Source organism: Sphingomonas flavida (genome assembly GCF_036663655.1).
Classification (GTDB): domain Bacteria; phylum Pseudomonadota; class Alphaproteobacteria; order Sphingomonadales; family Sphingomonadaceae; genus Sphingomonas.
Genome location: NZ_JAXOJH010000013.1, coordinates 57672 through 115342 on the forward strand (window position 1 = coordinate 57672; position 57671 = coordinate 115342).

Genomic DNA, 57671 nt, shown 5'->3' on the forward strand with positions numbered 1-57671 from the left:
CGGGCATCAGCGAGGTGCCGCCGGTCAGGAACACCCGGTCGATCGCCCCCGCCTCTGTCGCGGCCGCCGCCAGCGCCCGGTCCACCGCCTGCTCGATCCGCGCGAGATCGGGGGCGATCCACGCCTCGAAATCCCGGCGCGCGACATCCGCCTCGATTCGCAACCCGCCGCCCTCGAACCGGAACTGCGCATGTTCGGCCGCGGACAGGTCGCGCTTCACCTGGCCGACCGCGTCGTAGAGGCGATATCCCTGCTCCTCCTCGATGATCGCGATCATCCGCCCGATGGCTTGCGGGTCGAGCGCGGCGCGACGCAGCTTTTCCAGCTCGGCCAGCGTCTTGCGGTTGCGCATCAGGGCCAGGCGCGACCAGTCGCCGAAATCGGCGAAATATCCGCGCGGAATCTCCAGCACCTTGTCGAACGAGCGATAGCTGCCGCCCGCGCCGAGCAGTGGCAGGACGAGATGGTCGATCAGCTTCTGGTCGAACCGGTCGCCCGCAATACCGACGCCGGCATGGCCCAGCGGCTCGCAGCGCCGCTCGGCACCCGGCGCGGCGATGCGGACGATGGAAAAATCGCTGGTGCCGCCGCCAAAGTCGGCGACCAGCACGGTCGTCGGCTCGGTGATTCGCGAGGCATAGCTGAACGCGGCGCCCAGCGGTTCGTAGACATAATGGATTTCGGCCCCCAGCCGCGCGAACATCGCGTCGTACCGCTCGCGGGCCAGCGCTTCGTCGGGGCGGTGCCCGGCATATTCGACGGGACGCCCGACGACGATTCGCGCCGCCCGGCCGTTCAGCACGCCGCCGCTGCGCGCCGCCATCCGGTCGAGGAACGCGCGGCCGAGTTCCTCGAAGCGATAGCGTTTGTCGAATACGGTGGCATGCTCGAACACGGGTGAGGCTGCGACCGACTTGAACGACTGGATGAAGCGGCTGCCGCCTGGGAAGTCGAGATATTCGGCGATCGCCCAGGGGCCGGCCTCGACCTCGATGCCGTCATCCTCCCAGAAGCACAGGGCGGAGCGGAAGACCGGATCTTCACCCTTCGGACCATGGAGTGCGACCAGATGCGACTCCCCCGCATCGGCACGCGCGATGACCGAGTTGGTGGTGCCGAAGTCGATGCCGAGGACGGTGTGCGAGGTGTCGGTCATGCGGGGTCCGCTACACGATATGGCGTGACGGGGGAGGGGGGATTCTGACCTTCTTGCTCCCTTCCCGCAGGCGAGTTTCAGGTCGGTCATGCCCCCGGCATGACCTAAACGATGCCGGGCATCGTTTACCTGGAACTGGGTCGGGGGAGGGCAGGCCACAGGCGATGGTCTCGGTGAGACTCCCAACCCTCCCCCCGGCCCCCTCCCGTTTACGGGAGGGGGAGCAGAAGGTTATCGCATTTAGTCAGCGTCCCAAATCCGGCCAGCGCTCCAGCATCGCCGCCGTCACGCCATTGGTCCAGCCAAAGCCGTCCTGCGTCGGATATTCTCCACCGCCACCGGGCCGCCGCTCCTCGACATCGTATTTCTCCAGCAGCTTGCCTGTCTCGGCATAGGTGCGTGCGACCGTCGCGACCCAGCGGCGGGCAATATCCCTGGCCAGCGCCTGCTCGCCATACCGCCCCAGCCCCTCGACCGCGATCCATTGCAACGGGGCCCAGCCATTGGGCGCATCCCATTGCTGGCCCGAGCGGATGGCGGTGGTGCGCAGGCCTCCTTCGCCGACCAGCGTGGCGCGGGTCGTTGCGGTGACCGCACGCGCCTGGTCCGCGCTGGCAAGCCCGGCGAACAGGGGGAAGAGCGACGCGGCGGTGCGGCTGTTCGTGGCGCGCCGTGCGGCCCAGTCCCAATCGGCATAGCGCTTCTCGCCCGCGACCCACAGATAGCGGTCGATCGCCACCTTGCGCCGCGCGGCCAGTTCGGTGAAGCGCTGCGCCGTTGCCGTGTCACCCGCCGCCTTCGCCCGCGCGGCGATCCGGGTTTCGCTGATCCACAACAGGCTGTTGAGATCGACCGGCACGATGTCGGTGGTGCGGATCGTCTCCAGCCGCATCGGATCGGCCAGCCAGCGCGAGCTGAAGTCCCAGCCCGATTCCGCCGCCGCGCGCAGGTCGCGCTGGACCATGCCAGCGGCACGCGGCGCGGCCTTGGCGGCGGTTTCGCGATCCTCGCGCCAGCTTTCGTCGCGGGGGGTGTCGCGCGCGTCCCAATAGCGGTTGAGCAGGCTGCCGTCGGGCATCCGCACGACATGCTGGCAGGCACCGCTGGCGTCGAGGCACGCCGCCCCCGCCATCCAGTAATCATGTTCGCGGACCAGCGCCGCCAGCCGCCGCTTCGCCAGCGCCGGATCGCGATCGTCGGACAGGTCCATCATCAGCGCCAGGAAGGGCGGTTGCGACCGGCTGAGATAATAGGTCCGGGTGCCGTTGGGGATATGGCCATAGCGTTCGACCAGATCGACGAAATCGGCGAGCATCGCCTCGATCAGCGGGGCTTGCCCATCGGCCTTCAGCCCCAGCATCGTGAAATAGCTGTCCCAGTAATAAATCTCCTGGAAGCGGTCGCCCGGCACGACATAGCCATGGTCGAGCCCAAGCGCCGACGATCCCGCGACGGGCGCGAACGGCGCGCGGCCCAGGACCGGCCAGAGTTCGCGGATACGCTCGCGCAAGGGGGGCTTCGTCTGTGTCTCGCCGCGCACCGTGAAATGGCGGCGGACGAATGCGGTCAACGCCGCCTTGCCCATCGGCTTTTCGCGGGCATAGGCGGCCATGATCGCTGGCGGCGCTTCACGCGGAACGGCATCGGCGAAGGTCTTGCCGTCGGCAAACACCTGCGCCTCCTGCACCGCGCCGAACAGCGGGCCGTAAATATCGGCGGGGGAGGGCGGCATGGCCTGTCCCTGGAGCAGCAGCGCCAGCGCGGGCAGCAGGACCAGCGGGCGGAACCGGGTGGCGATCATGATCCTCTCCTGATTATTCGGCCTGATTATTCGGCCTGATTACTCGGGGCGCGCGGCGCGGGGCAGCAGGACGGTGGCGGACAGGCCGCCATTCTCGGCCTGATCGAGGATCAGGCGACCGCCATGCAGTTCGGCCAGTTCGCGTGCGATGCCCAGGCCAAAGCCATGTCCGTCGCCGCGTTCGTCCAGCCGCGTGCCGGGCTGGGTCGCGCGGATCCGGTCCGCCTCGGCGATGCCGGGGCCGTCGTCCACGACGCTCAGGCGGATCTGGCGATCCTCGGCCTGGGCGTGGATATGCACGGTGGCGCGGGCATGGCGCGCGGCATTGTCGATCAGGTTGCCCGCGACCTCGTCCAGATCCTGCGCATCCATCGCGACGGCCAGATTATCGGGTATTGCACTCGACAGGGTGACGCCGCGATCGGCGTGCAGCCGCCGGATCGCGGTTACCAGATCGGCGATGGCGGGGGCGAGGGCGGTCGCGGCGCGTACCGCCCCCGCCTGGACTCGGGCGCGGGCGAGGTGGTGGCGGATCGTGTCGCCGATCCGCGCGACCTGCGCCGCGCGCGGCGGGTCCCCGGCCAGATCGAGCGCCAGCGTGGCGACCGGCGTCTTCAGCGCATGGGCGAGGTTCGCGGCGGACGCGCGCGCGGTGGCCAGGGCCCGCTCGCTGTCGGCGGCCAGGGCGTTCAACTCATGCGCTAGCGGCCGAAGCTCGGCGGGTTGGTCCTCGTCGACCCGCGCTCGCTCGCCCGCCCGGATCGCCGCCACCTCGTCGCGCAGGCGGCGCAGCGGACGCAGGCCCAGGCGCAACTGCAGCAGGCTCGCCGCCGCCAGCAACACGCCGAGCCCGGCCAGCATGGCCAGCAGCGGCACGAGCGCGGCGCGGATCGGCTGGGCGACGACCGCGCGCGGCGCGGCGGCGCTGATCGTTACGGGGCCGCGTGCACTGGGGATCGTCACCTGCCGGGCATGGACGCGCACGCCCTGTTCGGTGCGCCCCTCGGCGGGTTGCGGCGGCGCGATTGGGGCGGCGGCGGGGCCGGGTGAGGGGCTGGGCGGCGGTGGTCCCGGTGGCCCATGGTCGCCCGGTGCGCCGGGGAAAGGTGGATGCGGCTCGGCCAGCGGAGGGAAGTCGCCGGAGGCCAGCACGCCGTCCGGCCCCGAGATCCGCCAGCGCCAACCGGGTTCGGGTTCGAGCAGGCCACGCCGGTTCGCGATCCGGTCCCGGTCGATGCGCCCCTGCGAATCCACTGCCGAGGCGAGGATCGCCATTTCCGAGTCGAGCCGCCGGTCGAGCCCCTGCGTGACGATCCGCTCCAACGCGCCCGCCAGCCCCCATCCCGCGAGCAGCAGCGCACCCAGGATCGCGATGCCGGACATCAGGATCATCCGGCCATGGATCGACCCTGGCCTCATGCCGCCGCACCGGCGGTCAGGCGATAGCCCATGCCGCGCACCGTCTCGATCAGGTCGGCACCGATCTTCTTGCGCAGGCGGCCGACGATCACCTCCAGGCTGTTGGAGTCGACATCGGCATCCCCCTCATAGACGCGCTCCAGCAGTTCCAGCCGGGGGATCACCGCCTCCTTGCGCAGCATCAGCGCCGACAGCACCCGCCATTCGAACGCGGTCAGCTTCAGCGGCAGGCCGTCCAGCTCGAACTGTCCGGTCTGGCTGTCAAAGGAGAGGGGGCCGCAGGTCAGGCGCGGCTGGGCATGGCCCGCCGCACGGCGGACCAGCGCGCGCAGGCGCATGACGAGTTCCTCGACCCGGAACGGCTTGGTCAGATAATCGTCCGCGCCCGCCTTGAACCCGGCGACCTTGTCCGACCAGCCGTCGCGCGCGGTCAGGATCAGGACGGGCAGGGCGCGCCCCGCCTCTCGCCACTGGCGCAGCAGGGTCATGCCGTCACCATCGGGCAGGCCCAGGTCGAGCACGGCGGCGTCGTAGATTTCGGTGTCGCCCGCATGGCCCGCGTCCACCCCGCTGGCGAACAGGTCGACCGCGCATTGTTCGGCACGCAGCGCGCGCGCGATGGCGGGGCCCAGCGCGGGATCATCCTCGACCAGCAGAATCCGCATGACGTGTCGTCTTCCCCTTATGGCCCCGCGCATGCCGCTATCGCCGTACTGGGTAAACCCAATCTGAACCGGCTGGTTCAGCGGGCATCGGGTCGAATCACCTAAAAGCGGTGCATCAACCAAGGAGATCACACATGTCTCGTTTCAAAATTCCGGCCCCGCGCCTGCAGGGCAAGGCCCCGCTGGCTGCCGCCGCCGCCGTCCTGATCGCGCTGGGCGCGGGCGGGGGCGCCGCCGCCGTGTCGATGACCCGGCCGACCGTCACCATGGCGCCGTCGACCCCGACGCCGATCGCCAAGCTCGCCTCGACCGGCGGCGTAGTCACCGCCAAGGGGCGGGTGGCCGAAGTGTTCGGCGACCGCTTCGTGGTCCAGGACGCGACCGGCCGCGCGATGGTCGCCAGCAATCGCGACGCCATGCCCTCGGTCGGCAGCAACGTCATGGTGCAGGGCCGCTTCGACGACGGGGTGATGCACGCCCAGTATCTGGTCAATCCGCAAGGGTCGGTGATCCCCGTCGGCCCGCCGCCGCCCCCGCCGGGCGGTCCGCGTGGCCCCGGTGGTCCGGGTGGTCCGCGCGGTGACGGTCCGCCGCCGCCTCCGCCCCCCGGTGGTCCGGGCGGACCCGGTGCCCCGGGTGGTCCGGGCGCCCCCCCGCCGCCTCCCGGTGGCTGTGCGCCGGGTGGTCCCGGTGGTCCCGGCGCACCGGGCATGATGCCGCCGCCCCCGCCGCCGGTGGACGGCGCTGCGCCCCAGGGGGCGCCCCTGCCGCCTCCGCCCGCTGGGGCTCCGGCCCCGGTCCCGACCGGCGCGGTTCGCCCGGCACGGTGATCGGATTGTGATGAAGACGCCCTCCGGCTTCGGTCGGGGGGCGTATTCGTGCTTGGCGAGGGTGGGGGCGTGACCTTCGACTTCGCCCAGGCTGAACGGGGTTTGGGTGGGATGGACCTCATACCGACCTCCGTCCTGCCTGCGCGGAGTCGAAGGGGAAGGGAATCCCCAGCCTATGGGAACATTCCCCACCGCCACCCTTTAGCAACCCATGCGCTGGCTCCGATCACTCGACATTCCGGCCGAATGGCTGTGGCTGCAACATGTCCTCGTCATTGCGGCGGCGATCCTGATCGCGGTCCTGGTACACAGTGTCGCGATGCGTATCGCGGGCCATGCCGCCAGACGGACCGCCAGCCAGAGCGACGACCTGGTCCTCGAACATATCCGCCAGCCGCTGCGCTGGGTGGCGATCGCCATCGCGGTCAGTTTCGCGATGCGGCTGGTGCCGATGTCGAGCGACGGGCGGGAAATCTGGCGGCAGGTGCTGGGGTTCGTCGTACCGGCCCTGCTCGGCTGGCTGGCGGTGTCGGCGCTGCGGGCGTTGCAGGGCGTGGTGTATCTGCGCGCCGATATCAGCGTCGAGGATAACCTGCGCGCCCGGCGCAAGCGGACGCGTGCGCAGATACTCGGGCGGATCGGCATTTTCCTGATCGTGTTCCTGACCGTCTGCCTGATGCTGCTGAGCGTGCCTGGCATCCGCACCATCGGCGTCACGCTGATGGCCTCGGCGGGTATCGCGGGCCTGGTCGTCGGTGCCGCCGCGCAGCCCGCGCTCAAGAATCTGATCGCGGGCGTGCAAATGGCCTTTACCGAGCCGATCCGCCTCGACGACGTGGTCATCATCGATAACGAATGGGGGCGGATCGAACAGATCCACCTGACCTTCGTCGTGGTGCGCATCTGGGACGAGCGCCGCCTCGTCGTGCCGGTCGCCAAGTTCCTGGAAAACAGTTTCCAGAACTGGACTCGCGAGACGAGCCAGTTGCTGGGGTCCGTCTTCTGGTATCTCGATCCGGCGGCCGACATTCCCCGCCTGCGCGAGAAGATGGGTCAGCTGGTCGAGGCGAGCCCGCGCTGGGACCGGCGCTTCTTCAACATGCAGGTGACGGACGTGAAGCCGGATTCGATCGAGGTGCGCGGGTTGATGACCGCGCGCGATGCGGCGATCGCCTTCGACCTGCGCTGCGAGATTCGCGAGGGGCTGCTGGAATATATCCGGCGGGAGATGCCCGAAGCCCTGCCCCGGCGGCGGTTGGAGCATCATTCGAACATTCCTCCCCTGCAAGGGGAGGGGGACCATGCGCAGCATGGTGGAGGGGTGTCCCACCCTCGATAGGGGGACACCCCTCCGTCAGGGCTTTGCCCTGCCACCTCCCCTTATAGGGGAGGAATAGTTTAGTGCGCCGCTGCCTCGATCGCCTTGGCCTCTGCCTCAACCCCATCCCCGCGCAGCGCCGACAGATACTGCTCGCACCACCAGAACACATCCTCGCGCCGGACATTGTCGATCAGGCTTTCCCAGCGGCGGATACGCTCGGCGCGCGGCATGGCCAGGGCCTGGACGATCGCGTCGGACATTTCCTCGGCGCTGTACGGGTTGATCAGGACTGCGTCCTTCAACTGCTCGGCGGCGCCCGCGAAGCGCGACAGGATCAGCACGCCGGGGTCTTCGGGGTCCTGCGCCGCGACATATTCCTTGGCGACCAGGTTCATGCCGTCGCGAAGCGGCGTGACCAGCCCGATCCGCGCCGCGCGGTAGATGCCCGCCAGCACCGGGCGCGGAAACCCCTTGTTGACGTAGCGGATCGGCACCCAGTCGATATCGGCATATTCGCCGTTGATCCGCCCCGACAGCGAGTCGAGATTGGCGCGAATCTCCTGATAGGTGTTCACCTTCTCACGGCTGGGCGGCGCGATCTGTAGCATGTAGACGAGCCCGCGCCGCTCCGGATGCTGCGCCAGGAAGCGTTCATATCCCAGGAAGCGCTCGGTCAGCCCCTTGGAATAATCCAGCCGGTCGACGCCGACGATCAGGCTGCGGCCGGTCGCCGACATGTACATGCGTTCGCGCGCGAAACGCGCGTCATGGCCATTCGCCGCTTCCTCGAACTCCTTGGTTTCGATGCCGATCGGCGCGCGGATCGCCTGGATGGTCTTGCCGTTCCACGTCACCTCGCCATTCTCACCGAGTGTGCCGCCGAGCTCCTTGGTGACGTAGTCGCGGAAGCTGTCCAGCCAGTCCTCGGTGTGGAAACCGACCACGTCATAGGCGAAGAGCGACTCCACCAGCTTGCGATGGCTGGGCAGCGACATCAGCAGCCGCACCGGCGGCCATGGGATGTGGAGGAAGAAGCCGATCCGGTTCTTGAACCCGCGCTGGCGCAAATAGCGGCCCAGCGGGATCAGGTGATAGTCATGCACCCAGACCAGATCGTCCGGCTCGATCAGCGGCTGCACCGTCTCGGCGAAGCGTTCGTTGACGCGGGCATAGCCCGAATCGAAGTCGCGCTCGAACTCGGTCAGGTCGATGCGATAGTGGAAGAGTGGCCACAACGTCCGGTTGGCATAGCCGTTATAATATTCGTCGATGTCCTGCTCTTCCAGGTCGATGGTCGCCGTGGTGACGCCGCCGCCCTGCTGGAAGTTGATATGGCCGTTGAACTCGTCCGTGGTCTCCCCCGACCAGCCGAACCAGATGCCGCCCTGTTCGCGCAGCGCGGCCAGGAGTGCGACCGCCAGCCCGCCCTGATTGCCGCCCGGCCCGGTGGTGGGCGGCTGGACCCGGTTCGAGATGACGATCAGGCGACTCATCGCACGGCACTCCATGGTTTACTCAGCAGGACGGCGCAGTTGATCAGGCCGACCAGCGAATAGGTTTGCGGATAATTGCCCCACAGCTCGCCCGTATTCGGGTCGATATCCTCGGACAGAAGCCCGGCGGGGGTGCAGCGCGCCACCATCTCCTCGAACAGCGCGCGGGCATCTTCATGACGCCCGGTGACATACAACGCTTCGATCAGCCAGAAGGTGCAAACGTTGAAAGCGGTATGCGGCAGGCCGAAGTCATCCTCGGTCGCATAGCGCAGCATGTGGCTGCCCCGGCGCAGGCCCTTTTCCACCGCCTCCAGCGTCGAGCGGAAGCGGGGATCGTCGGGCGACAGGAAACGCAGGTCGAGCAACTGGATGATGCTGGCGTCCAGATCGTCGCCGCCGAAGGTCGCTGACATGCGCTGCGTCTCGGGGCGCCATGCGGCCTGCTCGATCGTCTCGCGCATCAGGTCGGCGCGCTCCTGCCAGAAGCTGCGGCGGTCCTCCAGTCCCAGGGCCTGTGCGGCATTGGCCAGCCGGTCGCACGCCGCCCAGCACATGGCGGCGGAATAGGTGTGGACATGGCTCTTGGTGCGCAGTTCCCACAGACCTGCGTCCGGCTGGTCGTACTTGGCCCAGGCACGTTCGCCGACTCGTTCGAGCGAATGGAAGTCTTCCACCCCCGACATGCGGAACAGGCGGGTGTCGAAGAAGGCCTGCACGTCGGACAGGATGATCTGGCCGTAAGCGTCATGCTGGATCTGTTCATAGGCCTGGTTGCCGACGCGGACCGGACCCATGGCGCGGTAGCCGGGCAGCTTCTCCTCGATCCGCTCGACCAGGGTCGCCTCGCCGCCGACGCCGTAGAGCGGCTGGATATGCCCGCCCTTGGCCGCGTCGACGATGTTGCGCAGATATTCGAGATACCCCTCCAGCACGTCGAGCGCGCCCAGCCGGTTGAGCGCCTGCACCGTGTAATAGGCATCCCTTATCCAGCAATAGCGATAGTCCCAGTTGCGCCCCGAATCGGCATGTTCGGGTAGCGAAGTCGTCAGAGCGGCGACGATCGCGCCGGTTTCCTCATGCTGGCACAGCTTCAGCGTGATCGCGGCGCGGATGACGACCGCCTGCCACTCGACCGGCGTGGCCAGGCCGCGCACCCAGTGATGCCATTCGTTAGTAGTCCGCTCCAGCATGGCGCGGCACGCCTCGCTCAGCACGCCCGCGAAGCTCTCGTCCGGGCCCAGGAACATGTGGACCGGACGTTCGAGGCGGAACCACTGCTCGGCGGTGATATGGCCGACCGGCGCGTCGGTCGACAGGCGCAGCGTCTGCTGCGTCATCAGGTAGCGGACATGGTTCGACCCCTGCGTCCGCTCGGTTGGATGGCCCCAGTCGGTCGCGACGCGCAGGGCGATGCGGATGCGCGGACTGCCGATCGGGCGCACGATCCGCACATAGCTGGTCGGACGATAGACCCGACCCTCGCGCGAGAAGCGCGGGCAGAAATCGGTGATCTCGATACCGTTGCCGCGATCGTCCATATGGGTGGTGACCAGGATCGGCGTGTTGCGCAGATAGCCTTGGGTGGTCGAAACCCGGTCTTCCAGGTCGATCGACCAATAGCCCGTCTCCGGCTCGCCATCGCCCAGCAGCGCGCAAAAGGCCGGGTCGCCATCGACGCGCGGCACACAGCCCCAGACGAACCGACCGTGCGAGTCGACCAGCGCGGAAACCTGGCAGTTGCCGATCGGCCAGAGGTTCATGTCCTGTTGCATCAGTTTGCATTCTCCAGCGCTTGGGCAAGCCATTCATGGACGGCGGCGACATCGGGCAGGCGGTAACGGGCGGCGGTTTCGCGCATCGGGCCGACCAGCACACCCGCACCGCCCAGTTCGGCGGCGGCGACAAAGCCGTCCTCGTCGGTCACGTCGTCGCCGAAAAAGATCGGTACGGTGCCGTGCATGGCGGGGGCCTGCATCAACGTCTCGATCGCCTGGCCCTTGTCACCGGGCAGGCGAACCTCGACCATCATCTTGCCGGGTTGCAGGGTCAGGCCATGCCGTTCGGCGATCGCGGTGGCTTCGCGCAGGGCCAGGGGTTCGGCGTCCGGGTTGCGGCGGTAATGCAGGCCCGCGCCGAAGCTCTTGGTTTCGAAATACAGGTCGTTGGCCTCGGCCACATGGCGCATCTCCTCGGTCGCGGTGGCGAGATGCGCGGGCTTTTCGGGCTGGCTGTGCCCGTCCTCCGGGCTGCGGCGCTCGGCGCCGTGACTGCCCGCCAGCGTGAAATGCTCCGCCTGGGGACCGAACAGCGCATCCAGCTGCGCGATCGATCGGCCGCTGACGATGGCGAGGCGGCCAGGCATGTGCGCGGCGAGCGCATCCAGCCGATCGGCGAGCGCGGCACTGACGTGCACGCCCTCCGGATTGTCGGCAAGGTCGACCAGCGTGCCGTCGAAATCCAGGAACAGGCTGTCCGTGGCGGACAGGCGGGGCGGCGGCGGAGCGAGATCGGAGAGCATGGGCGAAAGCATAGCGGAGGCAGGCATGCCGAGTGAACCCATCCCCGCCGCTGGCGTTCCGCTGCGCTGCCGAAATGATTACAGTTGGGGGTGCGTAGGCGAATAGCGTGAGGCTTGGCGCACCTCCTTCCGCCTGCGGGACGGGAATGGGGGGAGGGTTCTTTCCTCGGGCGATGTCGCTTGTGGCTTTCCCTCTCCCGACCCCTCCCGCCTGCGGGAGGGGAGAAGAAAGGGCTGGCGGGGGCGAAGGATCGCGGACGCTCGCCGCTTGGCGCACCCCCTCCCGCAGGCGGGAGGGGGATGGGGGGAGGGTTCTTTCCCCAGGCGACGTCGCTTGTGGCTTTCCCTCCCCCGGCCCCTCCCGCCTGCGGGAGGGGAGAATACGGGGCCGGCGGGGGCGAAGGATCTTGGCCGCTCGCCGCTTGGCGCACCCCCTCCCGCAGGCGGGAGGGGGGATGGGGGGAGGGGCCTTTTCCCAGGCGATGTCGCTTGTGGCTTTCCCTCCCCCGGCCCCTCCCGCTTGCGGGAGGGGAGAAGAGGGGGCTGGCGGGGGCGACGGATCGTGGGCGCTTGCCGCTTGGCGCACCCCCTCCCGCAGGCGGGAGGGGGATGGGGGGGCCTTGTCCCGGGCGATGTCGCTTGTGGCTTTCCCTCCCCCGACCCCTCCCGCCTGCCGGAGGGGAGAAGAACGGGACAGCTTGCTCGAACGAAAAAAAGGGCCGGCGATCGCTCGCCAGCCCCTTCGTTCCGAACCGTCGACGCGGACCTTTAGTAGACCCGCTTCTTCGGCTTGATATACTCGATATCGTCGGTCAGCGTGTAGTCATGCACCGGGCGATAGTCGATTTCGACCCCGCCGCCCTGGCCGCCCCAGCCGTCGAAGGTCGCGACGGTGTGCTTCATCCAGTTGGCGTCGTCGCGATCTGGGAAGTCCTCGTTCACGTGCGCGCCACGGCTTTCCTTGCGGTTCAGCGCCGATTCCATCGTCACGACCGCCTGGCTGATCAGATTGTCCAGCTCCAGCGTCTCGACCAGATCGGTGTTCCAGATCAGCGAGCGATCCTTGATGCCGATGTCCTTCATCCGGTCATAGGTGGCGCGGATCATCTGGCGCCCTTCGGTCAGCAGTTCGTCGGTGCGGAACACGGCGCAGTGGCGCTGCATCGTCTTCTGCATCTCGCTGCGCACCGATGCGGTGCTCGCGCTACCGGCAGCGTTGCGGAAATGGTCGAGGCGGCTGAGTGCCAGCTCTTCCGAACCGGCGGGCAGCGGCGCGTGCGGCGTGCCGGGCTTCAGCGTGTCCTTGATGCGCAGGCCGGTCGCGCGGCCGAACACGACGAGGTCGATCAGCGAGTTGGAGCCCAGGCGGTTCGCGCCATGGACCGACACGCAGGCCGCTTCGCCGACCGCGAACAGGCCGGGGACGACCGAGTCCGGGTTGCCGTCCTTCAACCGCACGACTTCGCCGTGATAGTTGGTCGGGATGCCGCCCATGTTGTAGTGGACGGTCGGCGTGACGGGCAGCGGCTGGCGAGTCAGGTCGACGCCGGCGAAGATCTTGCCGGTTTCGGTGATGCCGGGCAGGCGCTCGGCCAGGACCTTCGGGTCGATATGGTCGAGATGGAGGTAGATATGATCCCCCTCCTTGCCGACGCCGCGGCCTTCGCGGATTTCCATCGCCATCGAACGCGACACGACGTCGCGGCTGGCGAGGTCCTTGGCCGACGGTGCGTAACGCTCCATGAAGCGCTCGCCCTCGGAGTTGGTCAGGTAGCCGCCTTCACCGCGCGCACCCTCGGTGATGAGGACGCCCGCACCATAGATGCCGGTCGGGTGGAACTGCACGAACTCCATGTCCTGGAGCGGCAGGCCCGCACGCAGCACCATGCCGCCGCCGTCACCCGTGCAGGTGTGCGCCGAGGTGGCCGAGAAATAGCAGCGGCCATAGCCGCCGGTCGCCAGCACGACGTTGTGCGAGCGGAAACGGTGGATCGAGCCGTCTTCCATGCACAAAGCGATCACGCCGCGGCAGTTGCCCTGCTCGTCCATGATCAGGTCGAGCGCGAAATACTCGATGAAGAAGTCCGCGTCATACTTCAGCGACTGCTGGTACAGCGCGTGCAGCATGGCGTGGCCGGTACGGTCGGCGGCGGCGCAGGTGCGCTGCGCGGGCGGGCCTTCGCCCATATTCTGCATCATGCCGCCGAACGGGCGCTGATAGATCTTGCCCTCTTCGGTGCGGCTGAACGGCACGCCGGCGTGCTCCAGCTCGTAGACGGCGGCGGGCGCCTCGCGGCACAGATATTCGATCGCGTCCTGGTCGCCCAGCCAGTCCGACCCCTTGACGGTGTCGTACATGTGCCAGGTCCAGTGGTCGGGACCCATATTGCCCAGCGACGCGGCGATGCCGCCCTGCGCGGCGACGGTGTGGCTGCGCGTCGGGAACACCTTGGTGATGCAGGCGGTCTTCAGACCCGCCTCGGCGATGCCCATGGTGGCGCGCAGGCCCGAACCGCCCGCACCCACGACGACGGCGTCATAGGTATGGTCGATGATCTTGTAGGCGGCAGCGGACATTATGCAGCGGCTCCGAAGGCGATCTTGAGGATCGAGAAGATGGCGACGGCGGCGGTCGTAAAGACGAACAGGTTCATGACGACGAGGAGCGCGACCCGGTTCTGGTCCTGCTCATAATCCTCGATCACGACCTGCAGGCCGAGCTTCATGTGATAGAAGACCGAGGCGATCAGCATCGCCATCGGGATCGCCGCCCAGGGGCTGGACAGCCACAGCCGCATCGCGGCGTAGTCGAACGACGGCTGGCGCAGGATCGAGATCAGCAGCCAGGCGACCAGCAGGAAGTTCGACCCGGCGGTCAGCCGCTGGTTGAGCCAGTGGTGGGTGCCCGACTTGGCCGAGCCCAGGCCGCGCACGCGGCCGATTGCGGTTCCCGAACGCATCACTTGATCCCCAGATAGAGCCAGAAGGCCACCGTCATCACGACGGCGAAGACCATGGTGGCCTGTGCCTGACGCTTGTTTGCCTTCAGCTCGAAACCCGCGCCCACGTCCATGAACAGGTGGCGGATGCCGTTCGCGATATGCTGGAACAGGCAGGCGGTCAGGCCGATGCCGACGACATAGCCGATGATGTTGAGATGACCCGACTGGACCGTGAAGACGTCGCGGAAGGTCGCATAGCTCTCCGGCCCGGACGCCACGGCGGCCAGGAACCAGACGAGGAGCAGGGTGCCCACGGTCGCCATGCCCGTGCCGGTTGCGCGGTGCAGGATCGAAACCAGCATGTTGGGACCCCATTTCCAGATCTGGAGATGCGGCGAGAGCGGGCGTGCGGTGTTGCGGGCGGCCAAGGGCAGATCCTCGAACAGTCTAAAGTCAGGCTGGTTTGCGAACATGCCTATGGTGAAGACGCCGACAGGATGCAAGTCGCGAGCGTATCTGCGTGTGGTTCGCAAAGACTTCGTGGGCGTCGCGGCGGGCATTCGTGGAAGGCCCGGATCGGCGCAGGGCTAACCCGCCCTTAACCCTTCGGGCGTCAGAAGGGGCGTGAAAAATTTGACCATCGTCAAATGGGGGACCACTTCTTGCGCTCCGATCTGCCGCCGCCCACGGCCATTACCGCCGGGATCGACATCGATACCCTGATCCGCACTTTCGACGGGGGCGACGGCTCGCTGGTCCGGTTGGCCGCCGACGTCTGGACGGTGATCGATCCGCGCGCCGACGAGGTGGTCGTGGCCTATTGGGAGCATTGGCGCCGCAAGAATCCGGGTCAGGCCGAATGGGCGCAGATGGATCGCGAACGCCAGCTGACCGCTGGGCGCACCTATTTGCGCAATCGCTTCTGCCATCTTTCCGGGCGCGACTGGGTCGAGTCGCTGGGCCGGGCGGTCGCCTCGGCCTATGCCGCCGATATTCCGCCGATGGAGGTGCTGGCCATGTCCTGCGCCAGCGACCGGATCGCCCTGAAAATCATCCTGGAGGAAATGTCGGCGGACGATCCACGTCGGTCTGTGGCGGTCGACACGCTGCTGCGCATGTACGGCATGGAGACCGAGCTGACCGTCGAGCTGTTTGCCGGTTACCGCAACTGGACCGCCGAGCGTGAACGCGAGCGGCTGGCCGGGGATTTCCGCAACGGCATCGCCTCGGTGGTCGAGAACGCTTCGGTCGAGGGGCAGGACCTGCGGCGCCAGGCGCAAGAGGCGTCGATGTCGACGCGCGGCATGCTGGGCAAGTCGAGCGAGGTCGCCGCCGCCGCCGAACAATCCGCCGTCGCGATGCGCGAGGCCGCGCAGACCGCCGCCGGGCTGATCCGCGCGATCGAGGACGCGCGAACCGAGGTCGACCAGGCCGCCGACGTCGCCAATCGCGCCGCCGACCAGGCGGGCCAGGCGGTCGGCATGTCGGAGATGCTGTCCGACCATGCCAAGTCGATCGAATCGATCCTGGGGCTGATTCGCGACATCGCCGGGCAGACCAACCTGCTTGCGCTCAACGCCACTATCGAGGCGGCGCGCGCGGGTGATGCGGGCCGCGGCTTCGCGGTCGTCGCGCAGGAGGTGAAGAGCCTCGCCAGCCAGACGGCGCGCGCGACCGACGACATCGCCACCAAGATCGCCGCGATCCAGGCCGCGACCCGCTCGACCGTAGAGACCAACGCCTCGATCAAGGCGACCGTGCACGAGGTCCAGGTCTCGGCCGAGCGAATCCGCCACGCCATGGAGGCACAGGCGCAGACGGTGACCGCGATCACGGCGGCGGTCGACGAGACCGCACTGGCCGCCGACTCGATGTCGCACACCATCGCCGCAATCCGTCTGGATACCGAGCATGTCGCGCAGGAGATCGACCGCGTCGGCCGGGGCTTTGACCATCTCGACACGCGGCTGGGCGACCTGAAGGCCAGCGCCACCCAGTTCGTCGCGCGGGTGGCGGCCTGACACCGAATCCTCCCCGGTACGGGGAGGTGGCAGGGCGCAGCCCTGACGGAGGGGGGCTTCCTCAAGGGACATCCCCGTCGGCAGGCCCCCTCCACCACCGCTTCGCGGCGGTCCCCCTCCCCGTGCCGGGGAGGATCGATCCAGCCGGTTGACGCATCGGTCCTCGCCCGGCACGGGCGCAGGCATGACGACGATATTGGTAACGGGCAGCAGCCGAGGCATCGGCGCGGCCATCGCATCGAGCCTGGGCGACCTGCCGGGCATGAAGGTCCTGGGCCATGGCACCCGCAGCGGTATCGCCGCCGACCTGTCGCAGGCCGGCGCCCCCGCGCGCCTCTGGGGCGAGGCGCTGGAACAGGCGGGCGGGGCGATCGACATCCTGGTCAACAATGCCGGGATCTTCGAGGCAAGCCCGCTCGACGCGGACGACTGGTCGGCGAACTGGGCGCGCACGATGCAGGTCAACCTGACCGCCTCGGCCGAACTGTGCCGTCTGGCCGTGCTGCACTGGCAGGAGCGGGGCGTTGGTGGCCGGATCGTCAACGTCGCCAGCCGCGCCGCCTATCGCGGCGACTCGCCCGCCCATTGGCATTATGCCGCGTCGAAGGGCGGCATGGTCGCGATGACCAAGACCATCGCACGCGGTTATGCGGCGCAAGGAATCCTGGCCTTCGCGGTCTGTCCCGGTTTCACCATGACCGGCATGGCGGGCGATTATCTGGCCAGCCGGGGCGGCGACAAGCTGCTCGCCGACATTCCGCTCGGCCGGGTCGCCTCGCCCGAGGAAGTCGCCGCGACCGTCCGTTTCCTGTGCACCGACGCGCCCCCCTCGATGACCGGCGCGGTCCTCGACGTGAATGGAGCCAGCTATGTCCGCTGACAGCTGGAAGCTGACCCTGCCGTGCACGCGCGACGAGGCGGAGGCGATCGACGCCGCCGACGACTTGGCGATCGAGGCGGTCATCATGACCACCGAGGAGATTGAGGACGACCGCGAGCATTGGCGGCTCGACGCCTATTTCGAGGCGGAGCCCGATGCGGCCACGATCGCGGCGATCCGCGCGCTTGTGCCGAGCGCGGGCGATCACCCCGCCACGGTCGAGCATGTGCCTGCACAGGACTGGGTGACGATGAGCCAGGCCGGGCTGGCGCCGCTGTCGGTCGGGCGCTTCTTCGTCCATACTGGCGACGAGTCGGTGCCGGAGGGCTTGTGCGGTTTCCACATCCCGGCGGGCCGCGCTTTCGGCACCGGGCATCATGAGACGACCAGCGGGTGCCTCGCCATGCTCGACGGAATGGCGGGCGAAGTGGTGACGAATGCGATCGATGTCGGCACCGGCACCGGGCTGCTCGCTTTCGCCGCGCGGCATCTCTGGCCGGACGCCAAGGTGGTGGCGACCGATATCGATCCGATCGCCATCGACGTGACCGCGGAGAATGCCGCGATCAACTGCGTCGACGGGGTCGAACTGATCGTCGCCGACGGCGCGCTGGCCGATCCGATCATGGCCGCGTCGCCCTATGACCTGGTCATCGCGAATATCCTGGCAGGACCGCTGATCTCGATGGCGCCCGAACTGGCGGCCATTGCCGGGCCGGAGGCGACCTTGGTGCTGGCAGGGCTGCTAGAGACGCAGCGCGCCGATGTGGTCGCGGCTTACGAGGCCTCTGGGTGTATGCTGGAGACGGTCGACCGGCGGGGTGATTGGAGCGTGTTGCGGTTGCGGGCGGGGCGCGAGCGGTTCGCGCCGAATGGTCCGTTCGACCCCAAGGGGCGCGACGGCTGGGCGCTGGATATCTGATCGTCTGAACTCCCCTCCCGCAGGCGAGTTTCAGGTCGGTCCTGCCCGGGCATGGCCTAAACGATGCGAGGCATCGTTGACCTGAAACTGGGTTGGGGGAGGTCGCGCCACGGGCGACAGTCTCGGTGAGACTCCTTACCCTCCCCCCGACCCCCTCCCGCCTGCGGGAGGGGGAGCGCAATGGGCACCTTACCCTTACGACAACGTAAGCCTCCCCGATTGCCATCCCCCCGGCCTCTCGGGCATAGACCCCTGAAAGACATAAGAGGATGAGGTCATGGCATCGACGATGGTCGAACTGGAACGCCGCCGCGCCGCCGCCCGCGCCGGTGGTGGCGAGAAGCGGGTCGCCGCGCAGCACGCCAAGGGCAAGCTGACCGCACGCGAACGGCTCGACGTGCTGCTCGACGAGGGCAGTTTCGAAGAACTCGACATGTTCGTCGAGCATAATTGCACCGACTTCGGCATGACCGAACAGATCATTCCCGGCGACGGCGTGGTGACGGGGTCGGGCACGATCAACGGGCGGCTGGTCTTCGTCTTCAGCCAGGACTTCACCGTCTTCGGCGGATCGCTGTCCGAGCGGCACGCGCAGAAGATCTGCAAGATCATGGACATGGCGATGAAGGTCGGCGCGCCCGTCATCGGCCTGAACGATTCGGGCGGCGCGCGCATCCAGGAGGGCGTGGCCTCGCTCGGCGGCTATGCCGAGGTGTTCCAACGCAATGTGCTGGCAAGCGGCGTCGTGCCGCAGCTCAGCCTGATCATGGGCCCCTGCGCGGGCGGCGCGGTCTATTCGCCCGCCATGACCGACTTCATCTTCATGGTGAAGGATTCCAGCTACATGTTCGTCACCGGCCCCGATGTGGTCAAGACGGTGACCAACGAGGTCGTGACGCAGGAAGCGCTGGGCGGCGCGGTGACCCACACCACCAAGACCGGCGTCGCCGACGTGGCGTTCGAGGATGATATCGAGGCGCTGCTGGCGGCGCGCGACTTCATCGACTTCCTGCCCGCCAACAATCGCGAGGGTGTGCCCGAGCGGCCGACCGCCGATGCCTGGGACCGGATCGAGGAAAGCCTCGACACGCTGATCCCGGCCAGCGCCAATCAGCCGTACGACATGCACGAGCTGATTTCGAAGGTCGTCGACGAGGGCGACTTCTTCGAGGTGCAGCCCGCCCATGGCGGCAACATCATCACCGGCTTCGGCCGGATCGAGGGGCGCACGGTCGGCTTCGTCGCGAACCAGCCGACGGTGCTGGCGGGGGTGCTCGACATCAATGCGAGCCGCAAGGCCGCGCGGTTCGTGCGCTTCTGCGACGCGTTCGAGATCCCGATCGTGACGTTCGTGGACGTGCCCGGCTTCCTGCCCGGCACCGCGCAAGAGCATAATGGTATCATCAAGCACGGTGCCAAGCTGCTCTTCGCCTATGCCGAGGCGACGGTGCCCAAGATCACGGTCATCACGCGCAAGGCTTATGGGGGCGCGTATGACGTGATGGCGTCGAAGCATTTGCGCGGCGACCTCAACTATGCCTGGCCGACCGCCGAGATCGCGGTGATGGGCGCCAAGGGCGCGGTGGAGATCATCTTCCGCGGCAAGACTCCGCAAGAGATCGCCGAGCGTACCGCGGAATATGAGGCCCGCTTCGCCAACCCGTTCGTGGCGGCGAGCAAGGGTTTCGTCGACGAGGTGATCCAGCCGCACTCGACCCGCCGTCGCATCGCGCTGGGCCTGCGCAAGCTGCGGAACAAGGACCTTACCAATCCTTGGAAGAAGCATGACAATCTGCCGCTCTGAGATGGTCGCGAGCGCGGCTTCCCTCCCCCATCCCCTCCCGCTTGCGGGAGGGGCGTGCTTGCGGATGCCGTCCGCCCGGAAATCCTCCCCTCCCGCAGGCGAGTTCCAGGTTGGTCATGCCCCCGGCATGACCGAAACGATGCGGGGCATCGTTTACCTGAAACTGGGCCGGGGGAGGGCTGGCGCTTTCGTCACACATATCGATCGGAAGCGCGCATGACGCTCGGCCGCCTCAACCATATCGGCATCGCCACGCCGTCGATCGAGCAGACGGTCGAAACCTATCGTCACCTCCTTGGTGCCGAAGCGATCGGCGAGCCCTTCGACCTGCCGCCACAGGGCGTGCGGGTGTGCTTCATCGACGCGCCCAACACCCAGATCGAGCTGATCCAGCCGCTTGATGAAAGCTCTCCCATCGCCAACTTCCTCAAGAAGAACCCGGCGGGCGGGCAGCATCATCTCTGTTTCGAGGTCGCCGACATGGCCGCCGCCGTCGCCGAGTTACAGGGCAAGGGCGCGACGCTGTTGGGCCAGCCGCGTATCGGCGCGCATGGCACGCCGGTCGTCTTCCTCCACCCGCGCGACATGGGCGGGGTGCTGGTCGAGCTGATGGAAGCACCGGGGGAGGGGCATTGAGCGAGGCCATGCTGCGCGTCGAACGTCGGGGCGATGTCCTGATCCTCACGCTCGACCGCCCGGAGCGGCTGAACGCCGCGCCGCCAGCGCTGTTCGATGCGATCCGCGACGCGCTGGAGGCGCGCGCCGACGCCCGCGCGGTGCTGATCGCGGGCGAAGGGCGGGCCTTTTGTTCGGGGGCCGACATATCGGGCGGGGATGTCGGGCCCGATACCGTCCACCGCGCGCTGGTCGGGCATTACAACCCGGTGATGCTGGCGCTGGCCGACCTGCCCATTCCGGTGGTCAGCGCGGTACGCGGGGCGGCGGCGGGGATCGGGTGCAGCCTGGCGCTGGCCGCCGATTTCTGCGTCGCGAGCGAGAATGCCTATTTCCTCCACGCCTTCGTCAATATCGGGCTGGTCCCCGATGGCGGGGCGAGCTGGATGCTGCCCCGGCTGATCGGCCGGGCGCGCGCGGCCGAGATGATGATGCTGGGCGAGCGGGTTCCGGCCGCCAAGGCGCTCGACTGGGGCATGATCCACAAGGTCGTCGCGGATGACGTACTGGACGCCGAAGCGCTGGCGCTGGCCGCGCGGCTGGCGGCGGGGCCCAGCATCGCGCTGGGGCGGATGCGCCGTGCGCTCCAGGCCGGGTTGGAGGGCGACTATGCCACCGCGCTGGCCCGCGAGGCGGACGACCAGCGCGCCGCCCGCGCGACCCATGACGGCGAGGAGGGCGGCCGGGCCTTTTTCGAAAAGCGTCCGCCGCGTTTCCTGGGTCGCTGAGGCGCGGGCCCTTGCGCGCGTATGATGATTTCGCTCTAGTGAAAGAAAATAAGCCGCGCGCGTAACGAATGGATGAGGAGTGGCCGATGGCAGAACGCCCTGACCTGTCTGACTGGGAAGCCCTTGCCGCCAGGGAGGTGAAGGGGCGCGACCTCGACTGGCGGACGCCGGAGGGGATCACGGTCAAGCCGCTCTATACGGCGGCGGACGTGCGGACGGACCCGGGCCTGCCGGGGTTCGCGCCGTTCACGCGGGGCGTGCGGGCGAGCATGTATGCGGGCCGACCCTGGACCGTCCGGCAATATGCGGGCTTCTCCACCGCCGAGGAATCGAACGCCTTCTACCGGCGCAATCTGGCGGCGGGGCAGAAGGGGCTGTCGGTGGCCTTCGACCTCGCCACCCACCGGGGTTACGACAGCGATCATGCCCGCGTGACGGGGGACGTGGGCAAGGCCGGGGTCGCGATCGACACGGTCGAGGATATGAAGATCCTGTTCGACGGCATCCCGCTGGATGCCATGTCGGTCAGCATGACGATGAACGGCGCGGTGATCCCGGTGCTGGCCTTCTTCATCGTCGCGGCGGAGGAGCAGGGGGTTCATCGTTCCAAGCTGGAAGGGACCATCCAGAACGACATCCTCAAGGAGTTCATGGTCCGCAACACCTATATCTATCCGCCCGAGCCGAGCATGCGGATCATCTCGGACATCTTCGCCTATACGAGCCGAGAGATGCCCAAGTTCAACAGCATCTCGATCAGCGGCTATCACATGCAGGAGGCCGGGGCGACGCAGCTCCAGGAGCTGGCCTTCACCATCGCCGACGGCATGGAATATGTGAAATACGGGGTCGCGAGCGGGCTCGACATCGACAAGTTCGCGGGCCGCCTGTCCTTCTTCTTCGCGATCGGCATGAACTTCTTCATGGAGGTCGCCAAGCTGCGTGCCGCGCGCGTGCTGTGGCACCGAGCGATGACCCAACTGGGCGCGCAGGACGAGCGATCGAAGATGCTGCGCACCCATTGCCAGACTTCGGGCGTGTCGCTGACCGAGCAGGACCCGTATAACAACGTCATCCGCACCACGATCGAGGCGATGGCCGCGATGCTGGGCGGCACCCAGTCGCTCCACACCAATGCGCTGGACGAGGCGATCGCGCTGCCCACCGACTTCTCCGCCCGGATCGCGCGCAACACGCAGATCGTGCTGCAGGAGGAAACGGGGATGACCAAGGTCGTCGATCCCTTGGGCGGCAGTTACTATGTCGAGAGCCTGACCCAGAGCCTGGTCGACGGGGCCTGGGAATTAATCGAGCGGATCGAGGCCGAGGGCGGCATGGCCAAGGCGGTCGCGGCGGGCTGGCCCAAGGCGATGATCGAAGAGGCGAGCGCGGCGCGTGCGGCCAAGGTCGACCGGGGCGAGGACGTGATCGTCGGGGTCAACAAATACCGGCTGGTCGACGAAGCACCGGTGGAAATCCTCGACATCGACAATCACGCGGTGCGCGCGGGCCAGGTGGCGCGGATCGCGGCGGTGAAGGCCGCGCGCGACGAAGCGGCGTGCCGGGCCGCGCTCGATGCGCTGCGTGAGGCCGCCCAAACTCCTCCCCTGCAAGGGGAGGTGGCAGCGGCGTCAGCCGCTGACGGAGGGGTGTCCCCCCTCTCGAGCGTGGACACCCCTCCGTCATCGCTGCGCGATGCCACCTCCCCCGCCGGGGGAGGAATGGGGGTGAACCTCCTCGCGCTGGCCGTCGAGGCCGCGCGGGCGCGCGCGACGCTGGGCGAGATTTCCGCCGCGCTGGAGGATGTGTTCGGGCGCTACGGCACCCAGCCGACCCCGGTGTCCGGGATCTATGGCGGCGCGTACGCCGAGGATGAACGCTGGGCCCGCCTGATCCGCGGTGTCGAGGCGGTCGAGCGGCGTCTCGGCCGCAAGCCCCGGCTGTTCGTCGCCAAGATGGGCCAGGATGGGCATGACCGTGGCGCGAACCTCGTCTCCTCGATGTTCGGCGACCTGGGGTTCGAGGTGGTGGCGGGCGCGCTGTTCCAGACGCCCGAGGAAGCCGCCCGGATCGCGCTGGCCCGCGACGTCGATGTCGTTGGCGCGTCCAGCCTGGCCGCCGGGCACAAGACGCTGATCCCCGAACTGATCGGCCATCTTCGCGAGGCGGGCCGCGCCGATATCAAGGTCATCGCGGGTGGCGTTATTCCGGCGCAGGACTATCAGGCGCTGTATGATGCCGGGGTGCAGGCGATTTTCGGCCCCGGGACCAATCTTGTAAAAGCGGCCGAGGATGTGCTGAGGCTGCTGGGACATAACATGCCGCCCGAGACGGGCGAATGACAGGACAAGACGTGATGACGACGACCACCGCGCTGCGCCCCGAGACGGCCCCCCTGCGCACCGACTGGACCCGCGGCGAGATCAGCGCGCTGTTCGACCTGCCCTTCACCGAGCTGCTGTTCCGCGCCGCCGAGGTGCACCGCGCGCACCATGCGGCGGACGAGGTGCAGCTTTGCACGCTCTGCTCGATCAAGACCGGCGGCTGCCCCGAGGATTGCGGCTATTGCTCGCAGAGCGCGTCTGCCGAGAGCGACGTGAAGGCCGAGAAGCTGATGGACGTGGCAACCGTGCTGGCGGCGGCGGCGGAGGCCAAGGCGGCGGGCTCGCAGCGTTTCTGCATGGGTGCGGCGTGGCGCTCGCCCAAGGAGCGCGACATGGACAAGGTCGTCGCCATGGTCGAGGGCGTGAAAGCGATGGGGCTGGAAACCTGCATGACGCTGGGTATGCTCGACGCCCCCCAGGCGCAGCGACTGGCCGAGGCGGGCCTCGACTATTACAACCACAATATCGACACCTCGCCCGAAAACTACGCCAACGTCATCACCACGCGCTGCTTCGAGGACCGTCTGGAGACGCTGTCGAACGTGCGCGAGGCGGGCATTTCGGTGTGCTGCGGCGGGATCGTAGGCATGGGCGAGACGCGGGGCGACCGGGTTGGCTTCGTCCATGCGCTGGCCACCCTGCCGCGCCATCCCGAAAGCGTGCCGGTCAATGCGCTGGTCCCGGTCAAGGGCACGGTGCTGGGCGACATGCTGGCCGACACGCCGCTGGCGCGGATCGACGATATCGAGTTCGTCCGCACCGTCGCGGTCGCGCGCATCACCATGCCGATGAGCATGGTCCGCCTGTCGGCCGGGCGCGAGAGCATGTCGGCAGCGACGCAGGCCTTGTGCTTCCTGGCGGGCGCGAACTCGATCTTCACCGGCGACAAGCTGTTGACCGCTGGCAATGCGGGTGACGATGCGGACGCCGCGCTGTTCGCCAAGCTGGGCCTGAAGCCAATGGAAGGCGCCGAGCCCATGCGGGTCGCGGCGGAGTGACGCACTTGCCACTCATCCTGACCACCCCGGCGAAGGCCGGGGTCCAGTTGCGGTGAGCCCTCGATGGCGCGTGGCAGATGCCTCCCTCGAGGAGCCGCGGCGCGCCATCGGCCAAAAGGAAACTGGACCCCGGCCTTCGCCGGGGTGGAGCTTTCCCGATAATATTCGACACGGACCAACGACATAATAGGAGAGGTATCCCCGTGTTCCAGAAAATCCTGATCGCCAATCGCGGGGAAATCGCGTGCCGGGTGATCCGCACCGCGCGCGCCATGGGCATCGCCACGGTCGCGGTCTATTCCGACGCCGATGCCAGCGCGCCGCACGTCCGGCTGGCCGACGAATCGGTGCGCCTCGGGCCAGCACCCGCCGCCGAAAGCTACCTCAAGGCAGAGCTGATCCTCGCCGCCGCCAAGGCGACGGGGGCGGACGCTATCCATCCCGGCTACGGCTTTCTCTCCGAGCGGGAGAGCTTCGCCAAGGCCTGTGCCGAGGCGGGCGTCGCATTCATCGGCCCGCCGCCGAACGCCATCGCCGCGATGGGCGACAAGATCGAATCGAAGAAGCTGGCCAAGGCGGCCGGGGTCAACGTCGTCCCCGGCTATCTGGGCGAGATCGCCGATACCGAGGAAGCGATGCGCATCGCGACGGACATCGGCTTTCCCGTCATGATGAAGGCGTCGGCGGGCGGCGGCGGCAAGGGCATGCGGCTCGCCTGGTCGGAAGCGGATGTGCGCGAAGGGTTCGAGGCGACCAAGCGCGAAGGGCTCGCCTCCTTCGGCGACGACCGCGTCTTCATCGAGAAGTTCATCGAGTCGCCCCGGCACATCGAGATTCAGGTACTGGGCGACCAGCATGGCAACATTGTCTATCTGGGCGAGCGCGAATGCTCGGTGCAGCGCCGCCACCAGAAGGTGGTCGAGGAAGCACCGTCCCCCTTCGTCACGCCCGAGATGCGCCGCGCCATGGGCGAGCAGGCGGTGGCCCTCGCTCGCGCTGTCGGTTATTATTCGGCGGGCACCGTCGAGCTGATCGTGTCGGGCGCGGACACCACCGGCAAGAGCTTCTACTTCCTCGAAATGAACACCCGGCTTCAGGTCGAGCACCCCGTCACCGAGGAAATCACCGGCCTCGATCTGGTCGAGCAGATGATCCGCGTCGCTGCCGGAGAACCCCTTGCCTTCACCCAGGACGAGGTGACGCTGACCGGCTGGGCGATCGAGAACCGCGTCTATGCCGAGGACCCGTATCGCGGCTTCCTGCCCTCGACCGGGCGGCTGGTGCGCTACAACCCGCCCGCCGACGAACGCGACGAGGATGTGCGCGTGCGCGTCGACGACGGCGTGGCCGAGGGCGGCGAGGTCAGCATGTTCTACGACCCGATGATCGCCAAGCTGGTCACTTGGGCTCCCACCCGCGAAGCCGCGATCGATGCGCAGATCGCCGCGCTCGACGCGTTCGAGATCGTCGGGCCGGGGACGAACATCGATTTCGTCTCGGCGCTGATGCAGCATTCCCGCTTCCGTTCGGGTGCCCTGTCGACCGGCTTCATCGCCGAGGAATATCCCGAGGGTTTCCAGGGCGCCCCCGCTGGCGAGGAACTGACCCGGACGCTGGCCGCCGTCGCCGCCTTCGCCGCCACAGCCGAGGCCGACCGCGCGCGGCGGATCGACGGCCAGCTCGGCCACCGGCTGCAGCCGCCCGCCGACTGGACGGTGCGGATCGGCGGCGTCGATCACGCGGTGAACGTCTCGACCGACGGGATCAGCGTCGATGGGGCCGAACTCGACCTCGCCATCGCCTATACGCCGGGCGACCGGATGATCGCGGTCGAGGACGAGGATGGTGAAACCCTCCATGTCCGTATCGCGCGGACCCGCACCGGCTTCCGCCTGACCACGCGCGGGGCGAGCCATCCGGTCCGCGTCCTGCCCGCCCGTGCGGCGGCCTATGCGCGGCACCTGATCGAAAAGGTCCCGCCCGACCTGTCCAAATTCCTGATCGCGCCAATGCCGGGCCTGCTCGTCCGCCTCGACGTGGCCGAGGGGGATCAGGTCGAGGCGGGCCAGCCGCTGGCGGTCGTGGAGGCGATGAAGATGGAAAACATCCTGCGCGCGGCCAAGACCGGCACGGTCAAGACCATCTCCGCCAAGACCGGCGACAGCCTGGCGGTCGATGGGGTGATTTTGGAGCTGGAGTAACCCGTGCAAGCCCGACCTATTCCTCCCCTGGAAGGGGAGGTGACGCGCGCGGCGCGTCGGAGGAGTGTCTAGAGCACGATGACGTCAGCTTGATCCACCCCTCCCCTTCAGGGGAGGGGCCGGGGGTGGGGCGCTTCCACAAACGACAAGCCTTGGGGTGATGCCCCACCCCAACCCCTCCCCTAAAGGAGAGGGGCTTTCTTCGGGTCAACCTCATGCCATCGCGTTCTAGGCTATCGAGAGGGTGACACCCCTCCGTCAGGGCTTCGCCCTGCCACCTCCCCTATAAGGGGAGGAATGAGTGGGGGCTCATGATTGCGCGAGCGCCAATATCCGCTCCGCCTCGGCCAGGTGCAGCCGTTCCACCATCTGCCCATCCAGCCGGATCGCCCCCAGCGTGGCCGCGTCCGGTTCGGCAAAGGCCGCCACCACCCGCTGCGCCCAGGCGATCTCCGCCTCGTCGGGCCCGAACTCGGCATTGGCGGCGGCGATCTGGTTGGGGTGGATCAGCGTCTTGCCGTCGAAGCCCAGCCGCCGCCCCTCGGCACATTCCGCCGCCAGCCGATCGGACGCATCGAGGGCATTGCACACGCCGTCCAGCGCGATCAGCCCGGCACTGCGCGCGGCGACGACGATCTGCACGCGCAGCGGCAACAGCGCCTCCGGCGCGGGCGGGGCGGGCAGGCGCATCTCCTTGGCCAGGTCGTTGGTCCCCGCCACCAGGGCCGCCAGCCCGACCTCATGCGCTGCCGCCGCGATGGCGGGCAATGACAGGATGCCGCGACACGTCTCGATCATCGCCCAGAGCGGCACGTCCGGTCCCAGCGTCGCGCGCGCGGCGGCGAGCGTCGCGACGTCATCCACCTTGGGGATCAGCACCGCGCCCGGCCGTGTCGTCGCCAGCGCGGCGAGGTCGCCCATGGCGTGGGGCGTATCCAGCCCGTTCGTCCGCACGACCAGCACCCGTTCGCCAAAGCCCCCCTCGCACACCGCCGCCACGGCCGCCTCGCGCGCCAGTGCCTTGGCATCGGGGGCGACCGCATCCTCCAGGTCCAGGATGACCGCATCGCTCGGCAGGGTTCGCGCCTTGGCAAGGGCACGGGGGTTGGAGGCGGGGAGGAACAGGGCGCTGCGCAGGGTCATGGGTGGATCATAGACGTGGGGCCCGCCTGCCGTCACGCCTCTGGTAAATTGCCGCTGCCGCCCCATAATCCGAATCAAAGGGGGAAGGCATGATGACCGTGACGCTGTTGCTGCTGGGGTTGACGATGTTGCTCTATGTCTGGCCGGATCTGCCGGTCAGCCGCTGGCTGGCGCGGATGCTGGTCGAGGCTCCGGCCAAGCGGCTCAATCGAGTCAGGCCGGGACACTGGGCGATGATGGTGGTCGGGGTGGCGCTGATCGGGCTCGCCATCTGGTTCGAGATCGACGAAATCCGGATGCTCGCCATGGCGGGTGGGTCGATGGGCGACCTGATGATGCTCGCCTCGGCGATCGAATGGGGCAGCATGGCCGAGTTGGGGATGGCGGCGATGCTGTCGTCCTCATTCCTGACGCGCTGGCCTGTCTTCCAGCGCATGGCGGCGCGCCTCACCGCAAGCCGGGCGGCCCGTCCGCGCCGTACGGACCGACCCGCCAACGACACCGACGACAGCGAAGGGCGAAGACTCGCCGCCTGAAACCGGGCGGGGCGGAACGAAAGCGCAAGGCCGCCGTTCACGAAATGAATGCTCCGCGATCCGCGCCTCGCCCGATGTTCCGCGCGTTTTGCGTCGCTGGGCCTGTGCGTCGTCCTGACGGCCTGTGAGCCCGGCATCCTGGACCCGGCCGGGCCGATCGCGGCGGGCGAGCGCAGCATCTTCTTCAATTCGCTGGCGGTGATGCTGGCTATCGTCGTTCCGGTGATCATACTGGCCTTCGCCTTTGGCTGGTGGTTCCGCGCTGGCAACAGCCGCGCCAAACATCTGCCTGAATGGGCTTATTCGGGGCGGCTGGAACTGCTGGTCTGGTCGATCCCGGCTCTGGCTATCATGTTCCTGGGCGGGATCGCTTGGATCGGCAGCCATGATCTCGATCCCCCCAAGCCGATCGCGTCCAGGGCCAGGACGATGACCGTCGAGGTCGTCGCGACCGATTGGAAATGGCTGTTCATCTATCCCGAACAGGGGATCGCGACGATCAACCGGCTGGTCGTGCCGGTGGGCACGCCGGTCAAGTTCCGCATCACCTCGGCGGGCGTCATGAACAGCTTCTTCGTGCCGCAGCTGGGCAGCCAGATCTACGCCATGTCGGGCATGGACTCGACGCTCCACCTGCGCGCCGACAAGGCCGGGCGCTATCGCGGGCTGTCGGCGCATTATAGCGGGGAGGGCTTTGCCGACATGAACTTCTTCGTCGATGCGGTGCCGCAGGCCAGTTTCGACCGCTTCGTGGCGACCGCCAAAGCGGGGCAGGGCAAGACGCTCGACTGGGCCCAGTTCGTCGCCATGGCGCATCCCAGCCGCAATGTCCGCCCCGCCAGCTATCCCCGGATCCAGCCCGGCCTCTATGACCAGATCGTCATGCGGAACGGCGCGCCCGAGGGCGAACAGGCCAAGGACGGGCGCGAGCAATGAGTTTCACCGGCAAGCTCGGCTGGGACTCGATCCCGTTCCACGACCCGTTGCCGCTGGTGTCGGCGGGCGTCGTCGGCCTGATGCTGCTGGCCGTGTTCCTCTGGGCCTGGCGACGGGGGCACCTGCCCTATGTCTGGAGCGAGTGGATCACCAGCGTCGATCACAAGCGGATTGGTGTGATGTACTGCCTGCTGGCGGGCGTCATGCTGCTTCGCGGATTTTCCGACGCGCTGCTGATGCGGTCGCAACAGGCGATCGCGTATGGCAATGAAGGCTATCTGCCGCCCGATCACTATGACCAGATCTTCTCGGCGCACGGCACGATCATGATCTTCTTCGTGGCGATGCCGTTCATGATCGGCCTCATGAACTTCGTCGTGCCGCTGCAACTTGGCGTGCGTGATGTGGCGTTCCCGACGCTCAATTCGGTCAGCTTCTGGCTGACCGCCAGCGGCGCGCTGCTGATCAACATGAGCCTGGTCATCGGCGAATTCGCCAAGACCGGCTGGCTGGTCTATCCACCGCTTTCGGAACTGCGCTTTTCGCCCGGTGTCGGCGTCGATTATTATCTCTGGGCGCTGCAGATATCGGGGATGGGGACGCTGCTGTCGGGCGTGAACCTCGTCACCACCATCCTGAAGATGCGCGCACCCGGCATGGGTTACAGCCGGATGCCGATGTTCACCTGGACCTCGCTGGCGTCCAACCTGCTGATCGTCGCGGCGTTTCCGGTGCTGACCGCGTGCCTGGGGATGCTGATCCTCGATCGTTATCTCGGCTTCCATTTCTTCACCCCGGAAGCGGGCGGCAACCAGATGATGTTCGTGAACCTCATCTGGGCCTGGGGCCATCCGGAAGTCTATATCCTGATCCTTCCCGCCTTCGGCGTGTTTTCCGAGATCATCTCGACCTTCTCGTCCAAGCCGCTCTTCGGCTATCGCTCGATGGTCATCGCGACCATGGTGATCTGCATCCTGTCCTTCATGGTGTGGTTGCACCATTTCTTCACCATGGGTGCCGGGGCCGATGTGAACGGCTTTTTCGGCATCACGACGATGATCATCGCGGTGCCGACGGGGGTGAAGGTCTTCAACTGGCTGTTCACCATGTATGGCGGGCGCATCCGCTATTCGTCGATGATGCTGTGGTCGATCGGGTTTATCGTGACCTTCGTGATCGGCGGCATGACCGGCGTGATGCTGGCGGTGCCGCCGGCCGACTTCGTGCTGCACAACTCGTTGTTCCTCGTCGCGCATTTCCACAACGTCATCATCGGCGGGGTGCTGTTCGGGGCCTTTGCGGGTTTCACCTACTGGTTTCCCAAGATGTTCGGCTTCACCCTGGACGAAACCTGGGGCAAGCGCGCCTTCTGGCTGTGGATCAGCGGCTTCTACGTCGCCTTCATGCCGCTCTATGTGCTCGGCCTGATGGGCATGACGCGGCGGATGCAGCATTATGACGTGCCCGGCTGGCATCCGTGGCTGCTGGTCGCGGCCTTCGGCGCGGTGCTGATCGCGGGCGGCATCGCGTGTCAGGTCATGATGCTCTACGTCTCGATCCGCACGCGCAAGGACCGGGTGGACGAGAGCGGGGATCCTTGGGACGGCCGCACGCTGGAGTGGGTCACCACCTCGCCGCCGCCCGCCTTCAACTTCGCGGTGCTGCCCGATGTGAAGGGCGAGGAGGCCTATTGGGGCATCAAGGCGCGCGCGCGCGAAAAGCGGGCCCTGTCCGACCTGCCCGACTACGAACCGATCGAGATGCCGCGCAACTCGCCGACCGGGATCGTCAGCGCCTTCTTCTCGACCGCTATGGGCTTTGCGTTGATCTGGCACATCTGGTGGCTGGTGATCCTGGGCTTTCTGGGCGCCTGGGCGACGTTCGTGGTCTTCGCATGGCGCGACGAGGCGGAGTATGAGATTCCGGCCGACGAGGTGAAGCGGCTCGACCAGGAACGCCGTCGCAGCAAGGCGACGCTGCTCGATCTGCCGCAGGAAGCGCTGTCATGAGCCAGACCGCGCAGACTCATGATCCCAACAAGCTGGGCCGTGCCGCCGAGCCGAACCCGGACGGCCCCGCGCCCAAGCGGGTCGTCGTGTCCTACGGCTTCTGGATCTTCCTGCTGTCGGACTTCATCCTGTTCGCCTGTTTCTTCGCCGGTTACGCGGTGCTGGTGAATGCGACGGCGGGTGGCCCTTCAGGCAAGGATCTGTTCGAGCTGGAACTGGTCGAAGCGGAGACGGTGCTGTTGCTGCTGTCCAGCTTTGCCTGCGGCCTGGCGGGGATCGGCACGCTGGCGCGCAACATGCGCTGGTTCCAGATCGCGATGGCGGGGACCGGGCTGCTGGGTGCGGGGTTCCTCGCGCTGGAGGCGTATGAGTTTCTCCACTTGATCGGCGAAGGGGCGGGGCCTGGGCGCAGTGCGTTCCTGTCGGCCTTCTTCGCATTGGTCGGGTGCCATGGCCTGCATGTTCTGCTCGGCCTGCTCTGGCTGACGACGATGATGGCGCAGGCCTGGGCCAAGGGATTTCGCGAGGATATCCTGCGCCGCATCCTGTGCTTCAGCCTGTTCTGGCATGCGCTCGACATCATCTGGGTAGCGCTGTTCACCATGGTCTATCTGATGGGAGTGCGCGGATGAGCGAGCGGCCCGACGAGGAAATGTCGCGCGACGAAACCGCACCGGGCGAGGAGAGCGAACACGACTCGATCGTCGGCGGTATTCGCAGCTATGCGATCGGGCTGGTCGCCGCCGCGATCCTGACGGCGGCGTCCTTTGCGCTGGTGCAGTTCGATATCGTCTGGGGCCCGGCCGTGCCCGCCGCCCTTGTCGCGCTGGCGATCGGGCAGATGGGCGTGCACCTGGTGTTCTTCCTGCACATCACTACGGGTCCGGACAACAGCAACAACGTGCTGGCGCTGCTGTTCGGTATATTGATCGTCGCGCTGGTGCTGCTGGGGTCCATCTGGATCATGGGGCATCTGAACCACAATCTGATGGGACCGATGGCCACGCCCTAGCTGCGGATCGCGGAGCCTCGGACAGCAGCGACGCCGCGGGCGCGGTCGAAGCGGAGGATCAGGCTGTCGTCACCGAGCGGCAGGTGCAATGCGAAGCCTTCGCCGTTCCAGTCATCGGGCCCCATCGGATCGCCCGAGAAGGTGCGCCATTCCGCCCCGCCCAGCCAGTCGGTCCAGTCGAGCGGCGTCTCGCGGCGAAACGCACTGAGTTGCGCGACGAAATTCTCCAGCGCCGCGTCACGGTTTTCCCAGTGGAGCCATGTCGTGTCATTGTCCTGGGCATAGCCGTTGTTGTTACCCTTCTGGCTGCGGCCGAACTCGTCACCGGCGGTCAGCATCGGGGTGCCGCGCGACAGGAACAGCGTGGCGAGCATGGCCCGGACGGAAGCCTCGCGAGCGTTGCGGATGGCGGGATCGTGGGTGGGGCCCTCGGCGCCGTGGTTCCACGACACCTCGTCGCCATGCCCGTCGCGATTGTCCTCGCCATTGGCGTGGTTGTGGCGCGTGGCATAGGCGGTCATGTCGGCCAGGGTGAAGCCGTCATGCGCCGCGACGAAATTGACCGAGCGGCTGGAGGGCCCCACGAACACATCCGCCGATCCCGCGATCCGCGTTGCCAGATCGCCGCTGCGCCCGTCGCCGCGCCAGAAGCGGCGAACCTGGTCGCGATATTTGTCGTTCCACTCCAGCCAGTGTTCGGGGAACGCCCCCAGCTGATAGCCGCCGGGCCCGATGTCCCAGGGTTCGGCGATCATGATGCGGGTCGACAGGATCGGATCGGCGGCGATCTCGGCGAAGATCGGGGCATGGGCGTCGAACCCCGGCCCGCGCGCCAGAACCGGGGCAAGGTCGAAGCGGAAGCCGTCCACTCCCGCCCGCGCAAAGTGCCGCAGGCTGTCGAGGATCATGGCGCGAACGCTCGGACGGCTGGCGTCGAGCGTGTTGCCGGTGCCCGCATCGTTGATCAGCGTACCGTCGCCGGTCCGGGCATAGACATCCGGGTCTAGCCCTCGAAAGGACAGCGTGCCGCCTTGCACGTCGCTTTCGCCCATATGGTTGAAGACGAGGTCGAGGATGACCGCTATCCCCGCCTCGCGCAGGGCCGCGATGGTCGCGACGAGTTCCGCGACCCCGCCCGGCACCCGCTCCGGGCAGAGCGCCGTCGGCACGACCGGGTTGTAACCCCAGGCGTTGCGCAGGCCGAGCGGCGGCAGGTGGCGCTCGTCGATCGCGGCGGTGATCGGCATCAGCTCGACCGCCGCCACGCCCAGCTTGCGCAGATGATCCAGCACCGCCGGATGCGCCAGCGCCGCGAGGGTGCCGCGCTGTTCGGGCGGGATAGCGGGATGGCGCATGGTGAAACCACGCACATTGAGTTCGTAGATCAACCCGCCCGGCCGGAACAGCGGTAGGGCAGGGGTGGTGGTCAGCGGCGCGACGACACGCGCGCGCGGAACGATGTCGGCGGTGTCCTCGCCATATCGGGCGAGGCGCGGGGACTGGACGAAGGGGCGGTCGAGTTCGAGGGCATAGGGGTCGACCAACAGCTTGGCGGGATCGAACCACAAATTGCGCGTGGGGTCGTAGTCGCCGTAAGCGCGATAGCCGTAGAGATGGTCGGTGCCGGGAACTGTCGCGGTCCAGATATCGCCGTCGCGGCTCATGGCGATGCGGCGTTCGTCGGAGCCCTCGAACAGGCAAAGCTCCACTTGCTCGGCGGTGGAGCGTACGGCGAAGCGGGTGCCGCCGGGAACGGGTGTTGCGCCGAGGGGATAGGACTGATTCGTCATGGCGACCCGACCTTACCCATCATGACCACCTCGGCGAAGGCCGGGGTCCAGTTGGGTCGACCTGTCGGGAGTTTCACCAATTTGGCGGCAACTGGGCCCCGGCCTTCGCCGGGGCACGGAAAGGGGGGAGGGCGGTGGCCTCCCCCAAAGGACGATCAGGTCACCACGTCGGGTTCGGTGCGGCCGGTATGCCGGGTGATCCCGGCAATCTCGTCCGCCGCCTGAATGATGTCCGCGAGCATTTCCGGCGTCTCGCGGTCGAGATGGTCGGCCGAATAACGCTCCAGATAGACGCGCAGCGTCGCCCCGCTGGTGCCGGTGCCCGACAGGCGGAACACCACGCGGCTGCCGCCCTGGAACAGGACACGGATGCCTTGGTTGCGGCTGACCGACTGGTCGGTGGGGTCGGTATAGGCGAAGTCGTCCGCCGTCTCGACCGTCAGGCCCGCGAAGCTCTCGCCCGGCAGGGTCGCCAGCCTGGCGCGCAGGTCCGCCATCAGCGCGTCGGCGCGTTCGCTCTCGACGCCCTCATAGTCGTGGCGCGCATAATAGTTGCGGCCATAGGTCGCCCAGTGATCCCGCGCGATCTGGTCCACTGACTTGCCCGAGGCGGCCAGGATGTTGAGCCAGAGCAGCACGGCCCACAGCCCGTCCTTCTCGCGCACATGGTCCGATCCGGTGCCCGCGCTCTCTTCGCCACAGATCGTCGCCATCCCGGCGTCGAGCAGATTGCCGAAGAATTTCCACCCCGTCGGCGTCTCATAGGCCGGGATGCCCAGCTTCTCGGCCACACGGTCGGCGGCGGCGCTGGTCGGCATCGAGCGGGCGATGCCCTTCAGGCCACCGGCATAGGCGGGTGCGAGATGCGCATTGGCCACCAGCATCGCCAGGCTGTCCGACGGCGTGATGAAGCGCCCGCGCCCGATGATCAGGTTGCGGTCGCCGTCCCCGTCCGAGGCCGCACCGAAATCGGGCGCGTCCGGGGCCATCATCCGGTCGTACAATTCCTTGGCGTGGACCAGATTGGGGTCGGGGTGATGGCCGCCGAAATCGGGCAGCGGCGTGCCGTTCTTCACCGTGCCCGGCGCGAAGCCCAGCCGCTTTTCGAGGATTTCAGTTGCATAGGGCCCCGTCACCGCGCTCATCGCGTCGAACGACATGGTCAAGCCGCCCGCGACCGTAGCCCGGATCGCGGCGAAGTCGAACAGGCTTTCCATCAGCGCGGCATAGTCGGCGACCGAGTCGATCACCTCGACGGTCATGTCGCCCACCGTCACGTCGCCCAGCGTGTCGAGGTCGATATCGTCCGCCTCGACGGTCAGCCAGCGGCTGATCGACTTGGTGTTGGCGTGGATGGCGTCCGTGACCTTCTCGGGCGCGGGGCCGCCATTCGCGATATTGTACTTGATGCCGAAGTCTTCATCCGGGCCGCCCGGATTGTGACTGGCCGACAGGACCAGGCCGCCCAGCGCCCCTCGCTGGCGGATCACGTTGCTGGCCGCCGGGGTCGACAATATGCCGCCCTGGCCGACCACGACGCGGGCAAAGCCGTTCGCCGCCGCCATGCGGATCGCGACCTGGATCACCTCCCGGTTCAGGAAGCGTCCGTCGCCGCCGATCACCAGCGTCTGGCCGGTCTTCTCGTCGCCCAGCGCGTCGAACACCGACTGGATGAAATTCTCGGCATAATGGGGCTGCTGAAAGACGCGGACCTTCTTGCGCAGGCCCGAGGTGCCGGGCTTCTGGTCGAGATAGGGCTCGGTCGAGACGGTCTTGATCATGGGTTCCCCAGCACGGATCGGTAGAGTTCGGCATAGTGGCGGCCGCTATGGTGCCAGCTATAATCGGCATTCATGCCATTGACCTGAATGGTCCGCCATTGGTCTTGATCGGCATAGAGTCTCATAGTGCGACGCAGCACCGCGACGATATTGTCGGTGGTGACGTTGTCAAACTGAAGCCCGGTCGCCACCCCGGTCGCCAGGGCGGCCTCGTTGGCGTCGATGATCGTATCGGCCAGCCCGCCGGTGCGCGCGACCACGGGCACGCAGCCATAGGCCAGGCCGTAAAGCTGGGTCAGCCCGCACGGCTCGAACCGCGAGGGGATGACGATCGCATCGCAGCCACCTTGAAGCAAATGCGAGACCGGCTCGTCATAGCCGATCCGGACCGCGACGCGGCCCGCGTGGCGAAGCGCTGCCGTGGCGAAGGCGATCTCCAGTGCCGGATCGCCGGTGCCCAGCACGACCAGCCGTCCACCCATCGCGACGAGGTCGTCGATCACCTCGACCAGCACGTCCATGCCCTTTTGCCAGGTCAGGCGGCTGATGACGGTGAAGATCGGGCTGTCATCCTCGTCCAGCCCGAACGCCTGCTCGACCGCGCGCTTGTTGGCGATGCGGGCGTCCAGCGTGTCGACGGTGAAGGGGGCGGGCAGGGCGGCGTCGGCCTTCGGGCTCCAGATGGCGGGGTCGATGCCGTTGACGATGCCGCTGACGCATTCGGCGCGGGCGGCGATCAGGCCTTCCAGTCCCATGCCATACTGAACCCGGTGGATCTCCTCGGCATAGGTCGGGCTGACCGTGGTGATCGCGTCGGCAGTGCGCAGGCCCGCCTTCAGATAGCCGACCTGGCCATAATATTCGACGCCCTCGACCGACCACGCCTCGGGCGGCAGGCCCAGATCGGGGAAGTGATGCGCCGCGAACGATCCTTGGAAGGCGATGTTGTGGATGGTGACGATGCTCTTGGCGACCTTGCCCGGTCCGGGCGCATAATGGAGAAAGGCGGGGGCAAGCGCCGCCTGCCAGTCATGCGCGTGGAGCAGGTCGAAATCATAGCCCGGCACCGCGCCCGAGGCGAGGTCCGCGCCCGCGCGCGCCAGCACCGCGAAACGCCGCCAATTGTCGGGCCAGTCGTTTCCGGCGGTATCGACATAAGGCAGCCCCTCGCGCTCCCAGAGCTGCGGTGCCTCGATCACCAGCAGCCGGTGCGTGCCGATCATCGCCTCGCGCAAATATGCGTCGGTGCCGATGATATGCGTCCAGTGATGGACGCGCGGCGCATCCTCGCCGATCGCGCGCATGACCTTGGGGAAACCGGGGATCAGCGTCGTCACGGCGATGTCGTGCGGCGCCAGCGCCTCGGGCAGCGCGCCGACGACATCGGCCAGGCCGCCGGTCTTGATGAGCGGGAACGCCTCCGAGGCGACCGACAGGACGGAAAGGGTCATGGGGACTTTCAGTTGGCCAGACGGTCGATCATCGGCTGGGTGATCAGGCAGATGCCCTTGTCGGTACGGCGGAACCGGTGGCCGTCGAGCACGGGGTCTTCACCCACCACCAGCCCGTCGGGAATCCTGACGCCACGATCGAGGATCACCCGCCGCAACTGCGCGCCGCGCCCGATATGGCAGAAGGGCAGGACGACCGCCTCGTGGAGCGACGCAAAGCTGTGCGTGCGCACGCCGGTCGACAGCAGCGAGCGGTTGATCGACGATCCCGACACGATGCAGTCGCCCGCGATCAGGCTGGCCACCGCCGACCCGCGCCGCCCCTCGACGTCATGGACGAACTTGGCGGGCGGGGTGATCTCGGCATAGGTCCAGAGCGGCCAGCTACGGTCGTAGAGGTCGAGCTGCGGCACCACGTCGGTCAGGTCGAGGCTGGCCTCCCAATAGGCATCGACGGTGCCGACATCGCGCCAATAGGCACCCGGTTCGTCGTCCGAGCGGACGCAGGAGGCGGAGAAGCGATGCGCCTGCGCTTTGCCATGCTCGACCAGATAGGGGATGATGTCCTTGCCGAAGTCACGGGCGGAACCGGGCGTGGCGGCGTCGCGGCGCAGCTGTTCGAACAGGAAGGCGGTGCGGAAGACATAGATGCCCAGCGACGCCAGCGACACGCCCGGATTGCCGGGGATGGAGGGCGGATCGGCGGGTTTCTCGACGAAATCGACGATGCGGTCGGTCTCGTCGACATGCATGACGCCGAATGCGCTGGCTTCCTCGCGCGACACTTCCAGACAGGCGACGGTGACGTCGGCGCCACTGTCGACATGCTGCTGGAGCATCAGTTCATAGTCCATCTTGTAGACGTGATCGCCTGCCAGGATGACCATGAATTCGGGCGCATAGCTTTCGATGATGTCGATATTCTGGAACACCGCGTCGGCGGTGCCCTCATACCATTGGAATTCGCTGATCCGCTGGCTGGCGGGCAGGATGTCGAAGCTCTCGTTGCGTTCGTCGCGCAGGAAGTTCCAGCCGCGCTGGAGGTGGCGGATCAGTGAGTGCGCCTTGTACTGGGTCGCGACGCCGATGCGGCGGATGCCCGAGTTGATCGCGTTGGACAGGGCGAAGTCGATGATCCGCGCCTTGCCGCCGAAATAGACGGCGGGCTTGGCGCGGGTATCGGTCAGTTCCATCAGGCGACTGCCACGGCCGCCCGCCAGCACATAGGCCATGGCATCGCGCGCCAGCGGTTGTCCGCGCCTCAGGTCCATCGTCCGTCTCCCATCCGTCTGTCAGTGTCGCAACGCGCAGGCAAGGCGTTGGTATTTTCGTAAAAGTGCGAAGTCGGGTCAGCCGTCGAAGCGCAGGATGACGGTGGCCAGCGGCGGCAGCGTCACCCAGGCCGCACCGTCGACCGCATCCACCCCGCCCATATTGCCCAGGCCCGATCCCCAATATTGGGCCGCGTCCGAGTTCAGCACCTCGGTCCAGCGGCCGTCCTGCGGCAGCGGCAGGCGATAGGGCGCGCGGGCGACCGGGGTCATGTTGACGATGACCGCCACCGGATTCTCGCCGGGTGCCTTGCGCAGCCAGGCGAAGACCGAATGCGCGCTGTCGTCGGCGACCAGCCATTCGAAGCCCTCGCGCTCGCAATCGCGGGCGTGGAGGGCGGGCGTGTCGCGGTAAAGGTGGTTCAGGTCGCGGACCAGCGAGCGGACGCCCTCATGCGCATGGCTGCACCGCAGATGCCAGTCGAGCGCGCGATCCTCCGACCATTCCTCGCGCTGGGCGAATTCCTGGCCCATGAAGAGCAGCTTCTTGCCCGGATAGGCCCACATGAAGGCATAATAGGCGCGCAGGTTCGCGAATTTCTGCCAGTCGTCGCCCGCCATCTTGGTCAGCAGGCTGCCCTTGCCGTGCACCACCTCGTCATGGCTGAGCGGCAGGACGAAATTCTCGTCGAAGGCGTAATGCAGGCCGAACAGGATCTCGCCATGATGGTGTCGCCGATGCACCGGCTCGCGCGCCATGTACTGGAGCGTGTCGTGCATGAAGCCCATGTTCCACTTGAACCCGAAGCCCAAGCCACCGTCATGCGCGGGGGCGGACACGCCGGGCCAGGCGGTGGATTCCTCGGCGACGGTGAAGACGCCGGGATGCTGGCCATAGACCTGGCGGTTGACTTGGCGGAGGAACTCGACCGCTTCCCAATTCTCGCGCCCGCCCTGTTCGTTGGGCACCCACTCGCCGTCCTTGCGGCTGTAATCGCGGTAGAGCATCGAGGCGACGGCATCCACGCGCAGGCCGTCGATATGATAACGCTCGGGCCAGAACAGCGCGTTGTTGACCAGGAAACTCGAAACCTCGCGCCGTCCGAAATTGTAGATGGCGGTGTTCCAGTCGGGGTGGAAACCCTGGCGCGGGTCCTCATGCTCGTAGAGCGCGGTGCCGTCGAAATGCGACAGGCCATGCGCGTCGGTGGGGAAGTGGGCAGGGACCCAGTCGAGGATCACGCCCACCCCGGCGCGGTGCGCCCCGTCGACGAAGCGCGAAAACCCCTCGACATCACCGAAGCGCGCGGACGGCGCATACAGGCCGGTCGTCTGATAGCCCCAGCTGGGGTCGTACGGATGTTCGGAGATGGGCAGGAATTCGATATGGGTAAAGCCCATCTCGACGACATAGGGGATCAGCCGGTCGGCCAGCGCATCCCAGCTGAGATACCAGCCATTCTCGTCGCGGTCCCACGACCCGGCATGAACCTCGTAGATGCTGATCGGCACGCGACGGGGATCGATCTTCGCCCAATGCTCGCGGTGCGACGCGTCCTTCCAGACATGGGCGGGCGGCGCGGTGGTGATCGAGGCGGTCTTTGGGCGCAGCTCGGCGGCGAAGGCGAAGGGGTCGGCCTTCATCGGCTGTTCGGACCCGTGCGGGCCGGTGATCGCGAACTTGTATGCGCGCCCCTCACCGATATCGGGGATGAAGATCTCCCACACCCCGACATCCAGGCGGCAGCGCATGACGTGGCGGCCGGGATTCCAGTCGTTGAAGTCGCCGACCACGGCCACCCGTTCGGCATTGGGGGCCCAGACGGCGAAGTGCACGCCCGCCACGCCCTGATGCTCGATCAGGTGCGCGCCCATCTTGTCATAGAGGCGGAAGTGATTGCCTTCGCCCATCAGGAAATCGTCGAGGGGCCCGAGCACGGGGCCGAAGCTGTAGGGATCGGTGATCCACCATTCCGCCCCCGACCCGCGCGCATGATATTTGACCGGCTGGACCGGGCCGTCGACCGCCCCCTCGAACAGGCCGCGTGCGTCGACACTCTCCAGGTCGCCCAGCGACTTGCCGGACAGGTCGAAGACGGTGACCGTCTCCGCCCCCGGCACCAGCGCCCGCAGGAACGTGCCGCCCGGCCCCTCATGAGGTCCCAGCAACGCGAAGGGATCGGCGTTGCGGCCCTCGACCAGGGCGTCCAGAGCGGCACGGGGTGGCTTCACATCACGTTCCAGATTTCCTCGGCATATTGCCGAATGGTGCGATCGGAGGAGAACCATCCGACTTTCGCGACATTGTGGATGGCCGAGGTCGCCCAGCCCGCCTGGTCCTGCCAGCGGGTGTCGACCTGGCGCTGCGCGGCGGCATAGGCATCGAAATCGGCGGCGACCATGAACCAGTCGCCGTCATACAGCCCGCCCATGAGAGCCGCATAACGACCGGGATCGTCGGGCGAGAACACGCCCGAGGCGATGGCGGACACGGCCTGGCGCAGTTCCGGGCTGCCCTCGATCACGTCGCGCGGGTTGTAGCCGTCGCGGCGCTTGGCGGCGACCTCGTCGGCGGTCAGGCCGAAGATGACGATATGATCGTCGCCGACATGCTCCTTGATCTCGACATTGGCGCCGTCGAGCGTGCCGATGGTCAGTGCGCCGTTCAGCGCGAACTTCATGTTGCCGGTGCCCGACGCTTCCATGCCCGCCGTCGAGATCTGTTCGGACAGATCGGCGGCGGGAATGATCTTCTCGGCCAGGCTGACATTGTAGTTGGGAATGAACCCGACCTTCAGCAGATGGCCGACACTGGGGTCGGAGTTGACGCGGCGGGCGACGTCATTGGCCAGTTTGATGACCAGCTTGGCGTTATGATAGCTTGATGCGGCCTTGCCGGCGAACAGCTTGACGCGCGGCGTCCAGTCGCGTTCGGGATGGCTGCGGATCTGATCGTAAAGCGCCACCGTCTCGATGATGTTGAGCAGCTGGCGCTTATATTCATGGATACGCTTGATCTGGACGTCGAACAACGCATCGGGGTCTACCCGAAGCCCTGTCGATTCCCGAAGGTAATTTGCCAGCCCCACTTTGTTGGAACGTTTGATGCTGAGAAAGCGTTCCCGGAAATTCGCGTCCTGCGCAAAATCCGTGAGCGCTACCAGCTTTTCCGCGTCATCCTCGAAACCTGGCCCGATCGTCTCGCGGATCAGCGCGGTCAGCTGTGGATTGCATTGCTGCAACCAGCGGCGCGGCGTGATGCCGTTGGTCTTGTTGTTGATCCGCGTGGGATAGAGGCGGTGAAGGTCGGCAAACACCGTCTTCTTCATCAATTCGGTATGCAGCGCGGCCACGCCGTTGACGCTGTGGCTGCCCGCAAAGGCCAGGTTCGCCATGCGCACCCGCCGCTCGCCGCTCTCGTCGATCAGGCTGATCGCGGCGATGGCGCGGTCGTCCATCCCCTCGACGGCGCGCGCCTCGCGCAGCAGCTTGGCGTTGATCGCATAGATCAGCTGCATGTGACGCGGCAGCAACCGTTCGAACAGGTGGAGCGGCCAGCTTTCCAGCGCCTCGGGCAGCAGCGTGTGATTGGTATAGCCGAAGGTCCGGCGGGTGATGTCCCACGCCTGGTCGAAACCGAGATCGTGGTGATCGACCAGCAGACGCATCAGCTCGGCGACCGAGACGGCGGGGTGGGTGTCGTTCAGCTGGATCGCCGCCTTGTCGGCCAGCGTCCGGATATCGTGAAAATACTGGATATGCCGCCGGACGATGTCCTGGAGCGAGGCGGAGGAGAAGAAATATTCCTGCCGCAGCCGCAATTCCTGGCCCGCGGGCGAACTGTCGGAGGGGTAGAGGACGCGGACCAGCGTCTCGGCCGCCATCTGTCCGGCCAGTGCGCCGGTATAGTCGCCCGCGTTGAACCGATCGAGCTGGATGGGGTCGATCGCCTGCGCGGTCCACAGGCGCAGCGTGTTGACCCGCTTGCCACGCCAGCCGACGACGGGGGTATCGACCGCCACCGCCTCGACCGCCTCGGCGGGTTTCCAGTGGACCGCGCCCGTCTCCGTCCCGATCACCTCGCCGCCGAAGCCGACGAAATAGGCGCTCTCGCGACGCTCGAACTCCCAGGGATTGCCGTGGCTGAGCCACGTCTCGGGCAGTTCGACCTGCCAGCCATCGTCGATCCGCTGGCGGAACATGCCGTTCACATAACGAATGCCATAGCCATAGGCGGGCAGGTCGAGGCTGGCGAGGCTCTCCATGAAACACGCCGCCAGTCGCCCGAGGCCACCATTGCCGAGCGCGGCATCGGGTTCGATCTCCTCCAGTTCGGCAAGATCGACGCCCAGGCTCTGGAGTGCGCCCGCCACCTGCGCCATCACGCCCATGTTGGACAGCGCGTCGCGCAGCAGGCGGCCGATCAGGAACTCCAGGCTGAGATAGTAAACCCGCTTGGCGCCCGCCGCATGGGCTTCGCGGGTGGAGGCCATCCACCGCTCGATAATGTCGTTGCGGACGGTCAGGATGGTGGCGGCCAGCCAGTCGTGGCGACGGGCATTGGCGGCATCCTTGCCGATCCGGTGCACCAGCGTGTCGACAATGGCATCGGCCAGCGGCCCGGTGTCGTCGACGTGCAAAGTGGTGATGGTGGTCGTCATTGATTCGGGCGTCCCTGTCGGTCCAGTCCCGCCCAGCTTAGCCGCGCGAAGGATGAAGTCACGCGGCATTCCTTCGCATATGCGAGAAAGGATCAGCCCGTCGCCAGACCCCATAACAGGGTCAGGTTCAGCCCGATAATCACGGCCGCGATGATCCAGGCCAGGACCCGCAGCCAGACTGGACTGGCGAAGGGGCCCATGATCGTCTTGCTGGCGGTGAAGCGGACCAGCGGCACCACTGCGAAGGGCAGTTGCAGGCTGAGGATCACCTGGCTGAGCACCAGAAGCTTCGTCGCGCCCGCCTGACCGCTGGCGCCGACGACCAGCACGGCGGGGACGATGGCCAGCCCGCGCGTGATCAGCCGCCGCAGCCAGGGGGCGAGGCGCAGGTCGAGGAAGCCCTCCATCACGATCTGACCGGCCAGCGTCCCCGTCACGGTCGAATTCTGGCCCGAGGCGAGCAGCGCCACGCCGAACACCACGCTGGCCGCGCCCGCGCCCAGCATCGGGGCGAGCAGCCGGTACGCCTGGTCGATCTCGGCCACGTCGGTACGCCCGGCGACGTGGAAGGTGGCGGCGGCGACGATCAGGATCGCGGCGTTGATGAAGAAGGCGAAGAACAAGGCAACCGTGCTGTCGATCGTCGCCAGCTTGATCGCGTCGCGCTTGCCCTCGGTCGTCAGGCCGAAGGCGCGGGTCTGCACGACCGAGGAATGGAGATAGAGATTGTGCGGCATCACCGTCGCGCCGAGGATGCCGATCGCGATATAGAGCATCGCCGGGTCGGTCACGATCCGCGTCGTGGGGATGAAGCCCGCCATGACCGCCCCGGCATCGGGGCGCGAGGCGATCAGTTCATAGAGGAAACAGCCGCCGATGATCAGCAGGAGGGCGATGATGAACGCCTCGATCTTGCGGAACCCGTAACGCTGGAGCGCAAGGATCAGGAAGACGTCGAACCCGGTGATCAGCACGCCCCAGACCAGCGGCAGGTCGAACAGCAGTTGCAGCGCGATGGCGGTGCCCAGCACCTCGGCCAGGTCGCAGGCGATGATCGCGATCTCGCAGAGCAGCCACAGGATGCGCGAAACCGGCTTGGAATAGGCGGCGCGACACGCCTGCGCCAGGTCCAGCCCGGCGGCGATGCCCAGCCGCGCCGACAGTGCCTGCAGGATCATCGCCATGATGTTGGACAGGAGGATGACCGACAGCAGCGCATAGCCGTAAGCCGAGCCGCCCGCGATGTCGGTCGCCCAGTTGCCGGGGTCCATATAGCCGACCGCGACCAGATAGCCGGGTCCGGCAAAGGCGAACAATCGCCGCAGGAAGGATGCACCCTCCGGAATGGCGATCGAACGATGGCTTTCGGCAAGCGAGCGGGTGGCGGGCGTGGCTACGGTCATCGGCCTTTGATGTGACGGAGTTTGCGAAACGCGACAACCCGGCAAAGCGTTGCGGCGTGCCCCGATTCCTTCCCTTGCAGGAAGGGATTTACAGGGACGACCCCACCACCGCGCACGCCAGCGCCATCAGCAGCCCGGCAAACCGGTTCGACCGGAACCGGTGCAGCGCGCCCGCACCGTCATCTGGCTTCAACGTCACCACCTGCCACGCCAGATGCAGCGCCACCGGCAGCAGCGCCGCGACCGCGAGCGGATCGGGCCGCACCACCCAGATCGCCCCCGCCCAGCACAGCAGCGCCACCGCATAGAATGCGCCGACGCCCGGCTTTACATGGGCCCCCATGCGCAGCGCGGAGGATCGCACGCCGATCATCGCATCGTCCTCGCGGTCCTGCAGCGCATAGATGGTGTCGTATCCGATCACCCAGGCGATCGACCCGGCATAGAGCAGCCACAGCGGCGTCGAGAGTTCCCCCGCCACCTCGGCCCAGCCGACCAAGGCAGCCCAGCTGAACACCATGCCCAGCCAGGCCTGTGGCCACCAGGTGATCCGCTTCATGAACGGATAGGCGGCGACCGGCGCCAGGCTGGCGACCGCTACGATCGCCGCCAGCGCATGCAACTGGACCAGCACGACCAGCCCGATCAGGCAGAGGGCGACCAGCCAGATCGCCGCCAGCTTGACCGAGACCAGTCCCGACGGGATCGGCCGCGCCCGCGTCCGTGCGACGCGCGCGTCCAGATCGCGGTCGATGATGTCGTTGAACACGCACCCCGCGCCCCGCATCGCGATCGAGCCGAGCAGGAACCACAGCACCAGCGGCCAGCGATCGGGCAGCCCGCCCGCCAGCGCGATCGCCCAGACGCCGGGCCAGAACAGCAGCCACCAGCCGATCGGCCGATCGAGTCGCGCCAACAGGGCCAGACCGCGCAAACGGGGCGGCAGCCGCCCGACCAGCCCCTTATGCTCGCTATCGGGTACGATCTCGACGGGAATGGGCTCGGTGGTCATGGCTTCCGGCCTATGGGGACGCCCCGTGGCGCGCAAGTCCGTTCGCGGCTATCGTCGCGCCCGTGTCCTCGCGCCCCAGCCTCGTCCCATGATCGGCCTGTCGGTCGCGGTCGGCCGTTTCGTCGAGGCGCTGTTCTGGGCGATCCTGCGCGTCGCCGGGATGATCGGCGGGGCGGTGCTGGTCGCCATGCTGGCGCTGGCGCTCGCCTGGTGGCTGATCCGGCGGCGGCGCTAGGCCGGGTCGGCGTTTATTCCTCTCCTGCAAGGGGAGGATTTTGGGGCTAGACGATCGCTCCTATGCCGCCAGTGTCGCCAGCTGCGACCGGAGAACTTCCAGGTTATGCCGCGCCAGATGGCTGCCGCGACCCGGGACGCTGCCCTCCAGGTCGGGGCGCTCGCCGATGACGAGGCAGCGCTCCCAGGCGCCCTCGGCCAGCGGCAGCCAATGGTCGAGCGCGCTCTGCGGCTCGGCCGTGGCGGCTTTCAGGAAAAGGTCACCCATCGCGAAATAGAAATCGGGCGATTTCTGCCAATGCGGCATTTCGCTTTCCGCAACCGTCAGCGCCGTCTGCAGGTGCCCGGCATGGGCGAACATATGCAGCGCGTTGATGACCAAGTCGTGCCGCCAGTTCGCGTCCAGCGGGCTCGCGTCCAGCGCCTGCGCATAATAGTCGCAGGCGGACGGATGATCGCCCCGCATCTGCGCGTCCTTGCCGACCTGATAGAGCAGATACGCGTCGTCCGGCCGGTCGGCGAGATCGGCGAGCAGGAGCGGGTGGTAACGATCCTTCTTGCGCGCCAGCTGGGGGGCAAGGTCGCCGTCATGCCCGATATCGAGGGCGATTCGCTGGCGGGGCAGGGGGGATATGAATTGTTCGCGCACGCGCCCTTCGTAATGGACGCCGCGCGGCACCAGTCGGGTGATCCAGCTACGCTGGACGGCCCCGGTCTCCGTTTCGTTATGGATGCAGGGACATCCCAGCAGGTCGGTCGCCGATTCGCACCAGGCGCGCACGGATTCGCCGCCGGCGATGATCCACTCGTCGGCGTCGATCACCAGGTTCCAATCGGCATCGGCCAGTTGCAGCGCCTGGTTGCGCGCCTCGGCAAAGCTGTCGGGCCAGGGTCGATGATGCACCTCGGCCCCCAGTTCCCGCGCGATTCCGACCGTGTCGTCGGTCGACCCGGTATCGAGCACGACCATCCGGTCGACCCACGGCGCGACGCTGTTCAGGCAGCGCGCGATGCAGCGCTCTTCGTTACGGACGATCAGCACGGCGGCGATCTCAATGGCATTGCGTGTCACGCGCGCGACTTTCACCTGGGAGGGGCCAGCGCTGGATACGATGGCCCCTCGCGTTAGAGCGCATGATGGTTATGAAAGTCTGAACGCGCGCACTATTTTGCCAGTCGTCCATCTTCCAGCGCCGCCATTTCGAACGGAAACAGGATGTCCGGGTCGGGGGCCTTCACGTCGTCGGCGATGTCGGACGGGGCGATGCGGTGCAGGACATGGCGCATGATCGCGATGCGGGCATCCTTTTTGTCGTCGGCGCGCACGACATGCCACGGCGCGAAGGGGGTGTGGGTGCGGGTCAGCATCGTGTCGCGCGCCGCCGAATAGTCGGCCCATTTCGCCTGCGCGACTTTGTCCATGTCGGACACCTTCAGCGCCTTCAACGGATCGGTCCGCCTGGCCTCCAGCCGCTCGCCCTGTTCCTTTTTCGAGATGTCGAGCCACAGCTTGACCAGCCGAATGCCGCTTTCGACCAGCATCCGCTCGAAATCGGGGGCGTCGCGCAGGAAAGCTTCCTGCTCGGTCCCGGTCGAGAAGCCCATGACCACCTCGACGCCCGCGCGGTTGTACCAGCTGCGGTTGAAGATCACGATCTCGCCCGCGGCGGGCAGATGGGTGGCGTAACGCTGGAAATACCATTGCGTGCGTTCGCGGTCGGACGGTTTGGGCAGCGCGACGACGCGAGTCGCGCGGACCGACAGATGCTCGGTAATCCGCTTGATCGTGCCGTCCTTGCCCGCTCCGTCGCGGCCCTCGAGCACGATGACGACGCGCTCTTCGGAACCTGCCATCGCCATCTGGGTGCGGACCAGCGCCAGTTGCAGCGCCTCCAACTCCTCGTGATAATGTTTCGCCATCGTTACCTCCTTGGCCGAAGGAACGCCCGAAATCGCAAAAGTGGCAAGCGGCGCGCGACCCGTGTAAGCGAAGGCCCATGCCCGCTACCCCCGCCTGGCCGCCGCAATCCACGCCCCGCCTGTTCGTCGACCAGCCGCTGGCCGAAGGGCCGATCCGCATCGACGGACCGGCCGCGCATTACCTCGTCTCGGTGATGCGCACCAAGGTCGGCGATCCGGTCAAGCTCTTCGACGATCGCACCGGCGAATGGCTGGGCGTCGCGGCATCGGTCGGCAAGCGGGACCTGACGCTCGACGTGACCGAGCTGTTGCGCGCGCGCGAAGCGGTGCCCGATCTGTGGCTGTGCGCCGCACCCCTCAAGAAGGGCCGGGTCGACTGGCTGGCGGAAAAGGCGTGCGAGCTGGGTGTCGCGCGCCTGGTGCCGGTCGTCACCCGCCGCACCGTGGTCGACAAACCCAACACCGAACGCCTCCGCGCGCACATGATCGAGGCAGCCGAGCAATGCGGCCGCACCGCGCTGCCGGAGGTGGCCGAGCCGGTGAAGCTGGCGGCGGCCTTGCGCGACTGGCCCGAAGGCCGCGCGCTGTTCTTCGCCGACGAAACCGGCGGCGCGCCCGCGCTTGAGGCGATGCGTGCCCACAAGGGCCCGGCGGCGATCCTGATCGGCCCCGAGGGCGGCTTCGATACCGAGGAGCGCGAGGCGATCCGCGCGCACCCGTCGGCCATCGGCATCGGCCTGGGCCCGCGCATCCTGCGCGCCGATACGGCGGCGGCGGCGGCGGTGTCGCTGTGGATGGCGGCGGCGGGCGACTGGCATTGATTCACCCTATGGCGCGAGCGCCCGCGCCCGCGTAAGGCGCGGTTCATGAGCACCAAGACCGCGAACACTGCCAAGGGCGCCATCATCGAATCGCGCGACCAGTTGGTCGCCAGCTTTGCGCGCGGCGAAAAACCCAGCGATCGCTGGCGGATAGGCACCGAGCACGAGAAGTTCGTCTATGCGCTGGGCGACCATCACGCGCCGTCCTACGACGAAGCCTCTGGCATCCGTGCGCTGCTGGGCGAGTTGGAGCCCTATGGCTGGGAGCCGGTGATCGAGGGCGGCAACGTCATCGCGCTGACCGGTGCCGACGGTTCGGTCAGCCTGGAGCCCGCGGGCCAGTTCGAACTGTCGGGCGCGCCGCTCGACAATCTGCACCAGACCTGTGCCGAGACGGGGCGTCACCTGGCCCAGGTGAAGGCCGCGGGCGACAAGCTGGGCCTGGGCTTCCTGGGCCTGGGCATGTGGCCGGACAAGACCCGCGCCGAGCTGCCGATCATGCCCAAGGGCCGCTATGCGATCATGCTGCGCCACATGCCGCGCGTCGGCTCGCTGGGCCTCGACATGATGCTGCGGACCTCGACCATCCAGGTGAACCTGGATTACGCGTCCGAGGCGGACATGGTAAAGAAGTTCCGCGTCGGCCTGGCGCTCCAGCCGCTGGCGACCGCGCTGTTCGCCAACTCGCCCTTTACCGAGGGCAAGCCCAACGGGATGCTGTCCTTCCGCAGCCATATCTGGTCGGATACCGACCCCGCGCGCACCGGCATGTTGCCCTTCGTGTTCGAGGATGGCTTCGGCTATGAGCGGTACGCCGACTATGCGCTCGATGTGCCGATGTACTTCGTCTACCGCGACGGCAAGTATATCGACGCGGCGGGGCTGTCGTTCCGCGACTTCCTGAAGGGCGAATTGTCGGTCCTGCCGGGCGAACTGCCGACGATCGACGACTGGAACGACCATCTGTCGACCGCCTTCCCAGAGGTGCGGCTCAAGACCTTCCTCGAGATGCGCGGCGCCGATGGCGGCCCGTGGAACCGCATCTGTGCGCTGCCCGCGCTCTGGGTCGGGCTGCTGTATGACAATGGCGCGCTGGATGCGGCGTGGGACCTGGTCAAGAACTGGTCGCTGGCCGATCGGCAGGCGTTGCGCGACGCGGTGCCCGAACTGGCGCTGGATGCGCCGTTGCCGGGCGGCGGGCGGCTTCGCGAGATTGCGGGCGAAGTGCTCGACATCGCCCATGCGGGGCTCGCGGCGCGGGCGCGGGTGAACGGGGCTGGGGATAACGAAACCGGCTTCCTCGACCCGCTGCGCGAGATCGTCCGCTCGGGCAAGGTGCCCGCGCAGGTGCTGCTCGACCGCTATCATGGCGAATGGGGCGGCGATATCTCGCGGGTTTACGGCGAGGCGAGCTTCTGAACTCTTCGCGTGGCCTTCGACTTCGTTCAGCCTGAGCGACGTCGAAGGCCAAGGGATCACCCCCGCCCCAAAACCCACCGGAAGAATCGCGGCACCAGTCCGTATCGCGCCATCCAGTCGTCATATTCCCGGTATGCCGGATCGGCCGAGAGGTGCCGCTCCTCCGTCCGCGCCCGCCAATAATAGATCCCGCTGACCACCCCCAGCAGCAGCGTGCTGCGCGCGGCATCCACCCAGGTCCCCGTCGACAGGATTGGGATGGTCGCGATCCACCAGAACAGGTTCTTCGACAGATAGGCGGGATGCCGCGATACGGCATAGGGCCCGTGGGTCAGGATACCCCGGTGGGTCAGGTTGGAAAAGCGGATGCCGAACGCCACCGTCGACCAGGCATAGATGGCGGTGAGCAGCACCAGCATCGCGCCGATCGCGGCCAGGATGATCGGATGCCCCGCGAACCAGTAACTCCACTCGGCAGTCCCCGGCCGGTAGTTGAGCGGGCCGTTGTCACCCATCAGGATCGTCGGCGGATAGCAGATCAGCGCCGCCGCCCAGCCTGCGGCATAGGGGTTGGCCGACCGGATATGTGCATCGAGCGGCCGCATCGTCAGCATGTATCCGATCGTCGCAAAGGCCACGTCGATCAGGAACATCAGCGTGATCAGCCAGTTGGCCAGCGCCACCGGATCGCGCAGCACGACGGACAGGTCGCCGCGCACGAACATCGCGAACCCGCCCGGCACCACACCCAGCATGAAGGGCAGGAAGAACGCCTTGACCGCCCAGGACCGCAGATGCGCGAAGATCGCTTGCCGATCGACGCCGGGCTGCCCGGTCAGCCACGCGCCCAGCATCCACGCGCCGTCCTTCGGCTCGACCAGCCGCCGGTCGAGCCAGATGACGTATGGAATGGACAGCAGGAACAGCACCGGGGCGATCCAGCCCAGGCACCACATCGCAAAGGCGAAGATGCCCTGCCAATAGAAACGCCCGGTCGCGAAGATCAGCGCGATCCCGGCAAAGGTCGCCCAATATCCGGCCAGCTTCGTCAGGCTGATGTCCAGCGTCTCGCGCAAGGGGCGGGGATGGGCCCAATCGATCCCGGTCGAATCGTGGCGGTGAACCCGGTCGACGAGAATCGACCACAGCAGCATCGGCACGCCCGCGCACAACAGATGGACGAGCGAAGCATAGGGGCCGTCGAGATGCCGCCACCGCGCAAAGGCGATCCAGCCCAACGACCCGATGATCCCGACCAGCCCGACGCCGTGGCTCACGGCGGAGGCGGGGCGCGGCGGGCGAACGGGCGGGGAGAGAGGAACGGCCATGGAATAGGGGGCCTTAGCGTATTTCGGTAAGCAAGGCGTTAGGGGGCCTTACAATCCTCCCCGGCACGGGGAGGGGGACCAGCGAAGCTGGTGGAGGGGGCATGCTGTGTCGAAGCCCCCCCCTCCGTCAGGGCTCGAGCCCTGCCACCTTCCCGTACCGGGAAGGATCGAGGTTCACTCCGTCTCCGTCACCGCCGCCAAGACCTGCGCGATTTCCTCGACGGTGATCCCGAATGCCGCGGCCAGGCCGCCGAGCGACGCGCCGCGCTTGGCCAGTTCGCGGATCCGCTCCTCGTCGACCAGCGTCGCATAGCCGCGCGTGTCCCGCTGTTCGCGCACCACGTCCTTGCGGCCCGAGGTCCGGTGGCGCTTGGCGGCGGCGGCATGGGGATCTTTGGCGGCGGCGGCGGTTTCGGCCTCGCGCCGGGCGGTGCGCTCGGCCTCGCGTGCCGCGATGTCGCGCTCGCGATTGGCCGCGCGCGCCTCCAGCCGGTTGGCCATCAGCGCCTCGCGTTCGCCGGCCCGCGCCTCGCGCGCCCGTGCGCGGGCGGCGGCGCGTTCCTCCAGCGTGTCGTTCGTGCGGACCCGCAAACCACCCCTGGCGGGCGTCACGCCCCAACTGTCATCGACCATGTTCGCCTTCCCCGCCAATGCAAAGGCGGCCGTCTATAACGGCGATGCCGGGCACGGCCAGTGCGATTGCCATGGAGATCGACGGAAAAATTGATCGCGCCGGTCAGGCAACCGGCGGACATTCCGCTGGTTATCAACCCGGATGACAGAAGACGCGAGGACAGGATGAACCCGATGCTAGACCCCGACCTGATCGAATATATGGACGATCAGACCCTGTTGGCGGCCTATGCCATGGCGACCGGCGCGGTCGATCGCGACGATATCACCGCGATCAGCGGCGAACTGGCCCGCCGCAACCTGATGCCGCCGCCGCCCATGTCGGGCCTGGCCGGACGGTTCGACATGCGTCCCGCCAGCCTGGGGGCCTGACCTGCGCCGCCACGGGCCTATTGGCGGATATACCGGAAATACCACACTTCATGCCCCTGACGACGGGCTTTGCGTTCGTAGCGCGTCTCGGGCCAGTCGGCCGGGCGGGTCAGGAAATCCTGCGGGCTGCGCGCCTGCCAGGTGAAATCCTCTCGCGCGTTCATGATCATCATCGACCAGTGGCAATAGGTCGGGTCGTCGGTGCCCAGCCGGAATTCGCCGCCGCTCTTCAGCTTGCGCGCGATCGTATCGAGCGGGCCATGGTTCATCATCCGCCGCTTGGCGTGGCGTGCCTTGGGCCAGGGATCGGGATGGAGCAGATAGACGCGGGTCAGGCTGGCATCGGGCAGCCGCTCGATCACCTCCAGCGCGTCGCCCATGTGCAGGCGGACATTGGTCAACTCGCGGTCGCGGATATGGCCGAGCGCACCGACCACGCCGTTCAGGAACGGCTCGCACCCGATAAAGCCGGTGCCCGGCGCGGCTTCGGCCTGCCCGGCCAGATGTTCGCCCGCGCCGAAGCCGATCTCGACCTGAAGCGGGCGATCGTCGCCGAACAGGCGCATGGCGTCGAGCGGACCGTCCTCCGGCACGCTGAGGCCCGGCAGCATGTCCTCGACCAAGGCGGCCTGGCCCTGGCGCAGCTTGTGGCCCTGTCGCCGACCATAGAGGCGGCGGATCGTCGTCGGATCGTTCATCGCCGGGCCCTTAGCGCGGGTCGTGGAGGGAGCCAAGGGTGAGGCCGCTCGTTGCCCCGGACAGTATGGACAACGAAACTCCCCCCACGGCCGGCAAGGCGCAAAAGGCGCCCGATGCCAAGGATCTCCACCGCGCGGTTCGCGAGGCGGGGGAAAGCGAGCTCGACCGGCCCGCAGGCGCGCTGTTCTGGTCGGGCCTGGCGGCGGGGCTTGCCATCCATGGCTCGCTGATCGCCGAGGGCGCGCTGCATGCGCGACTGCCCGAGGCACCGTGGCGCGAGCTGGTGGCCGCGCTCGGCTATCCGATCGGCTTTCTGGTCGTGATCCTGGGGCGGATGCAGTTGTTTACCGAAAGCACCATCACCGCGATGCTGCCGCTGGTGACCCGGCCGTCGACTTGGGCGCTCGGGCGGACATTGCGACTCTGGGGTATCGTGCTGCTCGCCAACCTGATCGGCACGGCCCTGGCGGCGGGCATGGTCGCCGCCGGAGTGCTGGGCAACGCCGAGATTCGGGAGGCGATGGTCGCGGTGTCGGCGGGTATCCTGGAACTGGACGGGTGGGGCACCTTCATCAACGCGATTCCGGCCGGGTTCCTGATCGCGGTGGTCGCCTGGATTCTGCCCAACGGCCGCAACCAGGCCTTCTGGATCATTTTGGCGATCACCTATGTCATCGCGATCGCCGGGTTCAGCCATTCGGTGGTCGGCGCGGACGAGGCGTTCCTGCTGCTGTTCACCGGCCAGGTTTCGGTGATGCGCGCGGTGTTCGGGCTGATGGTCCCGGCGATCCTGGGCAATCTGGTCGGCGGGGCGGGGCTGTTCACGCTCCTCGCCCATGGTCAGGTGCAGGGCGAGGCGGGGGAATAGAAGTTCAGGGCCGCTTGAACAGGGTGATGTCTCGGCCGCGCACCTGCCAGACCCGCTTGTCGGGCGTCAGGACGAAGATGGGTGCCAGGACGCTGTAGGACGCAAAGACGTGGATTTCCGTCGGCACCGGATCGAGCAGATGGTTCACGACGAGTCCTGTAACCCGCTCGTTCTTCGATCGGTCGGGCAGCGCGAGGTTCATGCAACTAGTGTTGAACGTCCGCGTGTTCACGATGCGGCCGCTGGGCGCGATCGCGATGCGGTAGTTGCCACCGATCATATAATGGGTGTTCGTCACCTGCGCTGACAGCAAATAGACGGTGACCGGTCCGTCATCGACCGAAGGCAGGACGACCGTGTTGAACGGCGCAGCGGTGCAGGGGCGATAACCTTTCGCCGCAGCCTCATCCCTGGCGATGTCGCGGGCGCGGGCCAGGATCATCTGGGTCGGCGTCAGCGGCACCGGCTGAGGCAGGATTTCATGACGGACCACCTTCCCGCCGCGCACATCGGCGACGAAAAAGGCCCGCGCGCTCGCGGCATTGCCCCTGTAATAGGTCGCACGTAGCGTTTCGCGGTCGATCGGTTCGATGACATAGCCGCCAAGCCCGCCCAACTGGTCCCTGGGCATCACCTCCAACAGCGAGTCGGTGCTGACCCAGGCGGCCTTGTCGAAGGCGTAGATCATCACGCCATAAACGGCGGCGTCGGACAGACGCTGCTGTTCGGACCGCTGGTCCTGCGGTGCGGTGGCCACCTGGCCGGTCATCGTCAACAGCGCGGCGGCACCGATCGCCCACATCATCCGTCTCCCCCCCTCTGAGATGACGGAAGGCTGACGGGCGGCGTCCGATAGGGCAACCCCCGGGACCAAAGAAAAACGCCCGCGCGGGGGATATCCCCGCACGGGCGTCTCATGCCTTACCGAAGGGGCAGGATCAGGCGACGGCGGCCTTGATCTGCTCGACCAGGTCGGTCTTTTCCCAGGTGAACAGCGCGCCTTCGGCTTCGCGGCCGAAGTGACCATAAGCGGCGGTCTTCGAATAGATCGGCGCGTTCAGCTTCAGATGTTCGCGAATGCCCTTCGGCGTCAGGCGGACCAGCTTGGGCAGTGCCGCTTCCAGCTTGGCTTCCTCGACGGTGCCGGTGCCGTGCAGGTCGACATAGACCGACAGCGGCTCGGCGACGCCGATCGCGTAGGACAGCTGGATGGTGCAGCGCTTGGCCAGGCCCGCCGCGACGACGTTCTTGGCGAGGTAGCGCGCGACATAGGCGGCCGAACGATCGACCTTGGTCGGGTCCTTGCCGCTGAACGCGCCGCCGCCATGCGGGGCCGCGCCGCCATAGGTGTCGACGATGATCTTGCGGCCGGTGAGCCCTGCGTCACCGTCCGGGCCGCCGATTTCGAACAGGCCGGTCGGGTTGACATAGACGTGCTTGTCGTCGGGCAGCCAGCCCTCGGGCAGGATCTCGGTCAGCACCGACTTCACATAGTCGCGAAGCTTGGCCTGGCCCGCCTCGTTCGACAGCTCGGCCGAATGCTGGGTCGACACGACGATCGCGGTCGCGCGGACCGGCACGCCGTTCTCATACTGCAGCGTGACCTGGCTCTTGGCGTCGGGCTCCAGGAAGGGGGCCGCGCCGGAGTGGCGGTCGGCCGCCATCTTTTCCAGGATCTTGTGGCTGTAATAGAGGGTCGCGGGCATCAAGCCGGGCGTCTCGTCGGTCGCGTAACCGAACATGATGCCCTGGTCGCCGGCGCCTTCGTCCTTGTTGCCGCTCTCGTCCACGCCCATCGCGATGTGCGCCGACTGGGCATGCAGGTTGTTCGAGAAGTCGAAGGTCTGCCAGTGGAAGCCCGACTGCTCATAGCCGATGCGCTTGACGGTATCGCGCACGGTCTGCTCGATCTCCTGCAGCGCGCCCTCGGCCCACTGGTCGTTCTCGAACACGCCCTTGCAACGGATTTCACCTGCCAGCACGACCTTGTTCGTGGTGGTCAGGGTTTCGCACGCGATGCGCGCTTCCGAATCCTTGGACAGGAACAGGTCGACGATCGCGTCGCTGATCTGGTCTGCGACCTTGTCGGGGTGACCTTCGGAAACCGATTCCGAGGTAAAGATGTACGAGTTCCGCATTCCCGTCCTCATAAGGATATAAAGATAGCTTTATATCGGTCCTAGCGACCACGGCGGCGGAAGGCAACGCCGATCGCGGCCAGCGCGGCGGCGATGGCCAGCGCCATCATGTTGCCCAGGCGCGAAAAGACCGTGGGCGGCAGCGCGGCTGGCAGGGGGGCTTGCGCCGCGCCCGCCGTCTCGTGCGCCACGGTCGCGACCAGGCGCCCGTCGGCGGCGATGATCGCCGAGATGCCGGTGGGTGTGGCGCGGATGATCGGCAACCCTTCCTCGATCGCGCGCATCCGGGCCTGGGCCAGATGCTGCGGCGGGCCCCAGCGGCCGAACCACGCGTCGTTGGACGGATTGAAGATCAGGCGCGGGCGATGCGCCTCGTCCACCACCTGGCCGGAGAAGATGATCTCGTAGCAGAGCTGGACGCCGACCGGGCCGAAGCCGGGGATGCGCAACGAACGCGGGCCCGGGCCGGGGGTGAAGTCCATGTCGCCGGGCACCAGCCGGGCCAGGCCCAGCGGCTTGAGCAGCCACGGCATGGGTAGATACTCGCCATAAGGCACCAGATGCGCCTTGTCGTAGCGGCCGGTGATCCGCCCATCTACGGCGATCGCGAAGACGCTGTTGGTCGCGCTCGCCACCCGGTTGCGATCGGACGAAAAGATCAGCGCGGTGCCGCCGACCATCGCGGAGTCGCGCGGGCCCAGCACATTCGCGATCTGGCGGCGGGTCCAGAAGGGCGGCGCATAGTTGAACCCCTGATACGCCCAGGCGGGATAGCCGTCCTCGATCATGTCGCGGACCACCCCTTCGGGCCAGACGACCAGCCGGGGGCGGGGGCCGGGGCGTCCCGACAATTCGACCAGCCGCCGCAGCATCAGCGGACCGTCGCTCTCGCCGCGCTGGTCCTGGCTGACATTGGGCTGGACCACGCGGACGAGCGGCGCGTCGGCGGCGGGCTCGGCCGCGCGCGTCAGGGGGGCGGACAGCGCGGCGAGGGCGGTTGCGGGGACCATGACCGCCGCCAACTGCCAGTGCCGCCGAAGCGCCAGCCAGATCGCGCCCGCCAGCACGACGGTCAGACCCGACAGCGCATAGGTGCCGACGAACGCGCTCATCCGCGCCACGCCGATGACGGGCAGCCATGCGATCGACAGCGGGTCCCAGGCATAGCCGGTGAACAACCGCGCGCGCAGATATTCGGTCGCGATCCAGGCCGCCCCGAAGATCAGGACATAGGCCGAATCGGGCCGCTTTCCGCGCAACCGCCACGCGACACCCGCCGCCGCCATCGGAAAGACGGCGAGGTACAAAGCCAGCCCCACCGCCGCGAAATAGCCCAGCACGGGCGGCATCTTGTCTTGGAAGTCGAAGGCGTGCTGGAACCAGTTGTTGTTGACGGTGAAATGCCCGACCCCGAACACCCAGCCGCGCCACATCGCACCCCGAATGGTGGTGGCATCCTGCACCAGCGCGAGA

At 67.3% G+C, this 57671-nt stretch carries 48 protein-coding genes (2 of these 48 cut by a window edge); 21 read left to right on the forward strand and 27 right to left on the reverse strand.

The genetic code is table 11. The annotated features are described in order from the left end of the window. From U1703_RS14330 to U1703_RS14345, 4 genes are all read right to left on the reverse strand, one after another. Window positions 1-1156, reverse strand: the 5' portion of a protein-coding gene (locus U1703_RS14330; protein ID WP_332786212.1) for an Hsp70 family protein. The gene continues 128 nt to the left of window position 1, outside the view; 1156 of the gene's 1284 nt are visible here — the first part of the coding sequence; the start codon lies at window positions 1154-1156; its stop codon lies off the left edge, out of view. A 244-nt stretch (window positions 1157-1400) separates the two neighbouring features. Continuing rightward, the gene (treF, locus tag U1703_RS14335; protein WP_332786213.1) at window positions 1401-2957 is read right to left on the reverse strand and encodes an alpha,alpha-trehalase TreF; all 1557 of its coding nucleotides are present in this window, start codon (window positions 2955-2957) and stop codon (window positions 1401-1403) included. Between the two features lie 39 nt (window positions 2958-2996). Then, complete coding sequence (locus U1703_RS14340; protein ID WP_332786214.1) at window positions 2997-4349, reverse strand: sensor histidine kinase; 1353 nt, start codon at window positions 4347-4349, stop codon at window positions 2997-2999. A gap of 23 nt (window positions 4350-4372) precedes the next feature. Continuing rightward, a complete protein-coding gene (locus tag U1703_RS14345; RefSeq protein ID WP_320453234.1) occupies window positions 4373-5041 on the reverse strand; it encodes a response regulator in 669 nt (222 codons plus the stop codon). 134 nt (window positions 5042-5175) lie between these two features. Here U1703_RS14345 and U1703_RS14350 point away from each other — a divergent pair, with 134 nt between their 5' ends. Together U1703_RS14350 and U1703_RS14355 are read left to right on the forward strand one after the other, a co-directional pair. Further along, window positions 5176-5871 carry a hypothetical protein gene (locus tag U1703_RS14350; RefSeq protein ID WP_332786215.1) on the forward strand — a complete coding sequence of 232 codons (696 nt, stop codon included), beginning with the start codon at window positions 5176-5178 and terminating at the stop codon, window positions 5869-5871. Between the two features lie 211 nt (window positions 5872-6082). Further along, a complete protein-coding gene (locus U1703_RS14355; protein WP_332786216.1) occupies window positions 6083-7210 on the forward strand; it encodes a mechanosensitive ion channel family protein in 1128 nt (375 codons plus the stop codon). 59 nt (window positions 7211-7269) lie between these two features. Here the strand turns inward: U1703_RS14355 and U1703_RS14360 are convergent, their stop codons facing one another. The 6 genes from U1703_RS14360 to sdhC form a co-directional block, all read right to left on the reverse strand. Continuing rightward, window positions 7270-8685: an alpha,alpha-trehalose-phosphate synthase (UDP-forming) gene (locus U1703_RS14360; RefSeq protein ID WP_332786217.1), complete on the reverse strand. Its 1416-nt coding sequence runs from the start codon at window positions 8683-8685 to the stop codon at window positions 7270-7272. Continuing rightward, the gene (locus tag U1703_RS14365) at window positions 8682-10460 is read right to left on the reverse strand and encodes a glycoside hydrolase family 15 protein (RefSeq protein WP_320453238.1); all 1779 of its coding nucleotides are present in this window, start codon (window positions 10458-10460) and stop codon (window positions 8682-8684) included. Before U1703_RS14365 ends, U1703_RS14360 begins: the two co-directional genes overlap by 4 nt. Beyond that, entirely contained in the window at window positions 10460-11206 is a 747-nt protein-coding gene (gene otsB / locus U1703_RS14370; RefSeq protein WP_320453239.1) for a trehalose-phosphatase, read from the reverse strand. The genes U1703_RS14365 and otsB overlap by 1 nt, the downstream gene beginning before the upstream one ends. Window positions 11207-11974: 768 nt before the next feature. Further along, window positions 11975-13783 (reverse strand): succinate dehydrogenase flavoprotein subunit, encoded by a 1809-nt coding sequence (gene sdhA, locus U1703_RS14375; RefSeq protein ID WP_332786218.1) that lies wholly within the window; start codon window positions 13781-13783, stop codon window positions 11975-11977. Beyond that, window positions 13783-14166, reverse strand: coding sequence for a succinate dehydrogenase, hydrophobic membrane anchor protein (gene sdhD, locus U1703_RS14380; protein WP_320453502.1), 384 nt, complete (start codon window positions 14164-14166; stop codon window positions 13783-13785). Before sdhD ends, sdhA begins: the two co-directional genes overlap by 1 nt. Further along, window positions 14166-14621, reverse strand: a complete 456-nt coding sequence (sdhC, locus tag U1703_RS14385; protein ID WP_320453241.1) for a succinate dehydrogenase, cytochrome b556 subunit — start codon at window positions 14619-14621, stop codon at window positions 14166-14168. The genes sdhD and sdhC overlap by 1 nt, the downstream gene beginning before the upstream one ends. Window positions 14622-14795: 174 nt before the next feature. Here sdhC and U1703_RS14390 point away from each other — a divergent pair, with 174 nt between their 5' ends. The 9 genes from U1703_RS14390 to U1703_RS14430 all read left to right on the forward strand — a co-directional run bounded on the left by U1703_RS14390 (window position 14796) and on the right by U1703_RS14430 (window position 26761). Further along, window positions 14796-16169 carry a methyl-accepting chemotaxis protein gene (locus U1703_RS14390; RefSeq protein WP_320453242.1) on the forward strand — a complete coding sequence of 458 codons (1374 nt, stop codon included), beginning with the start codon at window positions 14796-14798 and terminating at the stop codon, window positions 16167-16169. Between the two features lie 184 nt (window positions 16170-16353). After that, window positions 16354-17049 carry an SDR family NAD(P)-dependent oxidoreductase gene (locus tag U1703_RS14395; protein ID WP_332786219.1) on the forward strand — a complete coding sequence of 232 codons (696 nt, stop codon included), beginning with the start codon at window positions 16354-16356 and terminating at the stop codon, window positions 17047-17049. Then, the gene (locus U1703_RS14400) at window positions 17039-17971 is read left to right on the forward strand and encodes a 50S ribosomal protein L11 methyltransferase (RefSeq protein WP_332786220.1); all 933 of its coding nucleotides are present in this window, start codon (window positions 17039-17041) and stop codon (window positions 17969-17971) included. The genes U1703_RS14395 and U1703_RS14400 overlap by 11 nt, the downstream gene beginning before the upstream one ends. A gap of 277 nt (window positions 17972-18248) precedes the next feature. Further along, window positions 18249-19775, forward strand: a complete 1527-nt coding sequence (locus U1703_RS14405; RefSeq protein ID WP_320453245.1) for an acyl-CoA carboxylase subunit beta — start codon at window positions 18249-18251, stop codon at window positions 19773-19775. 216 nt (window positions 19776-19991) lie between these two features. Then, a complete protein-coding gene (gene mce / locus U1703_RS14410; RefSeq protein ID WP_320453246.1) occupies window positions 19992-20411 on the forward strand; it encodes a methylmalonyl-CoA epimerase in 420 nt (139 codons plus the stop codon). Window positions 20412-20419: 8 nt separating this feature from the next. Next, entirely contained in the window at window positions 20420-21178 is a 759-nt protein-coding gene (locus U1703_RS14415; RefSeq protein WP_332786263.1) for an enoyl-CoA hydratase-related protein, read from the forward strand. An 86-nt stretch (window positions 21179-21264) separates the two neighbouring features. Then, the gene (scpA, locus tag U1703_RS14420) at window positions 21265-23520 is read left to right on the forward strand and encodes a methylmalonyl-CoA mutase (RefSeq protein WP_332786221.1); all 2256 of its coding nucleotides are present in this window, start codon (window positions 21265-21267) and stop codon (window positions 23518-23520) included. 14 nt (window positions 23521-23534) lie between these two features. After that, window positions 23535-24560, forward strand: a complete 1026-nt coding sequence (gene bioB / locus U1703_RS14425) for a biotin synthase BioB (RefSeq protein WP_332786222.1) — start codon at window positions 23535-23537, stop codon at window positions 24558-24560. Window positions 24561-24763: 203 nt separating this feature from the next. After that, complete coding sequence (locus U1703_RS14430; RefSeq protein ID WP_332786223.1) at window positions 24764-26761, forward strand: acetyl-CoA carboxylase biotin carboxylase subunit; 1998 nt, start codon at window positions 24764-24766, stop codon at window positions 26759-26761. A 309-nt stretch (window positions 26762-27070) separates the two neighbouring features. Here the strand turns inward: U1703_RS14430 and U1703_RS14435 are convergent, their stop codons facing one another. Continuing rightward, window positions 27071-27904, reverse strand: coding sequence for an HpcH/HpaI aldolase/citrate lyase family protein (locus tag U1703_RS14435; protein ID WP_332786224.1), 834 nt, complete (start codon window positions 27902-27904; stop codon window positions 27071-27073). 89 nt (window positions 27905-27993) lie between these two features. On the opposite strand from U1703_RS14435, the gene U1703_RS14440 reads away from it, so the two are divergent. The 5 genes from U1703_RS14440 to cyoD are packed head-to-tail and all read left to right on the forward strand — an operon-like array spanning window position 27994 to window position 32397. Continuing rightward, window positions 27994-28440 carry a hypothetical protein gene (locus tag U1703_RS14440; RefSeq protein WP_332786225.1) on the forward strand — a complete coding sequence of 149 codons (447 nt, stop codon included), beginning with the start codon at window positions 27994-27996 and terminating at the stop codon, window positions 28438-28440. 48 nt (window positions 28441-28488) lie between these two features. Then, on the forward strand, window positions 28489-29376 hold the full coding sequence (gene cyoA, locus U1703_RS14445; protein WP_332786226.1) for a ubiquinol oxidase subunit II: 888 nt from the start codon (window positions 28489-28491) through the stop codon (window positions 29374-29376). Next, window positions 29373-31385 (forward strand): cytochrome o ubiquinol oxidase subunit I, encoded by a 2013-nt coding sequence (gene cyoB, locus U1703_RS14450; RefSeq protein ID WP_332786227.1) that lies wholly within the window; start codon window positions 29373-29375, stop codon window positions 31383-31385. Before cyoA ends, cyoB begins: the two co-directional genes overlap by 4 nt. Beyond that, window positions 31382-32017 carry a cytochrome c oxidase subunit 3 gene (locus U1703_RS14455; protein ID WP_332786228.1) on the forward strand — a complete coding sequence of 212 codons (636 nt, stop codon included), beginning with the start codon at window positions 31382-31384 and terminating at the stop codon, window positions 32015-32017. The genes cyoB and U1703_RS14455 overlap by 4 nt, the downstream gene beginning before the upstream one ends. Then, on the forward strand, window positions 32014-32397 hold the full coding sequence (gene cyoD / locus U1703_RS14460) for a cytochrome o ubiquinol oxidase subunit IV (RefSeq protein ID WP_332786229.1): 384 nt from the start codon (window positions 32014-32016) through the stop codon (window positions 32395-32397). Before U1703_RS14455 ends, cyoD begins: the two co-directional genes overlap by 4 nt. On the opposite strand, the gene glgX is transcribed toward cyoD, so the two are convergent. From glgX to ubiA, 8 genes are all read right to left on the reverse strand, one after another. Continuing rightward, window positions 32394-34187 (reverse strand): glycogen debranching protein GlgX, encoded by a 1794-nt coding sequence (glgX, locus tag U1703_RS14465; protein ID WP_332786230.1) that lies wholly within the window; start codon window positions 34185-34187, stop codon window positions 32394-32396. The two genes, cyoD and glgX, sit on opposite strands and share 4 nt — an antisense overlap. Window positions 34188-34342: 155 nt before the next feature. Then, window positions 34343-35968: an alpha-D-glucose phosphate-specific phosphoglucomutase gene (locus U1703_RS14470; RefSeq protein ID WP_332786231.1), complete on the reverse strand. Its 1626-nt coding sequence runs from the start codon at window positions 35966-35968 to the stop codon at window positions 34343-34345. Then, window positions 35965-37419 carry a glycogen synthase GlgA gene (gene glgA / locus U1703_RS14475; RefSeq protein ID WP_332786232.1) on the reverse strand — a complete coding sequence of 485 codons (1455 nt, stop codon included), beginning with the start codon at window positions 37417-37419 and terminating at the stop codon, window positions 35965-35967. The genes U1703_RS14470 and glgA overlap by 4 nt, the downstream gene beginning before the upstream one ends. A gap of 8 nt (window positions 37420-37427) precedes the next feature. After that, window positions 37428-38690, reverse strand: a complete 1263-nt coding sequence (gene glgC, locus U1703_RS14480; protein WP_320453259.1) for a glucose-1-phosphate adenylyltransferase — start codon at window positions 38688-38690, stop codon at window positions 37428-37430. 78 nt (window positions 38691-38768) lie between these two features. After that, window positions 38769-40922, reverse strand: coding sequence for a 1,4-alpha-glucan branching protein GlgB (gene glgB, locus U1703_RS14485; RefSeq protein WP_320453260.1), 2154 nt, complete (start codon window positions 40920-40922; stop codon window positions 38769-38771). Next, on the reverse strand, window positions 40919-43351 hold the full coding sequence (locus tag U1703_RS14490; RefSeq protein WP_332786233.1) for a glycogen/starch/alpha-glucan phosphorylase: 2433 nt from the start codon (window positions 43349-43351) through the stop codon (window positions 40919-40921). The genes glgB and U1703_RS14490 overlap by 4 nt, the downstream gene beginning before the upstream one ends. 92 nt (window positions 43352-43443) lie before the next feature. Next, a complete protein-coding gene (locus U1703_RS14495; protein ID WP_332786234.1) occupies window positions 43444-44754 on the reverse strand; it encodes an Nramp family divalent metal transporter in 1311 nt (436 codons plus the stop codon). Between the two features lie 88 nt (window positions 44755-44842). Beyond that, the gene (gene ubiA, locus U1703_RS14500) at window positions 44843-45766 is read right to left on the reverse strand and encodes a 4-hydroxybenzoate octaprenyltransferase (protein ID WP_443025816.1); all 924 of its coding nucleotides are present in this window, start codon (window positions 45764-45766) and stop codon (window positions 44843-44845) included. Window positions 45767-45791: 25 nt separating this feature from the next. Here ubiA and U1703_RS14505 point away from each other — a divergent pair, with 25 nt between their 5' ends. Then, window positions 45792-46001 carry a hypothetical protein gene (locus tag U1703_RS14505; RefSeq protein WP_332786235.1) on the forward strand — a complete coding sequence of 70 codons (210 nt, stop codon included), beginning with the start codon at window positions 45792-45794 and terminating at the stop codon, window positions 45999-46001. Between the two features lie 60 nt (window positions 46002-46061). On the opposite strand, the gene U1703_RS14510 is transcribed toward U1703_RS14505, so the two are convergent. Both U1703_RS14510 and ppk2 read right to left on the reverse strand, forming a co-directional pair. Continuing rightward, the gene (locus U1703_RS14510; RefSeq protein WP_332786236.1) at window positions 46062-47072 is read right to left on the reverse strand and encodes a glycosyltransferase; all 1011 of its coding nucleotides are present in this window, start codon (window positions 47070-47072) and stop codon (window positions 46062-46064) included. 92 nt (window positions 47073-47164) lie between these two features. After that, on the reverse strand, window positions 47165-47920 hold the full coding sequence (gene ppk2, locus U1703_RS14515; RefSeq protein WP_332786237.1) for a polyphosphate kinase 2: 756 nt from the start codon (window positions 47918-47920) through the stop codon (window positions 47165-47167). Window positions 47921-47997: 77 nt separating this feature from the next. On the opposite strand from ppk2, the gene U1703_RS14520 reads away from it, so the two are divergent. Next, entirely contained in the window at window positions 47998-48741 is a 744-nt protein-coding gene (locus U1703_RS14520; RefSeq protein WP_332786238.1) for a 16S rRNA (uracil(1498)-N(3))-methyltransferase, read from the forward strand. 45 nt (window positions 48742-48786) lie between these two features. Beyond that, window positions 48787-50160: a glutamate--cysteine ligase gene (locus U1703_RS14525; RefSeq protein WP_332786239.1), complete on the forward strand. Its 1374-nt coding sequence runs from the start codon at window positions 48787-48789 to the stop codon at window positions 50158-50160. A 56-nt stretch (window positions 50161-50216) separates the two neighbouring features. Here U1703_RS14525 and U1703_RS14530 read toward each other — a convergent pair whose 3' ends face one another. After that, window positions 50217-51488: a methyltransferase family protein gene (locus U1703_RS14530; protein ID WP_332786240.1), complete on the reverse strand. Its 1272-nt coding sequence runs from the start codon at window positions 51486-51488 to the stop codon at window positions 50217-50219. Between the two features lie 174 nt (window positions 51489-51662). Further along, entirely contained in the window at window positions 51663-52121 is a 459-nt protein-coding gene (locus tag U1703_RS14535; RefSeq protein ID WP_332786241.1) for a hypothetical protein, read from the reverse strand. 174 nt (window positions 52122-52295) lie between these two features. On the opposite strand from U1703_RS14535, the gene U1703_RS14540 reads away from it, so the two are divergent. Continuing rightward, window positions 52296-52493, forward strand: a complete 198-nt coding sequence (locus tag U1703_RS14540; RefSeq protein WP_332786242.1) for a hypothetical protein — start codon at window positions 52296-52298, stop codon at window positions 52491-52493. A 17-nt stretch (window positions 52494-52510) separates the two neighbouring features. On the opposite strand, the gene trmB is transcribed toward U1703_RS14540, so the two are convergent. Then, window positions 52511-53191 (reverse strand): tRNA (guanosine(46)-N7)-methyltransferase TrmB, encoded by a 681-nt coding sequence (trmB, locus tag U1703_RS14545; protein WP_332786243.1) that lies wholly within the window; start codon window positions 53189-53191, stop codon window positions 52511-52513. A 65-nt stretch (window positions 53192-53256) separates the two neighbouring features. Between trmB and U1703_RS14550 the strand changes: the two genes are divergently transcribed. Further along, window positions 53257-54060: a formate/nitrite transporter family protein gene (locus tag U1703_RS14550; RefSeq protein WP_320453273.1), complete on the forward strand. Its 804-nt coding sequence runs from the start codon at window positions 53257-53259 to the stop codon at window positions 54058-54060. Between the two features lie 4 nt (window positions 54061-54064). Here U1703_RS14550 and U1703_RS14555 read toward each other — a convergent pair whose 3' ends face one another. The 3 genes from U1703_RS14555 to lnt form a co-directional block, all read right to left on the reverse strand. After that, the gene (locus tag U1703_RS14555; RefSeq protein WP_332786244.1) at window positions 54065-54865 is read right to left on the reverse strand and encodes a hypothetical protein; all 801 of its coding nucleotides are present in this window, start codon (window positions 54863-54865) and stop codon (window positions 54065-54067) included. A 133-nt stretch (window positions 54866-54998) separates the two neighbouring features. Next, a complete protein-coding gene (gene metK, locus U1703_RS14560) occupies window positions 54999-56198 on the reverse strand; it encodes a methionine adenosyltransferase (protein ID WP_332786245.1) in 1200 nt (399 codons plus the stop codon). 41 nt (window positions 56199-56239) lie between these two features. Next, window positions 56240-57671, reverse strand: partial view of an apolipoprotein N-acyltransferase gene (gene lnt / locus U1703_RS14565; protein ID WP_332786246.1) — the 3' portion only. The gene runs 107 nt beyond the window's last position; 1432 of the gene's 1539 nt are visible here — the last part of the coding sequence; its start codon lies beyond the right edge, outside the window; it ends in the stop codon at window positions 56240-56242.

Excerpts from the sequence above, each read along its gene's own strand:
- treF (WP_332786213.1), bottom strand. The coding sequence starts at position 2,957 with ATGATCGCCACCCGGTTCCGCCCGCTGGTCCTGCTGCCCGCGCTGGCG.
- U1703_RS14340 (WP_332786214.1), bottom strand. The coding sequence starts at position 4,349 with ATGATCCTGATGTCCGGCATCGCGATCCTGGGTGCGCTGCTGCTCGCG.
- U1703_RS14345 (WP_320453234.1), bottom strand. The coding sequence starts at position 5,041 with ATGCGGATTCTGCTGGTCGAGGATGATCCCGCGCTGGGCCCCGCCATC.
- U1703_RS14350 (WP_332786215.1), top strand. The coding sequence starts at position 5,176 with ATGTCTCGTTTCAAAATTCCGGCCCCGCGCCTGCAGGGCAAGGCCCCG.
- U1703_RS14355 (WP_332786216.1), top strand. The coding sequence starts at position 6,083 with ATGCGCTGGCTCCGATCACTCGACATTCCGGCCGAATGGCTGTGGCTG.
- U1703_RS14360 (WP_332786217.1), bottom strand. The coding sequence starts at position 8,685 with ATGAGTCGCCTGATCGTCATCTCGAACCGGGTCCAGCCGCCCACCACC.
- U1703_RS14365 (WP_320453238.1), bottom strand. The coding sequence starts at position 10,460 with ATGCAACAGGACATGAACCTCTGGCCGATCGGCAACTGCCAGGTTTCC.
- otsB (WP_320453239.1), bottom strand. The coding sequence starts at position 11,206 with ATGCTCTCCGATCTCGCTCCGCCGCCGCCCCGCCTGTCCGCCACGGAC.
- sdhA (WP_332786218.1), bottom strand. The coding sequence starts at position 13,783 with ATGTCCGCTGCCGCCTACAAGATCATCGACCATACCTATGACGCCGTC.
- sdhD (WP_320453502.1), bottom strand. The coding sequence starts at position 14,166 with ATGCGTTCGGGAACCGCAATCGGCCGCGTGCGCGGCCTGGGCTCGGCC.
- sdhC (WP_320453241.1), bottom strand. The coding sequence starts at position 14,621 with ATGTTCGCAAACCAGCCTGACTTTAGACTGTTCGAGGATCTGCCCTTG.
- U1703_RS14390 (WP_320453242.1), top strand. The coding sequence starts at position 14,796 with ATGGGGGACCACTTCTTGCGCTCCGATCTGCCGCCGCCCACGGCCATT.
- U1703_RS14395 (WP_332786219.1), top strand. The coding sequence starts at position 16,354 with ATGACGACGATATTGGTAACGGGCAGCAGCCGAGGCATCGGCGCGGCC.
- U1703_RS14400 (WP_332786220.1), top strand. The coding sequence starts at position 17,039 with ATGTCCGCTGACAGCTGGAAGCTGACCCTGCCGTGCACGCGCGACGAG.
- U1703_RS14405 (WP_320453245.1), top strand. The coding sequence starts at position 18,249 with ATGGCATCGACGATGGTCGAACTGGAACGCCGCCGCGCCGCCGCCCGC.
- mce (WP_320453246.1), top strand. The coding sequence starts at position 19,992 with ATGACGCTCGGCCGCCTCAACCATATCGGCATCGCCACGCCGTCGATC.
- U1703_RS14415 (WP_332786263.1), top strand. The coding sequence starts at position 20,420 with ATGCTGCGCGTCGAACGTCGGGGCGATGTCCTGATCCTCACGCTCGAC.
- scpA (WP_332786221.1), top strand. The coding sequence starts at position 21,265 with ATGGCAGAACGCCCTGACCTGTCTGACTGGGAAGCCCTTGCCGCCAGG.
- bioB (WP_332786222.1), top strand. The coding sequence starts at position 23,535 with ATGACGACGACCACCGCGCTGCGCCCCGAGACGGCCCCCCTGCGCACC.
- U1703_RS14435 (WP_332786224.1), bottom strand. The coding sequence starts at position 27,904 with ATGACCCTGCGCAGCGCCCTGTTCCTCCCCGCCTCCAACCCCCGTGCC.
- U1703_RS14440 (WP_332786225.1), top strand. The coding sequence starts at position 27,994 with ATGATGACCGTGACGCTGTTGCTGCTGGGGTTGACGATGTTGCTCTAT.
- cyoA (WP_332786226.1), top strand. The coding sequence starts at position 28,489 with ATGCTCCGCGATCCGCGCCTCGCCCGATGTTCCGCGCGTTTTGCGTCG.
- cyoB (WP_332786227.1), top strand. The coding sequence starts at position 29,373 with ATGAGTTTCACCGGCAAGCTCGGCTGGGACTCGATCCCGTTCCACGAC.
- U1703_RS14455 (WP_332786228.1), top strand. The coding sequence starts at position 31,382 with ATGAGCCAGACCGCGCAGACTCATGATCCCAACAAGCTGGGCCGTGCC.
- cyoD (WP_332786229.1), top strand. The coding sequence starts at position 32,014 with ATGAGCGAGCGGCCCGACGAGGAAATGTCGCGCGACGAAACCGCACCG.
- glgX (WP_332786230.1), bottom strand. The coding sequence starts at position 34,187 with ATGACGAATCAGTCCTATCCCCTCGGCGCAACACCCGTTCCCGGCGGC.
- U1703_RS14470 (WP_332786231.1), bottom strand. The coding sequence starts at position 35,968 with ATGATCAAGACCGTCTCGACCGAGCCCTATCTCGACCAGAAGCCCGGC.
- glgA (WP_332786232.1), bottom strand. The coding sequence starts at position 37,419 with ATGACCCTTTCCGTCCTGTCGGTCGCCTCGGAGGCGTTCCCGCTCATC.
- glgC (WP_320453259.1), bottom strand. The coding sequence starts at position 38,690 with ATGGACCTGAGGCGCGGACAACCGCTGGCGCGCGATGCCATGGCCTAT.
- U1703_RS14490 (WP_332786233.1), bottom strand. The coding sequence starts at position 43,351 with ATGACGACCACCATCACCACTTTGCACGTCGACGACACCGGGCCGCTG.
- U1703_RS14495 (WP_332786234.1), bottom strand. The coding sequence starts at position 44,754 with ATGACCGTAGCCACGCCCGCCACCCGCTCGCTTGCCGAAAGCCATCGT.
- ubiA (WP_443025816.1), bottom strand. The coding sequence starts at position 45,766 with ATGACCACCGAGCCCATTCCCGTCGAGATCGTACCCGATAGCGAGCAT.
- ppk2 (WP_332786237.1), bottom strand. The coding sequence starts at position 47,920 with ATGGCGAAACATTATCACGAGGAGTTGGAGGCGCTGCAACTGGCGCTG.
- U1703_RS14520 (WP_332786238.1), top strand. The coding sequence starts at position 47,998 with ATGCCCGCTACCCCCGCCTGGCCGCCGCAATCCACGCCCCGCCTGTTC.
- U1703_RS14525 (WP_332786239.1), top strand. The coding sequence starts at position 48,787 with ATGAGCACCAAGACCGCGAACACTGCCAAGGGCGCCATCATCGAATCG.
- U1703_RS14530 (WP_332786240.1), bottom strand. The coding sequence starts at position 51,488 with ATGGCCGTTCCTCTCTCCCCGCCCGTTCGCCCGCCGCGCCCCGCCTCC.
- U1703_RS14535 (WP_332786241.1), bottom strand. The coding sequence starts at position 52,121 with ATGGTCGATGACAGTTGGGGCGTGACGCCCGCCAGGGGTGGTTTGCGG.
- U1703_RS14540 (WP_332786242.1), top strand. The coding sequence starts at position 52,296 with ATGCTAGACCCCGACCTGATCGAATATATGGACGATCAGACCCTGTTG.
- trmB (WP_332786243.1), bottom strand. The coding sequence starts at position 53,191 with ATGAACGATCCGACGACGATCCGCCGCCTCTATGGTCGGCGACAGGGC.
- U1703_RS14550 (WP_320453273.1), top strand. The coding sequence starts at position 53,257 with ATGGACAACGAAACTCCCCCCACGGCCGGCAAGGCGCAAAAGGCGCCC.
- U1703_RS14555 (WP_332786244.1), bottom strand. The coding sequence starts at position 54,865 with ATGATGTGGGCGATCGGTGCCGCCGCGCTGTTGACGATGACCGGCCAG.
- metK (WP_332786245.1), bottom strand. The coding sequence starts at position 56,198 with ATGCGGAACTCGTACATCTTTACCTCGGAATCGGTTTCCGAAGGTCAC.